Source organism: Pedobacter sp. 05T44 (assembly GCF_056395985.1).
Map to the genome: position 1 here is coordinate 57,050 of NZ_JBFTKO010000004.1, position 57,671 is coordinate 114,720.

The 57,671-nt window shown below is 38.2% G+C and carries 45 protein-coding genes and 1 riboswitch (2 of these 46 running past the window's edge); of the genes, 21 read left to right on the forward strand and 24 right to left on the reverse strand.

Annotated features, from left to right (window positions below; translation table 11 throughout):
* Nucleotides 1–1,646, reverse strand: the 5' portion of a protein-coding gene (locus AC1DDK_RS08910; protein WP_337714874.1) for a TonB-dependent receptor. Its footprint begins 415 nt before the window's first position; 1,646 of the gene's 2,061 nt are visible here — the first part of the coding sequence; it begins with the start codon at nucleotides 1,644–1,646; its stop codon lies off the left edge, out of view.
* Between the two features lie 97 nt (nucleotides 1,647–1,743).
* A riboswitch (cobalamin riboswitch) is annotated at nucleotides 1,744–1,950 on the reverse strand.
* A gap of 37 nt (nucleotides 1,951–1,987) precedes the next feature.
* Nucleotides 1,988–2,671: a helix-turn-helix transcriptional regulator gene (locus AC1DDK_RS08915; RefSeq protein WP_337714876.1), complete on the reverse strand. Its 684-nt coding sequence runs from the start codon at nucleotides 2,669–2,671 to the stop codon at nucleotides 1,988–1,990.
* Nucleotides 2,672–2,869: 198 nt separating this feature from the next.
* Between AC1DDK_RS08915 and AC1DDK_RS08920 the strand changes: the two genes are divergently transcribed.
* On the forward strand, nucleotides 2,870–4,120 hold the full coding sequence (locus AC1DDK_RS08920; protein ID WP_288883746.1) for a serine hydrolase: 1,251 nt from the start codon (nucleotides 2,870–2,872) through the stop codon (nucleotides 4,118–4,120).
* Here AC1DDK_RS08920 and AC1DDK_RS08925 read toward each other — a convergent pair whose 3' ends face one another.
* Nucleotides 4,121–5,002: a polyphosphate kinase 2 family protein gene (locus tag AC1DDK_RS08925; protein ID WP_288883745.1), complete on the reverse strand. Its 882-nt coding sequence runs from the start codon at nucleotides 5,000–5,002 to the stop codon at nucleotides 4,121–4,123. It abuts the gene before it with no gap.
* 178 nt (nucleotides 5,003–5,180) lie between these two features.
* On the opposite strand from AC1DDK_RS08925, the gene AC1DDK_RS08930 reads away from it, so the two are divergent.
* From AC1DDK_RS08930 to AC1DDK_RS08945, 4 genes are all read left to right on the forward strand, one after another.
* Nucleotides 5,181–6,743: a family 43 glycosylhydrolase gene (locus AC1DDK_RS08930; protein WP_288883744.1), complete on the forward strand. Its 1,563-nt coding sequence runs from the start codon at nucleotides 5,181–5,183 to the stop codon at nucleotides 6,741–6,743.
* Between the two features lie 96 nt (nucleotides 6,744–6,839).
* On the forward strand, nucleotides 6,840–8,489 hold the full coding sequence (locus tag AC1DDK_RS08935) for an ArnT family glycosyltransferase (protein ID WP_288883743.1): 1,650 nt from the start codon (nucleotides 6,840–6,842) through the stop codon (nucleotides 8,487–8,489).
* A 314-nt stretch (nucleotides 8,490–8,803) separates the two neighbouring features.
* Nucleotides 8,804–11,266, forward strand: coding sequence for a penicillin-binding protein 1A (locus tag AC1DDK_RS08940; RefSeq protein ID WP_172663292.1), 2,463 nt, complete (start codon nucleotides 8,804–8,806; stop codon nucleotides 11,264–11,266).
* Between the two features lie 40 nt (nucleotides 11,267–11,306).
* Nucleotides 11,307–14,426, forward strand: coding sequence for a basic secretory protein-like protein (locus AC1DDK_RS08945; RefSeq protein WP_172663293.1), 3,120 nt, complete (start codon nucleotides 11,307–11,309; stop codon nucleotides 14,424–14,426).
* Nucleotides 14,427–14,489: 63 nt separating this feature from the next.
* Here the strand turns inward: AC1DDK_RS08945 and AC1DDK_RS08950 are convergent, their stop codons facing one another.
* Nucleotides 14,490–14,840: a GIY-YIG nuclease family protein gene (locus AC1DDK_RS08950; protein ID WP_172663294.1), complete on the reverse strand. Its 351-nt coding sequence runs from the start codon at nucleotides 14,838–14,840 to the stop codon at nucleotides 14,490–14,492.
* Nucleotides 14,841–14,975: 135 nt separating this feature from the next.
* Here AC1DDK_RS08950 and AC1DDK_RS08955 point away from each other — a divergent pair, with 135 nt between their 5' ends.
* From AC1DDK_RS08955 to bioD, 3 genes are read left to right on the forward strand one after another with little or no spacing between them, the layout of a single operon-like run.
* The gene (locus tag AC1DDK_RS08955) at nucleotides 14,976–15,752 is read left to right on the forward strand and encodes an XRE family transcriptional regulator (RefSeq protein WP_172663295.1); all 777 of its coding nucleotides are present in this window, start codon (nucleotides 14,976–14,978) and stop codon (nucleotides 15,750–15,752) included.
* A 21-nt stretch (nucleotides 15,753–15,773) separates the two neighbouring features.
* On the forward strand, nucleotides 15,774–16,910 hold the full coding sequence (locus AC1DDK_RS08960; protein ID WP_337714878.1) for an aminotransferase class I/II-fold pyridoxal phosphate-dependent enzyme: 1,137 nt from the start codon (nucleotides 15,774–15,776) through the stop codon (nucleotides 16,908–16,910).
* Nucleotides 16,903–17,514 (forward strand): dethiobiotin synthase, encoded by a 612-nt coding sequence (bioD, locus tag AC1DDK_RS08965; RefSeq protein WP_288883741.1) that lies wholly within the window; start codon nucleotides 16,903–16,905, stop codon nucleotides 17,512–17,514. Before AC1DDK_RS08960 ends, bioD begins: the two co-directional genes overlap by 8 nt.
* A gap of 59 nt (nucleotides 17,515–17,573) precedes the next feature.
* Here bioD and rplT read toward each other — a convergent pair whose 3' ends face one another.
* From rplT to AC1DDK_RS09005, 8 genes are all read right to left on the reverse strand, one after another.
* Nucleotides 17,574–17,918 carry a 50S ribosomal protein L20 gene (gene rplT / locus AC1DDK_RS08970; protein ID WP_048905003.1) on the reverse strand — a complete coding sequence of 115 codons (345 nt, stop codon included), beginning with the start codon at nucleotides 17,916–17,918 and terminating at the stop codon, nucleotides 17,574–17,576.
* Between the two features lie 74 nt (nucleotides 17,919–17,992).
* On the reverse strand, nucleotides 17,993–18,193 hold the full coding sequence (gene rpmI, locus AC1DDK_RS08975; protein ID WP_048905002.1) for a 50S ribosomal protein L35: 201 nt from the start codon (nucleotides 18,191–18,193) through the stop codon (nucleotides 17,993–17,995).
* Between the two features lie 27 nt (nucleotides 18,194–18,220).
* Complete coding sequence (gene infC / locus AC1DDK_RS08980; RefSeq protein ID WP_008238148.1) at nucleotides 18,221–18,790, reverse strand: translation initiation factor IF-3; 570 nt, start codon at nucleotides 18,788–18,790, stop codon at nucleotides 18,221–18,223.
* Nucleotides 18,791–18,803: 13 nt separating this feature from the next.
* The gene (gene thrS, locus AC1DDK_RS08985; protein ID WP_172663298.1) at nucleotides 18,804–20,729 is read right to left on the reverse strand and encodes a threonine--tRNA ligase; all 1,926 of its coding nucleotides are present in this window, start codon (nucleotides 20,727–20,729) and stop codon (nucleotides 18,804–18,806) included.
* A gap of 76 nt (nucleotides 20,730–20,805) precedes the next feature.
* Nucleotides 20,806–21,543, reverse strand: coding sequence for a (Fe-S)-binding protein (locus AC1DDK_RS08990; RefSeq protein WP_172663299.1), 738 nt, complete (start codon nucleotides 21,541–21,543; stop codon nucleotides 20,806–20,808).
* 113 nt (nucleotides 21,544–21,656) lie between these two features.
* Entirely contained in the window at nucleotides 21,657–22,958 is a 1,302-nt protein-coding gene (locus AC1DDK_RS08995; RefSeq protein WP_288883740.1) for an MFS transporter, read from the reverse strand.
* A gap of 44 nt (nucleotides 22,959–23,002) precedes the next feature.
* The gene (locus AC1DDK_RS09000) at nucleotides 23,003–23,713 is read right to left on the reverse strand and encodes a head GIN domain-containing protein (protein ID WP_246269722.1); all 711 of its coding nucleotides are present in this window, start codon (nucleotides 23,711–23,713) and stop codon (nucleotides 23,003–23,005) included.
* Nucleotides 23,714–23,717: 4 nt separating this feature from the next.
* Complete coding sequence (locus tag AC1DDK_RS09005) at nucleotides 23,718–25,610, reverse strand: RecQ family ATP-dependent DNA helicase (protein ID WP_288883738.1); 1,893 nt, start codon at nucleotides 25,608–25,610, stop codon at nucleotides 23,718–23,720.
* A 73-nt stretch (nucleotides 25,611–25,683) separates the two neighbouring features.
* On the opposite strand from AC1DDK_RS09005, the gene AC1DDK_RS09010 reads away from it, so the two are divergent.
* Complete coding sequence (locus AC1DDK_RS09010; RefSeq protein WP_172663302.1) at nucleotides 25,684–28,923, forward strand: amidohydrolase family protein; 3,240 nt, start codon at nucleotides 25,684–25,686, stop codon at nucleotides 28,921–28,923.
* 14 nt (nucleotides 28,924–28,937) lie between these two features.
* Here the strand turns inward: AC1DDK_RS09010 and AC1DDK_RS09015 are convergent, their stop codons facing one another.
* Nucleotides 28,938–30,182 carry a serpin family protein gene (locus AC1DDK_RS09015; RefSeq protein ID WP_288883737.1) on the reverse strand — a complete coding sequence of 415 codons (1,245 nt, stop codon included), beginning with the start codon at nucleotides 30,180–30,182 and terminating at the stop codon, nucleotides 28,938–28,940.
* A gap of 260 nt (nucleotides 30,183–30,442) precedes the next feature.
* Between AC1DDK_RS09015 and AC1DDK_RS09020 the strand changes: the two genes are divergently transcribed.
* On the forward strand, nucleotides 30,443–31,225 hold the full coding sequence (locus tag AC1DDK_RS09020; protein WP_172663304.1) for a leucyl/phenylalanyl-tRNA--protein transferase: 783 nt from the start codon (nucleotides 30,443–30,445) through the stop codon (nucleotides 31,223–31,225).
* Nucleotides 31,226–31,238: 13 nt separating this feature from the next.
* On the opposite strand, the gene AC1DDK_RS09025 is transcribed toward AC1DDK_RS09020, so the two are convergent.
* The gene (locus tag AC1DDK_RS09025) at nucleotides 31,239–32,471 is read right to left on the reverse strand and encodes a BaiN/RdsA family NAD(P)/FAD-dependent oxidoreductase (protein ID WP_337714880.1); all 1,233 of its coding nucleotides are present in this window, start codon (nucleotides 32,469–32,471) and stop codon (nucleotides 31,239–31,241) included.
* Nucleotides 32,472–32,489: 18 nt separating this feature from the next.
* On the opposite strand from AC1DDK_RS09025, the gene AC1DDK_RS09030 reads away from it, so the two are divergent.
* The gene (locus tag AC1DDK_RS09030) at nucleotides 32,490–33,629 is read left to right on the forward strand and encodes a 5-(carboxyamino)imidazole ribonucleotide synthase (protein ID WP_337714882.1); all 1,140 of its coding nucleotides are present in this window, start codon (nucleotides 32,490–32,492) and stop codon (nucleotides 33,627–33,629) included.
* On the forward strand, nucleotides 33,629–34,111 hold the full coding sequence (purE, locus tag AC1DDK_RS09035; protein ID WP_172663306.1) for a 5-(carboxyamino)imidazole ribonucleotide mutase: 483 nt from the start codon (nucleotides 33,629–33,631) through the stop codon (nucleotides 34,109–34,111). Before AC1DDK_RS09030 ends, purE begins: the two co-directional genes overlap by 1 nt.
* Nucleotides 34,112–34,171: 60 nt before the next feature.
* Here purE and AC1DDK_RS09040 read toward each other — a convergent pair whose 3' ends face one another.
* On the reverse strand, nucleotides 34,172–34,735 hold the full coding sequence (locus AC1DDK_RS09040) for a YqgE/AlgH family protein (protein WP_172663307.1): 564 nt from the start codon (nucleotides 34,733–34,735) through the stop codon (nucleotides 34,172–34,174).
* 47 nt (nucleotides 34,736–34,782) lie between these two features.
* Between AC1DDK_RS09040 and pdxH the strand changes: the two genes are divergently transcribed.
* The 3 genes from pdxH to ruvB all read left to right on the forward strand — a co-directional run bounded on the left by pdxH (nucleotide 34,783) and on the right by ruvB (nucleotide 37,505).
* On the forward strand, nucleotides 34,783–35,433 hold the full coding sequence (pdxH, locus tag AC1DDK_RS09045) for a pyridoxamine 5'-phosphate oxidase (protein WP_337714885.1): 651 nt from the start codon (nucleotides 34,783–34,785) through the stop codon (nucleotides 35,431–35,433).
* Between the two features lie 10 nt (nucleotides 35,434–35,443).
* On the forward strand, nucleotides 35,444–36,334 hold the full coding sequence (locus AC1DDK_RS09050; RefSeq protein WP_172663309.1) for a 3-hydroxybutyryl-CoA dehydrogenase: 891 nt from the start codon (nucleotides 35,444–35,446) through the stop codon (nucleotides 36,332–36,334).
* A gap of 148 nt (nucleotides 36,335–36,482) precedes the next feature.
* On the forward strand, nucleotides 36,483–37,505 hold the full coding sequence (ruvB, locus tag AC1DDK_RS09055) for a Holliday junction branch migration DNA helicase RuvB (RefSeq protein ID WP_172663310.1): 1,023 nt from the start codon (nucleotides 36,483–36,485) through the stop codon (nucleotides 37,503–37,505).
* A 13-nt stretch (nucleotides 37,506–37,518) separates the two neighbouring features.
* Here ruvB and AC1DDK_RS09060 read toward each other — a convergent pair whose 3' ends face one another.
* A complete protein-coding gene (locus tag AC1DDK_RS09060; protein ID WP_172663311.1) occupies nucleotides 37,519–37,728 on the reverse strand; it encodes a hypothetical protein in 210 nt (69 codons plus the stop codon).
* A 76-nt stretch (nucleotides 37,729–37,804) separates the two neighbouring features.
* Between AC1DDK_RS09060 and queG the strand changes: the two genes are divergently transcribed.
* Nucleotides 37,805–38,749, forward strand: coding sequence for a tRNA epoxyqueuosine(34) reductase QueG (queG, locus tag AC1DDK_RS09065; RefSeq protein WP_337714887.1), 945 nt, complete (start codon nucleotides 37,805–37,807; stop codon nucleotides 38,747–38,749).
* 15 nt (nucleotides 38,750–38,764) lie between these two features.
* Here queG and AC1DDK_RS09070 read toward each other — a convergent pair whose 3' ends face one another.
* Nucleotides 38,765–39,769: a 3'-5' exonuclease gene (locus AC1DDK_RS09070; RefSeq protein ID WP_172663313.1), complete on the reverse strand. Its 1,005-nt coding sequence runs from the start codon at nucleotides 39,767–39,769 to the stop codon at nucleotides 38,765–38,767.
* A 151-nt stretch (nucleotides 39,770–39,920) separates the two neighbouring features.
* Here AC1DDK_RS09070 and AC1DDK_RS09075 point away from each other — a divergent pair, with 151 nt between their 5' ends.
* Both AC1DDK_RS09075 and AC1DDK_RS09080 read left to right on the forward strand, forming a co-directional pair.
* Nucleotides 39,921–41,897 carry a DUF3857 domain-containing protein gene (locus tag AC1DDK_RS09075; protein ID WP_477622579.1) on the forward strand — a complete coding sequence of 659 codons (1,977 nt, stop codon included), beginning with the start codon at nucleotides 39,921–39,923 and terminating at the stop codon, nucleotides 41,895–41,897.
* Complete coding sequence (locus AC1DDK_RS09080) at nucleotides 41,898–43,805, forward strand: DUF3857 domain-containing protein (protein ID WP_172663315.1); 1,908 nt, start codon at nucleotides 41,898–41,900, stop codon at nucleotides 43,803–43,805.
* Nucleotides 43,806–43,924: 119 nt separating this feature from the next.
* Here the strand turns inward: AC1DDK_RS09080 and AC1DDK_RS09085 are convergent, their stop codons facing one another.
* The 7 genes from AC1DDK_RS09085 to AC1DDK_RS09115 form a co-directional block, all read right to left on the reverse strand.
* On the reverse strand, nucleotides 43,925–44,443 hold the full coding sequence (locus AC1DDK_RS09085; protein ID WP_246269724.1) for a C40 family peptidase: 519 nt from the start codon (nucleotides 44,441–44,443) through the stop codon (nucleotides 43,925–43,927).
* Between the two features lie 5 nt (nucleotides 44,444–44,448).
* On the reverse strand, nucleotides 44,449–47,058 hold the full coding sequence (mutS, locus tag AC1DDK_RS09090) for a DNA mismatch repair protein MutS (protein WP_337714889.1): 2,610 nt from the start codon (nucleotides 47,056–47,058) through the stop codon (nucleotides 44,449–44,451).
* 86 nt (nucleotides 47,059–47,144) lie between these two features.
* On the reverse strand, nucleotides 47,145–47,870 hold the full coding sequence (locus tag AC1DDK_RS09095; protein WP_337714891.1) for a menaquinone biosynthetic enzyme MqnA/MqnD family protein: 726 nt from the start codon (nucleotides 47,868–47,870) through the stop codon (nucleotides 47,145–47,147).
* Between the two features lie 5 nt (nucleotides 47,871–47,875).
* The gene (locus tag AC1DDK_RS09100; protein ID WP_172663317.1) at nucleotides 47,876–48,487 is read right to left on the reverse strand and encodes a histidine phosphatase family protein; all 612 of its coding nucleotides are present in this window, start codon (nucleotides 48,485–48,487) and stop codon (nucleotides 47,876–47,878) included.
* The gene (gene mqnE, locus AC1DDK_RS09105; RefSeq protein ID WP_337714892.1) at nucleotides 48,487–49,680 is read right to left on the reverse strand and encodes an aminofutalosine synthase MqnE; all 1,194 of its coding nucleotides are present in this window, start codon (nucleotides 49,678–49,680) and stop codon (nucleotides 48,487–48,489) included. Before mqnE ends, AC1DDK_RS09100 begins: the two co-directional genes overlap by 1 nt.
* 172 nt (nucleotides 49,681–49,852) lie before the next feature.
* Nucleotides 49,853–51,430 (reverse strand): SusD/RagB family nutrient-binding outer membrane lipoprotein, encoded by a 1,578-nt coding sequence (locus AC1DDK_RS09110; RefSeq protein ID WP_172663319.1) that lies wholly within the window; start codon nucleotides 51,428–51,430, stop codon nucleotides 49,853–49,855.
* Nucleotides 51,431–51,442: 12 nt separating this feature from the next.
* Entirely contained in the window at nucleotides 51,443–54,604 is a 3,162-nt protein-coding gene (locus tag AC1DDK_RS09115; protein ID WP_216854495.1) for a SusC/RagA family TonB-linked outer membrane protein, read from the reverse strand.
* 241 nt (nucleotides 54,605–54,845) lie between these two features.
* Here AC1DDK_RS09115 and AC1DDK_RS09120 point away from each other — a divergent pair, with 241 nt between their 5' ends.
* The 3 genes from AC1DDK_RS09120 to AC1DDK_RS09130 form a co-directional block, all read left to right on the forward strand.
* On the forward strand, nucleotides 54,846–55,475 hold the full coding sequence (locus AC1DDK_RS09120) for an RNA polymerase sigma-70 factor (RefSeq protein ID WP_337714893.1): 630 nt from the start codon (nucleotides 54,846–54,848) through the stop codon (nucleotides 55,473–55,475).
* A gap of 40 nt (nucleotides 55,476–55,515) precedes the next feature.
* Complete coding sequence (locus AC1DDK_RS09125; protein ID WP_337714894.1) at nucleotides 55,516–56,556, forward strand: FecR family protein; 1,041 nt, start codon at nucleotides 55,516–55,518, stop codon at nucleotides 56,554–56,556.
* 86 nt (nucleotides 56,557–56,642) lie between these two features.
* Nucleotides 56,643–57,671: the 5' portion of a SusC/RagA family TonB-linked outer membrane protein gene (locus AC1DDK_RS09130; RefSeq protein WP_337714895.1), read on the forward strand. 2,034 nt of this gene lie beyond the right edge of the window; the window shows 1,029 of its 3,063 coding nt (coding positions 1–1,029); it begins with the start codon at nucleotides 56,643–56,645; its stop codon lies off the right edge, out of view.

The following is a 57,671-nucleotide window of genomic DNA, read 5'->3' on the forward strand; positions in this document are numbered from 1 at the left end:
TTCACATCTATCCCCTTGATTTCTACAAGCCCGAGGTTCTGCATACTCCATCTTGCCTGACTGTTTCCCGGAACGGCAACTATTTTGTTTTTAACTTTGTTATAATAGGCATCCGCCTGTATAGAAAACTGGCTCAATATCCTACCCTCGTACCCTTTTATATAAGTAAACCCTAAATCGTATTGTTTTGTATACTCGGGTTTTAAAACGGTAAATCCGTAATTGGTGTAGTAGAGGTCGTTAAAGGTTGGCATACGGAAAATGCTTTTATAGAACGAACGCAGTCTAAACTCTTTCTGATTAAAAGGCTGCCATGAGAGCATAACCGTTGGTGTTAGTTCGTTTCTATTTTCATCTGCCGGTCCGCTTTGAGTCTTATCGTACTTAAGGGTGCTTAATAAGTTGGCCTGAATGTCAAATTTAGCAAAGCGAAATTGGGTAGCCAAAGCCGTTAAGATGGTGTTTCTTACGGGATATGAAAAGCGGTAGAGGTCTGCATTTAAATCATTCCGCTGGTAATCTGTAGACAATACAACATCCCAGTAATTGGTAATTTTAAACTTATTGGCCAGAGACACGTATATTTCCTGTAGATGAAAATTGTTTTCCTGTAATCCATCAACTGTTACGATATCCGGATTTAAGTAACGTTGATTGTCATTTGCATATTTGGCTGTTGCCAGCAAACTGTACTTACCTACATTCTTTTCATATGAAGATTGAGCGAAAAAGTTCTTATTCCACATCCGTTGTGAAAATGCAAACACGTTGTTGACAACCGCACCCGGCAAGCCCTGGTTGTCTTTATAACCATATAGTTTTACCTTCCACTTACTACTGTCGGGCAATACTCCGTTTAATCCCAGTTCCAACCTCATCGTTTCAATGTAACCGTCTTTTCTTACTGCTGTAGTATCGTATACTCCATTGGTAGATCGGAATTTATATTTGCCATTGGCATTTTTATATTCCGCACTTAAGGTGCTGTAAACATTCTTACTTATTTTACTTTGCCACAATAAAGATGGATTTATAAGCCCGAATGACCCTCCTTTTACTGATGCACGAATTTTTTGGGTTCTACCGGCTGGAAAATCCGGTTGTTTTGACGTAAGATATAGTGAGCTGGCTGAGGCAAATCCCTTTGCAGATTGAAAAATGGAGCTTTTTTGTCCGTTATAAAGTTCTATCTCTTCGATATTATCCAATGAGAATTTACCAAGGTCTACCTGGCCATTTTGTGCATTGCCCAATTGCACGCCATCATAAAAAACTGCGGTGTGGTTAGTGCCCATGCTGCGCACATTAATGGTTTTTAAACCACCAATGCCACCATAATCTTTAAGCTGCACACCAGAAAAGAAACGAACAGCATCAGCTACTGAAAGGCTGTTTAGTTTTTCGAGCTCTGCCCCTGATAATATTTGTAAGGGTGTTGAAGAAGTTTGTCTCTTGGTGATCTTTATTTTCCTGATCTGTACTTCTTTAAGGTGATTAACCTTATTTACAGAATCTGTAGTGTTGCGTTTTATGGAATCGGTTTGGGCAAACGACTGAACAGCCATAAACATGCCCAGCCATATAATAGCCAGAAAAGTAAAAAAAATAGACTTTACGCCTGTAAAAGCGTTTTTACTTCTTTTCATTTTGTTGTGAGCTTATTACCCACAGCAAACAGTTAGATCAAGGAAATGAAATACAATAAACAAGCACTCACTCCAAGCTTCAATCCCCGAAAGCTATGAAATATTACCACTTATGGCAGGTCTTCTGACTTACTTCCGATTATTCTGCCTTCCCAATCCTTAATCCCTTTTAAAGGATCAGAAAAAGTGGCCTTGATTTGAACACCGTTATGAAGCTTACAGCTGCGGGACAGTTACGGATTTACACCGTATTCCCTTTTAATCCCGAATAAGCACATCGGGAACCAAAAGCGTTGCAAATGTACTTAAATAATTACCTTGAAGCAAGCCTGATTAGCTTTCTATATTAAATCGAATGCTCTTGCATATTGGCAGATCTCGTAATAACAGTGCGTGTTGAGTTTTTGCTTGATGTTTTTTCTATGTGTTTCGACGGTGCTTGTTGAAATAAAAAGCTTTTCTGCTGTTTCTGAAGAGGATTTACCTAATGCCATTAAACCCAGGATTTCACGTTCCCGGGAACTTAATTTAGTGAAATGGTGGTAATTGTTGCGCAGAAAGTTGTTCTCTTCGAGCAGCCGAGATGCCTTAACGGTCATGTGGTGCATCGAATCAATCGGTAAAGCGATTGTTATGACAAGCAATGGCTTGTTTTCCTCGTCCCTGATATAAACCTTTACGCTAGACATATGCCAGTTCCAGTCGCTTGAATTTGAGAAACGAACCTGCTGAAAAAAAGTACACAGGTCCTCATCGTTATTTTGCTCTATTAAGCCAAGTATTTTAGGAACATAATCTTTAGCGTCATCTCCATTGAAATACCTGGTATAATATTCTTCGGCAGTTATTTTGGTGATATCCTCCAGAGAAACGCCAAGTTGCTGCAGCCCTCTTTCAGACATCCAGGCAACTGACCAGTCCCTAAGGTCGTGCAAAATAACAACGCCAGGCAGTTCCTCTGCTATTGCAGAAATTTTAGCTATAGCATCATCAATCTTACTTTGGATAAGGACGTTTTGACTCATATTTTGAAAGCAATAATAAAGATTGTAATTATCAGTTAAATATACGTAGTAATAATGTATTAGAGGTAATAAAATCCCTAAAAACAGGGATTGATTTTGCCATTATTTTATAGTCAATTTGCACAAAAATTAACTAATAGTAAAAACAGCTCACAATCGCGTTTTATCCTTATATTTATTCCCATTATTATTGTTATTATGATGATGAAGTTTGCCTCCTTTTTACTTGTTATGGTTAGCCTGAATGCAATGGCTCAGAAAACAGATACTACATTTATAGCGCAATTAATGCTTAAACACCCCGATCTTTTTGCAGGGGTATTAAACCATCCGCAAAAGAACCAGATCCAGGTTCTTTATACTCAGATCGACAGGGATGCGAGGCATAAGCCAGTTTTTAAAACCTATAGTTATAACCTGGACGACCACAGGTACTTTTACCCCGCAAGTACAGTTAAACTGGCAGCCGTAATTTTTGCACTTGAAAAAGTAAATGAACTTAAAATAGCCGGGTTTACCGCCAAAAGCACCATGATTACCGACAGTTCATATACTGCTCAAACTAAAGTCCTGGGTGATAGCACTGCTAAAAATGGACTGCCTTCTATTGAGCATTACATCAAAAAGATATTACTTACCAGCGATAATGATGCATTTAACCGATTGTTCGAGTTTATTGGTCGCGCTGAAATTAACAGCAAATTGAAGAAATACGGTTTTAACAACAGCCGTATCTTAAACCGGTTGGCTATAGGTGATGCGGGTGAAACGGCAAAACACACCAATCCTATTAAATTCTATAACGGAGATAAACTGGTGTACAGCCAGGCCGAACAGTACGATCCTAAAGAATATGTGCTTTCATTAACAAATACAGTTATGGGTACGGGTTATCTCGACAGCACAGATAAACTGGTAAATAAGCCTTTTAACCTCGAAAATAAGAATGCTTTTAGCATTTCTGATCAGCAGGCGATGATGAGGAAACTGATATATCCGGAGGCTTTCCCTATTAAGGAGCGGTTTAATTTAACGCCTGCCGATTACAAACTGATCTATACTTATATGAGCAAATTGCCGACTGAAAGTGATTACCCTGCTTATGACCCTAAAGAATTTTGGCCAACATACGCCAAAATGCTGTACTATGGCAGGGATAAGGATGCTCAAATTGATTCGAACATCAGGATATTTAATAAATATGGCGACTCCTACGGTTTCATTATCGACAATTCGTATTTCGTAGATTTCAAAAATAATATTGAATTCTTTCTTACGGCCGTTGTTCAATCAAATGAGGACGGCATTTTTAATGACAACAAATACGAATACGATACGGTATGCTTTCCCTTTATGAAAAACCTTGGCCGGACAATTTATGCGCATGAGCTGGAAAGGAAACGTAAAAGTGTACCTGACCTTAAAAAATTCAGGATGAAGTATAATTAACTATTCTTCATCTAATAATTGTGCTTTTATATCATCCAGTTTCTTTGCTTCTTCTTTTGCCAGAACCGGGAATTTAAGGTTTAGCTTTTTGAATGTTTCGGCCAGTATATGGCTGATTGCCAATCGTGCATACCATTTCTGATCGGCCGGAATAATATACCATGGGGCATTTTCTGTTGAGGTGGCTGTTATTGCCTCCTCATAAGCAGTCATGTATTGTTTCCACAATTTGCGTTCTGCGATATCACCCGAAGCAAACTTCCAATTCTTTGCCGGATCATTTATTCTATCTAAAAACCGTTGCTTTTGCTCTTCTTTAGAAACATACAGAAAGATTTTTATGATAACTGTTCCGTTTTCATTTAGGTGTTGTTCAAAATTCCTGATGCTGTCATAACGCTTTTTCCAGAAAGCATTGTCTATCTTTTTTACATCCTGATATCCGGGAATGTTTTCATTAAGTACATATTCGGGATGTACTTTGCAAACGAGGACGTTTTCATAGTGGGAACGGTTATGAATTCCTATTCTCCCCTTTTCCGGCAGGGCTTTACAATGACGCCATAGAAAATCGTGGTCGTACTCTTCGGAATTTGGAGCCTTAAAACTGTAGACCTGGCAACCCTGTGGGTTTAAGCCAGACATTACATGCTGTATGGCGCTATCTTTCCCGGCAGCATCCATCGCCTGAAAAATAATTAATACAGAGCGCGTATTTTCTGCATATAGTGTTTCCTGAGCAGCATTTAACTTAAGTTTAATCTCTTCCAGCCTTTCCTTTCCTTCTTCTTTCTCCAGATTCCCCCTGTAGCGGGTATCATAGTTTTTAAGGGATACTTTTTTTCCGGGTGCTGCCAAATACTGTTCTATTTCATCTTTCATAAGCTACATGTTTAGCTAAATATAGAATAAAACTCAGAAAAAGCACTGCAGCCTCTGGATGATTTTTATCAAAAAGTACATTTCTTTAATCAAATTGGACAGTTTGCTTAAGTGTTTAATCTTTAAATTTGGTTTATTCCTATAGATAATAGTTAAACAATCGTGTTTCATGTGTAATATGCAGTACTTCTTCAAAAAATCCAATTTAGCTGTGCTAATCCTGTTTACAATCGCCTTGTTATCAGTAAGTGCTCAAGGGCAAACAAAGGCTACTTTTCGGAATTTCAATGATGCTTCTGAACAGGTTACAAGGTTTAGTACGGTTGGAGAAGCCATTGATGCTCATGATGGAGAGATTGCATTTTTTGAAGGTGTTTATTACCTGTATGGCACAAGTTATGGGTGCGGTTTTCAGTGGGGTAAAAAAGAAGCACCTTTTTGTGGATTTAAAACCTATACTTCGACAGACATGGTGCATTGGACAGACAAAGGTTTTTTATTTGATGCAAAGACTCCACTGTGGCAGTCGAGGTGTAATGGAAGCACTTATGGCTGTTTTCGCCCGCATGTAATTTTTAACAAAAAGACTTCTTTATATGTACTATGGATTAATGTTTACGACAATGTTTCAGGATTTCGGGTATTTACCAGTAAAAACCCAGCAGGTCCGTTTACTGAAGTTGCAGAACCAAAATTGGCGGTGAACGCAGATGCTCCTGCCGCTGGATTGAACAATGGTGATCATGATACTTTTGTAGATAAAGACGGGACCGGCTACCTCGCCTATACCGATTGGAGATCAAAAGGGACAATAGTGATTGAAAAATTGAATGATGATTACCTAAGTGGCAGTGGAACAGTTACCAAAGCGATTACACCGGGGCAAACAGAAGCTCCTTCTTTATTTGAAAGAAAGGGGATTTATTACCTTACTTATTCAGACCCTAACTGTGGCTATTGCGCTGGAACCGGTACTTCTTACCGAACGGCCAAAACACCGTTAGGCCCATGGTCTGAAGGAATTCAGATCAGTAATAATTCTTGCGGAGGCCAACCATCATTTGTTTCGCCGATAAAATTAACTTCGGGCATGATCTACCTCTACGGAAGTGACCTATGGAATAATGCTGCAAAAAATGAATCTCTTGCTAATTTTTACTGGGCACCTTTAAACTTTGCCGAGGATGGATCTATACTTCCGATGGTCTGTAAGAATGAGGTTACGCTTTCGCTTGCAACAGGCAGCAAGGGAAAACAGCAGGTGATTAAGGACGTGGATAATGATACGGGGATTAAAAACTTCAAAGGCTTTTGCGACATTAGTAATGAGATTCAACGTGGACAGGGCTTTAGGGCAAGCCGTACAGGAATTCTGAATACCGTTTCGATTACTACATTCCAGAACAATGATCCTGATGCAGATCTGATTATAATGATGTATCAGGCAGATGCCTCCTTACTTCCTGTTGGGAAACCGCTAAAAACCATTAACATCCCTAAAGATTCGGTGAGCTGGTCGCCCTCAAATGTTATCGTTCGTCCAGATATTCCTGTTGTGGCAGGCAGCCGCTATGTTTTGGTGTTAAAATCTGCTTCAAAAAAAGGAGCTTATGGGTTCATGTATCATGATGAAGCTACTGAACAAAATGCTGGTGCTTCTTACAGCGCGGATGGAGGTATCCATTATACAATTGAAAAGAATCGTAAAATAAAGTTTTTTACCACCATAAAACGGAAATAAAATCATAATCATAGAACAAGCTGGCCGTTAATCGTTAACTATTAGGTATTAATAAGTTAATCATCAGCTTATAGCTTAAGGATACTTTAGCTAAGTATGATATCCTTAAAATTGTCTGAAGACAGGTGTTATAAAGTGCTGATCTCGGTGCTGATTGCTATTAGCTTTTTTTCCTTATCTAATGAAGTGATGGAACCGGATGGAGCCTTATATGCCAGCATTTCTAAAAATATGATCCTAAGAAACGACTGGCTTAACCTTTATGTACATGGCAAAGACTGGCTGGATAAGCCGCATCTTCCTTTCTGGCTCGCTGCTGCAAGTTTTAAGCTTTTTGGGATATCTGCTTTTGCTTACAAACTCCCTTCCTTTTTAATCAGTCTGATGGGAACGTTTTATCTATATCGTTTTACTGCAGATTATTTTAACAGGAAAACTGCCCTGATCAGTGCTATTATATTTCTGACAAGTTTGCACGTATTGATCTCCAATTCTGATGTAAGAGCAGAAGCTTATCTTGCGGCTTTTGTTACAGCGGCCATTTACCATTACGACAGGGCACGTCAAAAATCTTTTTTACATATTGTTGCAGGGTCTTTTTTTGCAGCCTGCGCAGTAATGGTTAAAGGGATATTTGTCCTGGTTCCGATATTTTGTGGTTTTATTATTTACTGGGCTATAACCAGACAATTAAAGGAATTGTTAAAACCGAAATGGTGGATCGCCATTACACTTATTTTAATTTTTATAACTCCCGAACTATATTCCCTGTATGTGCAATTTGACCTGCATCCTGAAAAAACAGTATTTGGACAGCAAGGGGTATCAGGGCTTAGGTTCTTTTTCTGGGATAGTCAGTTTGGACGTTTCTTTAATACCGGCCCAATTAAAGGAAAAGGTGATCTATCCTTTTTCCTGCACACTACTTTATGGGCGTTTTTACCTTGGTCTGTACTGTTTTACGTGGGTATAGTCGACTTATTTAAAAAACATTCAAGAAGTGTTCTTCCACCCGAAACGATTATCATCTGGAGTTCGGCATTTATTACCTTTTTGTTGTTTTCATTTTCTAAATTTCAGCTTCCACATTATATACTGGTCATATTCCCTCAGTTTTCAATTATTACTGCCTTATATTTAGTGAGGATCAGTGAAAAGAGGATCAAAACATTCCTTATTATACAAAATGTGATCTTCCTAATTGTAGTTTTACTGCTTGGCACAATTGCAGTTTGTTTCAAATTTCAGTTTTATGGGGCGGCACTTGCAATTTTACTAATCACCTCAGTTAGTGCTTTTTTACTGTTTAAAGGGGCATCCATTAAAACCATTGTAAGCAGAGGTGCAGTTTTATCAATTGGGATAATGAGCTTTCTTTACCTGTTCTTTTATCCTTCTATTTTAAAATACCAGTCGGGCATGGAAGCGGGTAAATGGCTGCAGGCAAACGACATAAAAGCCATCCCGGCTGTTTTCAGATATGACCATGCTTTCTCTTTTGATTTCTATGCAAATAAAGAAGTTAAATATCTATACGACGATGCTGATCTTGAAGAGACAAAGGATCAAAAAGAGACGGTGATCTATACCCACGAATCTGAGCTGCCCTATCTCAAAAGCAAATACAATTTAGAAATACTGAAGCAATTTGATTATTACCACATCACCAAACTGAAAGCAAAGTTTATACTGGCAAAAAGCCGCCCCTCGGTTCTGGAACATTTTTATCTGGTGAAAATTAAATAACAACACAGATGTGATCATCATCATGATTTCATGAATAATTGGGCTCCCAATTTATTATCTTTGTTTATGTTTTTTGATGCATAAAGCCTAAATTCATAGTAATTCCAGATGCTAAAAACTGGTTTTTGTGTTCTTATTTTCCTGATTAACAATTGTTTTATAAATCTTTTTGCACTCTCAATTATACGCTAAATAGAATAAAGCAACTTGAAATATCAAATCAACCAGTTTATTAATTAATTGTGTTTATTTGCATTGCAAGTTTTAACACTATTTAACACTAACAGTTTTACGTTTTTTTTCATCTTTATCACATGTTTAAAGAAATTCGCAATAAGTACATCCGTTATTCGAGCATAGTTCTTTTTTGTATCATTATCTTCTTTTGTGCGTTGCAACTTAACTTTTTATGGTTATTTGGTTATTCTCCTTCCTCTAAAGATATAAAAGCCCCTACCCTTCGTGTAGGCTCAGAATTATACACAGCCGACGGCAAATTAATTGGCCGCTATTACAAAGAAAACCGTACTCCGGTAAATTTTAATGAAATAGCACCAAGTGTAATTAATGCACTTGTAGCAACTGAAGACGTACGCTTTTACAGCCACATGGGCATCGATTTTAGATCCTTATTATCAAGCGGGATATCTACCGCTACCGGCGATAAAAGAGGTGCCAGTACAATTACTCAGCAGTTGGCAAAAAATCTTTATCGCACACGTTACAATAAATCGCAAGGACTTTTAAGTCATATCCCGCTATTGCGGACGCTTATACCCAAACTTAAAGAGTGGCTTACGGCTGTTAAACTGGAATCTAATTATTCCAAAAACGACATCATAACCATGTACCTGAATACTGTTTCTTTTGGGAACAATGCTTATGGAATAAAAACAGCTGCAAGAATATACTTCGATAAGCAGACAAACGAACTGGATATACCGGAATCGGCCTTATTGGTAGGTATGTTAAAAGGTACCAGCTTATACAACCCTATAAAAAACCCTGATAGAGCATTAGAAAGACGCAACGTGGCTTTGGCTCAAATGAATAAATACAATTACATCAATGCTGCCCAGCTGGATAGTTTCAAAAACAAACCAATAAAGCTTAAAGAAGGACGTATTGATGAAGGCAGTGACGGCGATTCTTACCTAAGGGCTGCAGTGGATAAGTATCTGGAAAAATGGTGTGAAGATAATGGTTATGACCTTTATGAGGATGGTCTGAAAATTTATACCACAATAGATTCTAAACTGCAAAAATATGCAGAGGAAGCTGTTTCAGAGCAGATGAAAGTTATTCAGAAAAGATTTTATAACGTTTGGGGCACGGAAGATCCATGGGAAGATTCGGAAAAGAAAAAAGTAGATTATCCTGAACGTGCGAAGAAAAACTTACCCATTTATGCGCTTCTTCAAAAGAAATTCAGCAATTCTCCTGATTCTGTAGAAGCTTATTTCAACAAGAAAAAGAAAATGAAAATCTTTACTTGGAAAGGCGATAGAGATACACTCTTTTCGACCATGGATTCCATCAGGTATTATGGTAAAATAATGAATACCGGAATGATGACCATGGATCCATTTAATGGGAAGATTAAAGTTTGGGTTGGTGGTATTGATCATAAGTTCTTTAAATATGACCATGTAAATCAATCTAAAAGACAAGCGGGTTCTACCTTTAAACCATTTGCTTATTTAGCAGCTTTGGAATCAGGAATGAGTCCGTGTGATAAGTTTACAGACAAACCTGTCCGTATCTCTTACCAGGAAAATGGAAAGACAGAATATTGGGAGCCAAGAAATGCAGATTGGAGCAATAGCTATCGCGAAATGTCGCTGCGCTGGGCCATGGCTAAATCAGTAAACACCATTACTGCTCAGGTTACTGAAAAAGTAGGAGCGGAAAACGTGGTAAAATGGGCACATGAATGTGGTATTGACAGTCACCTGGCATCTGTACCTTCTGTGAGCCTTGGGCCAAATGATGTAACTGTTTATGAAATGGTTAAAGCCTATGGGACCTTTTTAAATGGTGGTATCAAAACAGAGCCGATCCTTGTTGAAAAGGTTACTGACCTGGATGACAATGTGATTGAAGAATTTAAGCCGAAAACAAAAAGAACACTTACCGAAGAAATAGCCTGGTTAATGTTGTATATGCTTAGAGGTGGTATGGAAGAACCTGGTGGAACTTCGCAGGCGCTTTGGGAATGGGATTTATGGAAAAACAATAACCAGATTGGTGGCAAAACAGGAACATCATCTGATTATGTTGATGCCTGGTATATGGGGGTTACTAAGGATCTGGTCACGGGTGTTTGGGTTGGCTGCGACGAGCGTACGGCCCACTTTAAAAACGGGGAAACCGGTGAAGGTTCAAGAACTGCCCTGCCTATTTTCGCAAAATTTATGGAAAAGGTTTATAAGGATCAAAGTACCGGATATACAATGGGACCTTTCCCTAAATCGAAAGTTAAAATTACCAGGGATATTGATTGCCCTACACCTAGATATACTGTTGACACAACAAGTACCGACAGTATGGCTGTAGATTCTACAAATTTTGATGTTCCTGCAACTGAAGAAACACAACCTGTTCAACAGGATGTTGTAGTTCCTAAGCCCGAAGAAAATAAAACACCTGAACCTGCTAAACCACAACCAGCCACAGAAGCTCCCCTAACTAAAAAAGAAGAGCGTCAGTTAAAGAGAAAGCAGCGGCAGGAAGAAAAGGAAAAAGAAAAAGAGAGAAAGAAAAACGAACAACAGTAGTTTTTAATATTTATAAATTATAACCAATAATAGTCATACTATGATCATGAACTCTACATTTTTGAGAAGGCTAATTCCACTGCTGGTCTTCCTAATGATATCGGCTGTTTCCGTTCAGGCTCAATACTTTGGACAGAACAAGGTGCGGTATAAAAATGAGAAGTTTAAGGTGCTGCAAACTCCACATTTTGAGCTTTATTATTATCTTAAAAATGAAAAGATGATCCAGAAATTCGCACAGGATGCGGAAACATGGTATAAAATGCATCAGGAGATCTTCAGAGATACATTCCTTAAAAAGAATCCGATAATCCTTTACAATAACCACCCTGATTTCCAGCAGACTACTGCTTTACAGGGTGAAATTGGGGTGGGTACAGGCGGTGTTACTGAGGCGCTTAAGAACAGGGTAATTATGCCTGTAATGGAGCTGAATAACCAAACCAGACACGTTTTAGGTCACGAGTTGGTTCACGCTTTTCAATACCATATCCTGCTTGAGAAAGATTCTATTGGTCTGGAAAACATTAGCCAGATTCCTTTATGGATGATTGAGGGTATGGCAGAATATCTTTCTGTTGGTAAAACCGATGCTTTTACCTCAATGTGGATGAGGGATGCGTTATTAAACAGAGATATTCCTTCATTAAAAGACCTTACCAATTCTAATAAGTACTTTCCGTATCGTTACGGACAAGCATTCTGGACTTTTGTAGGTTCTGTTTATGGCGATACGACTATTGTTCCTTTGTTTAAAGCCACAGCAAGATTTGGATATGAGAATGGATTAAAATATACCTTCGGATATGATGACAATACGTTATCAGGACTGTGGAAAAATGCGATAGAATCGCATTACCGTCCAATGTTAAAGTCTGATAGTTCTCAGATCAAGATCAGCGGTACAAAAATTATCGACAACAAGAATGCGGGAAATATGAACGTGGCTCCTGCAATCAGTCCTGACGGAAAATACCTCTGCTTCCTTTCAGAAAAAGACTTATTTGGCATAGATCTCTTTTTAGCGGATGCCAAGACGGGAAAGATAATGCGAAAGCTAAGTAGTCAGGTAGCCAATTCGCATATTGATGATTTTAACTTTCTGGAATCTGCAGGTGCTTGGTCGCCGGATAGTAAGCAGTTTGCCTTTAGTATTTTTAGTAAAGGTAAAAACCAATTGATGGTGATCAATGTTGACAATGGAAGCGTTGCTTTAAGAACGGATATGGGTAATGTTGAGCAGTTTGGAAACCTTACCTGGGCACCAAATGGAGATGATATTGCATTCTCTGGAATGGTTGAGGGACAGAGCGATATTTTCACTTACAATATCAAAACGAAAACGGTAACGCCGATTACCAATGATGCTTATTCTGATTATGCACCTAGTTATTCTCCTGATGGAAAAAAACTGGTTTTTTCCTCAGATAGAGCTTCAATGATGAAAAACAGCAGCAATGCTGTACACCCGATCAACCTTTCAATATATGATATTGAAAGTAAGTCGTTAACAGATGTACCTGTATTCCCTGGTGCAAACAACTTAAATGCGCAGTTCTCTGGCGATAGCAAAAGGTTATTCTTCTTATCTAACAGAGATGGTTTCAGGAATTTATATGAATATAATCTTGGCGATAATACCGCAAAACAACTTACCGACTACTTTACCGGTATTAGTGGTGTTACCGAATTCTCGCCAGCTATTTCAGTTTCGAGAAACGACGACATTATTTATAGCTACTATCGCTACCAAAGATATACTTTGTACAACTCTCCTGTCAGCAATTTCAAATCAAGACCGGTTGATGTAAATGAAGTGAATTTCGACGCTGCGATATTACCTCCAATGGAAAACACCGGGGTTGACATTGTAAATTCTAATCTTGGAAACTTTGAAAAGTTTGAAAAAACCCTTACTGATTCCATGAAACTGGTTCCATACAAACCAAAGTTCAAACTTGATTATCTGGCCAATAGCGGCGTTGGGGTTTCAACCAGTAGATTTGGAACTGGAGTTCAGGGTGGTATTGTAGGGATGTTCAGCGATATTTTAGGTAAAAATCAGATCATAGCCAACTTGTCTGTAAACGGCGAAATCTATGATTTTGGTGGCCTTGTAGGTTATATTAACCAGCAAAGCAGAATTAACTGGGGTTTTGCATTGTCGCACATCCCATACATTACTGGTTTTAGAGACATTGCGGCAGAACAAATTGATCAGAGTGATGGCAGTAAGCTAAATGTTATAAATGACAGAACAAATCTGATACGGACATTTGAAGATCAGATGCAGTTATTTGGTGCATATCCATTTAATAAGGTACATAGGTTTGAACTTGGCGGCGCATTTTCTCGTTATAGTTACCGCATAGATCGTATAAGTAATTATTATGATGAAACAGGCTCATACTATCTTGGTTCTGAAAAGAAAAAAATACCAACAGATCAGGCTTCGCAGGAATTAGGTATACCATTTAATTCATTTACTATTTTCCAGGCTAATGCATCATTTGTTGGCGATAACTCTATTATGGGGGTAACCTCTCCTCTTGATGGATTTAGATATAGAGTTGGAGCCGAGCAATATTTTGGCGATTACAGTTTCTCGGCCATCACGGTTGATTTAAGGAAATATGTGCGTGTTAAACCTTTCACCTTTGCAGCCAGAACTTATAACTACATCAGGATTGGAAGAGATGGCGAAAACCTATACCCATTGTATGCAGGATATCCGTATTTAATAAGAGGTTACGAAGCGAACTCTATGTATAAGAGTAATGATTTAGGAGGGAACTTCGATATCAATCAGCTATCTGGAAGTAAGATAGCAGTAGTGAACTTTGAAGTCCGCCTACCATTTACAGGCCCTAAAAAGTTAGCTCAAATACCTTCTAAGTTTTTATTTACTGATTTAAACCTGTTCTTTGATGCAGGATTAGCATGGGATGAAGATTCAAAAGTATCTTTCAAAAGCCAGCCTAATGGTGTGTTATTGCCAAACGGCAAACCTGCTGAAAGAGTACCAGCACTAAGTGCCGGTGTTTCCGTTAGGGTGAATGTATTTGGTTACTTTGTATTGGAACCTTATTATGCTTTCCCGTTCCAACGTAAAGATGTTAAAGCCGGTGTTTTTGGTTTAACATTTGCTCCTGGTTGGTAAGACTGTTATTTAATGATCGTATAAAAAGGCTCGAATAGAATATCTATTCGAGCCTTTTTTGTTTTAAGAGTACATAGTAAATGGCAGGTTAACCTGATTGATCAGCTTCTTGCTGGAAATGATATGCTCAAAATCCAACCCTATCGTTAAATCTACCCAATCAGGATTACATGACCTCACAACCCGCTCCTTTTGCATCCTGGTGAATCTGCTCATTATTTTAAATCTGCTTAAAGCCTGTGCTTCTGTTTTAAATTCTTCAAAATACACCAATCTGGTAAGTTGTTGACTGCTATCAAAAAACAAGCAAGGCATTTGCTTGTAGAAATCCAGCGTCTTAATTAAATCAGAACTCATTCCAACGTGTAAACTAGTACGGTTTCTGTCTGTTACAATGTATACGAACTTTTTCATGGCCTTAAGCTTAAATTATTATTAACTAAATTAATTAGTACTCCTTTTGGATATTCAAATAAATAATACTAACTTTATTGGCACAATAATACTAACTATTTTAGTAAAAACAAATAAATTTTAAATTTTTATTTTATGTCAAATATTTCATCCAACCTTAAGTACTTAAGAAAGAAAAAAGGCCACACACAGCAGCAATTCGCTGATGCAATGGAAATTAAAAGATCATTGATTGGTGCTTACGAAGAGGACAGAGCGGAACCAAAATATGATTTACTAAAGAAAATAGCAGAATATTTTGAACTGACTATAGATGAATTTATCAATGAAAATATAAACGACAGCTGGAAACCCAAACCAAAAAGCCAGGGTTCGAACCTTAGGATACTAAGTATATCTGTCGACAAAGACGACAATGAGAACATCGAGATGGTTCCTGTTAAAGCTAGCGCCGGATATTTAAATGGCTTCGCAGATCCACAGTATATTAAAGACCTTCCCAAATTTCAATTGCCATTGCCCTTCCTAAAACAAGGAACGTTCAGAGCTTTCGAAATCGTTGGCGATTCTATGTTACCTATCCAATCGGGAAGCGTAATATTAGGGGAATATATGGATAACTGGAATGATGTAAAAACTGGCGAAACCTATGTTATTGTGAGCAAGAATGAAGGTGTGGTTTATAAAAGAGCCGGCAACCGCTTTAAAGAAAACAAAGAACTGAAGTTAATCTCAGACAATAAAGTATATGATCCTTATACCATAGCAGCGGAAGATATTCTTGAAATATGGAAAGCAAAAGCTTATATTTCATCTACCCTGCCCGACCCTACACCTGAACCTACTATTGAAACGCTAACAAATATGATGTCTCAAATGCAAAAATCTATATCACAGCTAAACAAAAACTAATACGCCCCAGAACAGCACTAAATGAATAAAGCTGAGCAATTCATAAACGAAAGGCTACTCAACAGAACAGAAAAAGGCTCATTAAGGAAATTATCTGCAAAGATTTTCCCTGTTGATTTTTGCTCTAATGATTATCTGGGCTTTGCAAGATCGCCTCAATTAAAAAATGCAATCAATGAGACTTTATTGCATATGCCACATTATGGTAATGGCGCTGCAGGTTCTCGTTTGCTAAGTGGCAATCATGCTTTTACTGAAGAGACTGAAGCTTTTATTGCTGACTTCCATAATGCAGAAAATGGTCTTGTCTTTAATTCTGGATACGATGCCAACGTAGGTCTTATTTCAAGCTTAGCACAGCGCGGCGATACCATTATATCTGATGAATTGATTCATGCCAGTCTTATAGATGGTGCCCGACTAACTCATGCCAACCGATATTCCTTTAAACATAACAATCTTAACGACCTTGAAGCCAAACTAAAAGTTGCAAAAGGAAATGTTTATGTGGTTGTAGAAAGTGTTTATTCTATGGACGGTGACGTTGCGCCACTTACTGAAATAAATAACCTGTGTGAAAGATATGAGGCAAACCTGATTGTTGATGAAGCGCATGCTTTGGGTATTTTTGGGAATTATGGACGGGGGTTAGTACAGCAGGCGGGCCTGGAAAATAAAGTATTTGCACGCATCGTTGCTTTTGGCAAAGCATTGGGCTGCCATGGGGCAATTGTATTAGGAAGCCGTGCATTACGCAACTACCTCATCAATTTTGCACGTTCCTTCATCTACTCTACAGCAGCTCCTATTCATGCTATTGCAGCTATAAGAAGTGCTTACCAAATGCTGACTGATACAGATTACCGCCCATTAATTGCAGAGAAAATAGCTTTGTATTCACGCTTAATTAGCAACTCGGGCATTCAGGATATTCAACCAAGCCCAAGTACAATACAAACTATTATATACAACAGCAACCAAAAAGCTAAATTTGCTGCCGAAACATTACAAAATAAAGGTATAGATGTTCGTGCTATCTTAAGCCCTACCGTTGCAGAAGGCAAAGAGCGGCTAAGGATATGCTTACATCTGTTTAATACCGATGAAGAGATTAAGATGCTTGTAGACCAACTCATATTATTAAAAGAACATGAATAATACATATTTTATTACCGGAATAGGAACCGGTATTGGTAAAACAATTGTAAGCTCAATATTAACAGAAAAACTACAGGCAGATTATTGGAAGCCCATTCAGTCAGGGGATCTGGAAATAAGCGATAGCTTATTTGTTGGAAACCTGATAAGCAATACCAAAACAGTTATACACCCTGAACGATACAGACTCGGCCAGCCACTTTCTCCCCACTTGTCGGCCAAAATAGATGGTGTTCACATTACCACTGATTCTATAAAAAAACCGATAACGGATAACAGTCTGATTATTGAAGGCGCGGGAGGTTTAATGGTACCATTGAACGATAAGGAACTTATATGCGACCTGATCAAATCACTTGATGCAAAGGTTATTGTAGTTTCTCAGAACTACCTTGGTAGCATTAACCATACCTTACTTACGCTAGAAGTCCTTAAAGCAAACCAGATCTCTGTAGAGGGGCTAATATTCAACGGCCCTGCAAATGCGGAGACAGAAAATTACATCCAGAACTATAGCGGGGTTAAGGTAATTGGAAAAGTTCCTTTTATGAGTCGAATCGACAAAGAACATATCATCACTGCCGGTCAGCACATTAACTTATAAAATATACGACATAAAAAAAGGGAGCTAATAGCTCCCTTTTTTTATAACTTAAGTTATATCTATTTTACTGCATCAATTACAGCTTTAAAAGCTTCTGGATGGTTCATAGCTAAGTCAGCTAAAACTTTACGGTTTAAACCGATATTTTTAGTGGCTAATTTACCAATTAATTGAGAGTAAGATATACCGTGTTGACGTGCTCCAGCGTTGATACGTTGAATCCACAATCCACGAAATTCTCTTTTCTTAACTTTACGGTCACGGTATGCATATTGCAAACCTTTTTCTACCGTATTTTTAGCAATGGTGAAAACCTTGCTTCTTGATCCCCAATAGCCTTTGGCTAAATTTAGGACTTTTTTCCTTCTTCTTCTCGAAGCTACTGCGTTTACCGAACGTGGCATGTTTTTGTTGTTTTTGATAAACGGTGTTGCGTATTACAGCAAACTTACTACCGGTTACCTGGTTAAAAATTTAATTATTTACCGATTGCAAGCATACGTTTAACGTTGCCCATATCAGCATCAGACACCATTGATGTTTGACCTAAGTTACGCTTACGTTTAGTCGACATCTTTGTTAAGATGTGGCTTTTGTATGCGTTCTTTCTTGCGATTTTACCTGTTCCAGTAAGCGAAAAACGCTTTTTAGCACTGGAATTGGTTTTCATTTTTGGCATAACCTGTTTTTATTATATGTAATTTATTTATTTCTTAGCAACTTTTGGAGCAAGTGTTAAAAACATACGCTTACCCTCTAATTTAGGTAGCAATTCTACCTTACCTATGTCTTCAAGAGCCTGAGCAAATTTAAGAAGAAGAATCTCTCCCTGTTCTTTATAAACGATTGCTCTACCTTTAAAGTGAACATAAGCTCTAACTTTCTCACCATTTTCAAGGAAACTAACAGCATGCTTTAGTTTAAATTGAAAATCATGATCGTTAGTGTTAGGTCCGAATCTAATCTCCTTAATAACAGTTTGTTTAGCGTTAGCTTTAATCTCTTTCTGCTTTTTCTTTTGCTCGTAAACAAACTTGCTGTAATCGATTATTCTACATACTGGAGGAACTGCATTCGGAGAAATCTCCACTAAATCCAATTCTAACTCATCGGCAAGGGCCAAAGCTTTTGCCAAAGGATAGATCCCCGGTTCAACATTATCTCCAGCTAATCTTACCTCTTGTGCCCTGATAAACTGATTAATATTATGTTCTGCTTCTTTTTTCTTAAAAGGAGGACGTGGTCCCCTATTAAATCCTGGTCTGCCTAATGCCAAATTTGTATCTTATTTAAACTGTTATTTCTTTAATTAATAATTCACTAAACTCTTGCAGGGTCATTTCACCTAAATCGCCTTCGCCATGTTTCCTTACAGAAACCTTTCCTTCAGCCATTTCCTTCTCACCAATAATCAACATATAAGGTATTTTTTTAACCTCTGCGTCTCTGATTTTCCTTCCAATCTTCTCATCACGAAAGTCAATCAGCCCGCGAATATCGGAATTATTTAGTTCATCTGAAACTTTTTTTGCATATTCTTCATACTTTTCTGAGATAGGAAGAATAATAAATTGTTCAGGAGAAAGCCATAATGGGAAATTACCAGCACAATGTTCAATCAAAACTGCGATAAAACGCTCAAGAGAACCAAATGGAGCCCTATGGATCATTACTGGTCTGTGTTTTTGATTATCGCTGCCAGTATATTCCAACTCAAAGCGCTCAGGTAAATTATAATCAACCTGAATAGTTCCAAGCTGCCATTTTCTACCCAATGCATCCTTAACCATGAAATCTAATTTCGGGCCATAAAATGCTGCTTCGCCGTATTCCACAACTGTTGGTAAACCTTTTTCTGCAGCAGCCTCAATAATTGCAGTTTCTGCCAGATGCCAGTTCTCATCGCTACCAATGTATTTTGCTCTGTTTTCAGGATCTCTTAAAGAAACCTGAGCGATATAATCATTGAAACCCAATGATTTAAATACGTATAGTACAAGATCAATTACCTTTTTAAATTCCTCTTTCACCTGGTCTGGGCGACAAAACAAATGTGCATCATCCTGAGTAAATCCACGAACCCTTGTTAAACCATGCAGTTCTCCACTTTGCTCATAGCGATATACAGTTCCAAACTCAGCAAAACGCAAAGGAAGATCTTTATACGAACGTGGTTTCACTTTATAAATCTCGCAATGGTGCGGGCAGTTCATCGGTTTAAGGAAAAACTCCTCTCCTTCCTGCGGTGTCTTTATTGGCTGAAATGCATCTTTACCGTATTTCTCATAGTGACCCGAAGTAATGTATAAATTCTTATGGCCAATATGTGGAGTTACAACCTGCTCATACCCTGCCTTACCTTGTGCTTTTGTTAAAAACTGCACCAAACGCTCGCGCAATGCTGCACCTTTTGGTAACCACAATGGCAATCCCATGCCTACTTTTTCAGAAAAAGCAAATAGTTCAAGCTCCTTACCTAACTTTCTGTGATCTCTTTTCTTAGCTTCTTCAATCATATGAAGATATTCAGTAAGTTCACTTGCTTTAGGGAAAGTAACACCATAAATACGTGTAAGCTGTTTTTTAGTTTCGTCACCACGCCAATAAGCGCCGGCAACATTCATCAACTTAACAGCTTTAATAAACCCTGTATTAGGAATATGTGGGCCACGACATAAATCGGTAAATTGTCCCTGAGTATAAAAAGTGATTTTACCATCTTCAAGGCCATCAATAAGATCTAACTTATATTCGTCTCCCTTTTCAGTAAAATACTTAACTGCATCAGCTTTTGAAACTGATTCTCTAACAAAAACCTCTTTCTGTTTTGCCAGTTCAATGATTTTTGCTTCGATAGCTTTAAAGTCATCAGAAGAAAACTCTCTGTCGCCAAAATCTACATCATAGTAAAATCCGGTTTCAATAGCTGGACCGATACCAAATTTTGTACCAGGGTACAATGCTTCCAATGCCTCGGCCATAATGTGGGCCGATGAATGCCAGAAAGTAGCTTTACCTGCTGTATCATTCCATGTTAGTAGTTTTAAAGAAGCATCAGACTCTATCGGTCTGGATGAATCCCAAACTTCTCCGTTAACTTCGGCGGCTAAAACATTGCGGGCTAAACCCTCAGAAATTGATAATGCAATTTGATGGGCAGTTGTGCCCTTTTCGTACTGACGGCTAGAGCCATCAGGCAGTGTAATGTTAATCATCTACAACTATGATTTAAAAATTAATAAAATTTGTGTTATAAATCACCTACAATGTGATTCTGAATTACAAAGTTAACTAATATTCCGTACTTTCTAACCATCCATTTGCCAATACATCGGCTAAATGCATCGTTTTAAGCGGAATATTATTTTTGTCGATGTAACCCTGTAAATGCATCAGGCATGATAAATCTGTAGAAATCACATATTCAGCACCTTGCTCCAAAGCATTATTCACCTTCTGCTCAGCCATTGCCGATGAAATGGCATCAAACTTAACTGCGAATGTACCACCAAAGCCACAACACATATCAGTATCCTTCATCTCTACCATTTCCAATCCGTGTACTTTAGACAAAAGTAGCCTTGGTTCTTCTTTGATTTTGCATTCGCGTAGTCCGCTACAAGAATCATGATAAACAGCCTTTCCATCCAGCTCTGCCCCAAAATAGTCTCTTTTAAGAACGTTTACCAGAAAATCTGAAAGCTCAAAGATATTGGATTGGATATTCCTACATTTGTTATGCACGGTAGTGTTGGTAAAAAGATCACTATAACCACTTTTAACCATACCTACACATGATGCGGATGGAGCTACTATATAATCTGTTTCCGAAAAATCACTAAGGAACTTAGTGCCCGTTTCCTTTGCCTGCTCCCAATAGCCCGCATTATAAGCAGGTTGACCGCAGCAGGTCTGATTAGAATTATAGAACACCTCACAACCAGCCTTCTCCAATAACTTTATGGTATTAAATGCCGTTTCCGGATATAACTGGTCTACGAAACAGGGTACAAATAATTCTACTTTCATTAATATTATATTCTCTACTATTTAAGTCAAAAGTGACCATTTTATTTAAGTTAAAACGAGCATTACCACGCATTTATTTTAAAGCTATAACGTCAAGCATTTACGTTAAGCATTTATAAAACAGATCTCTTTTCAACGCTTTTTAATACCACCAAAAACACCAAACCAATTATAAAAAATGATGCCAAAGCTATTATGGAGTTCCGCATATTCCCCGTTACTTCCTCAATGTAAGCAAAACTAAACAAACCAATTACAATGGCCATCTTTTCGGTTACATCATAAAAGCTAAAGAATGAGGCTGTATCAGGGGTATTGGCAGGCAAATATTTTGAATACGTTGATCTTGACAAGGACTGAATACCTCCCATAATTAAACCAACAATAGCGGCCAATCCATAAAATTGGTATTCATTGGTGATGTAATATGCACAAACACAAGTAGCAATCCAAATGAGTACCACATAGATCAATACACGAACATTTCCAATTTTCTTTGCAAAATAAGACATCATCATGGCACCCAATATGGCCACCAACTGTATAATTAAAATGGTTACAATAAGTTTAGAAGTTCCCAGTTTTAGAGTCTTTTCTCCAAAACCCGCAGCGGCGAGCATAATGGTTTGTACACCCATTGAATAAAAGAAAAATGCCAATAAAAACATTTTAAGCACTTTCATATGGCGTAACTGGTTCCAAACTTTAGACAATTCCTGGAAACCACTTCTTACTACGCTCTTATTAATCGACGAATAATTTGGACTACCTGCAGGAAGCTTTTTAAACGGAATCTGTGCAAAAGCAATCCACCATATACCCACCAGCAAGAATGATAACCTTGGCGGAAATGATAAATCTGTAATGCCAAACAGTTCCGGTTTCAGTACAAAAACAAAGCAAATGATCTGAAGCAAAACACTACCTACATAACCATAAGCAAAACCTTTTGCACTTACCGCATCCTGCTGATCTACAGTAGCTATTTCTGGGAGGTATGAGTTATTAAACAACACCCCTCCTATGTATCCCATGGCAGCTATAGCAAAACAGATGATGCCCAGTTCCAGCGTATCGAGCTTAAAAAAGTACAATCCCATGCAGGCAATACCACCTATGTAGGTAAAGATTTTCATGAAAATCTTTTTGTTGCCCCTGTAATCTGCAATTGACGAAAGAATAGGCAACAGCAAAGCCATTATCAGATAGGCCACAGATAAGGCATAGTTAGACAAGGCCGTATTGGTAAAAGTTCTTCCAAAAAAGGAAACCTTATCACCATGTTCCTGAGTGGTAGTTATTATGGTATAATAAGCCGGAAAAATGGTAGAAGTAATAACTAGATTATATGCTGAATTAGCCCAGTCAAAGAACGCCCACGAGCGGATGACTTTTTTATCGTTTTTTTGTTCCATGTATTAAATGAGGTACTAAAGTAGCTAAAAAACAGTATTCAGTATTAATTTACTTTCTCCAATTTAGTAGCTCCTGATTTTTTCTCATCAACGTTTTTCGGGTTCCCTTTATAATACACCTCACTTGAGCCTGCCGTTTTAATTTTCAGATCGTTCAGCACATTTATGTTGGCCTTTCCGGTTCCATCGATATTTATATCGTAAATACCTGCTACAAAATCAAATGCATTAACAGTTGATGTTCCCTTAGCTGTTAAATTGTGTACACCGGTTTGCCCGGTCAGCGCAAGTTTACCAATCCCATCAATCCTGGTGGTTAATTTAGACGCACTCAGGTCCAGAGAAACATCAGATGTACCTTCGAGTTTCAAATCAACATCTGTTGCATAAATACGGCCATCGCCAACAACCTTAACAGCTCCTACTGTATTTAGCTTTTTCAATTCACCAATACCTGCATAAACAACTACAGAGTCTGTACCACAATATATTCCATCGTCCAGTTTCACCCTCAGTTCTCCACTGCTCACATCTGTTCTTACCATGTTAACAATACTAGAATCTGCATCAATTTTTATAGCATAAGAACTATCTTGTTTGATCACAAGTTTAATGGCCCCGGTAATTTTTATCTGATCAAAATTCTTTACAACAGCATCTTTAACAATGTGTTTACCCGAATCCTGTATACAATCAGAGGAACATCCTGCTAAAAGAACAGGAATAGCACAAACAATAGCGATAATCTTTCTCATAATATTAAAGGTAATAATTTTTCCCGTCCGTTTTAATTTTCCCGGCATCAAGCAATTCTCTTATCCGGTCTAGTATCTCATTTTCAGCACCAACTTTTATGGCATTTACAAGGTCGTCCAGTGCGTGGGCCTGACTCTGTAACAAAGTAACAATCTCAAAATCTATCTTATCAGATAACTGATCCAGATCTTCAGCTTTTTTCTCTGCAAGGCAGATGTCGCAAACTCCACATTTTTCAGAATCGGGTTCATCAAAATAAGTCAACAACTGAATGCTTCTACATTCTGCTTTTCCGGCATAAGCCAATACCGCATTTATCTGATCTGTCTGAATTTTCTTTCTTAGTTCAATATACTTTACATCAATGTCTATATGAAGCAGATCAACTCTGGCACGTATATATTGCAACTGAGGTTGGTCTGTTTGAGGCAAATACGACAAAATACCCTGATCCTGTAAATTGTTCAGCAGCCTGACTACATCATTAAATGACATCCTTACTTTCTTGGCAATATCTGATTCCTGAATCTTCACATATTGATCAAAGGCACCGCCATATGATCTTAGAATAGCCTTAATAAGTGGATCATAGCCTGCATTTTCTATCTGAAAGCGATAAACATCTTCGTTGCCAACTGTAAACAACACCCTCGATTGTAAAAAAATATTTTCCGACAAGGTGATATACCCATCACGTTCCAAAAACTTAAGAGCGGCAATTGTTTTTACCACGCCCACATTAAACCGTTTACAGAAATCAGCAATATCGAAGTTAAAACTTAAGCCCTCGCCAGCACCAAATGCCAGCTGAAAGTAATTGCCCAGATAGTGATATATCTTTTTAATCTCGTCTAACGTAGGAAAACTATTGGCGTATTTAGCCTGCAGGGCCATCTGATCTGATTTATTGGACAATAGAACACCGTATGATCTTTTACCATCCCTGCCTGCCCTGCCGGCTTCCTGATAATATGCTTCTAAACTTTCTGGTAAATCCAGGTGAACTACAAAACGAACATCAGGTTTATCTATTCCCATTCCAAAAGCATTGGTGGCCACCATTACACGGATTATGTTTTGCTTCCAGTTTTCCTGCCTTTTAAAGCGTTCTTCCTTTTCAACCCCCGCATGGTAAAAATCAGCAGCAATGCCATTTCGTTTTAAAAACAATGCTATTTCCGAAGTTTCCCTCCGGTTGCGCACATACACCAATCCGCTGCCCTTTACATTCTTAACAATATCTATCAGTTTTCTGTGCTTGTCTTCATCGTTTAAAACCACATAACTCAGGTTTTTCCGAGCAAAACTCTGCACAAAAATCTTTGCATTTTTAAACTGTAATTTCTCTACAATGTCATTTCGCACAAACTGAGTGGCGGTAGCTGTTAAAGCCAAAACCGGCACCTTTGGATGGATCTCTCTGATGGCACTAACCAATAGATATGGTGGCCTGAAATCGTAGCCCCACTGAGAAACGCAATGCGCTTCATCAACCGCTATAAGATTTACATTCATGTAAGAGATCCGCTCTCTAACCAATTCAGAAAGCAACCGCTCCGGAGACAGGTAAAGAAATTTAATATTGCCATAAATGCAATTATCTAAAAGGATATCGATCTCTCTTTTACCCATGCCTGCATAAATGGCCACTGCATTGATCCCATTATCTTTTAACCCCTCAACCTGATCTTTCATTAAGGCTACCAGGGGCGAAATAACAATACATATTCCCTCCATAACCATTGCAGGTACCTGAAAGCAAAGCGATTTACCTCCTCCTGTTGGCAATAATGCTAAGGTGTCATTTCCGTTTAAAACCGATGCAATAATTTCATCCTGTGATGGCCTGAAACTATCAAATCCCCAGTATCGTTTTAATATCTCTACTTCACTCATAAAAAGGTTAAGCCCAAAACTATAAAAATGAACTGATATTACTAAATTGCGGGCTAATTAACACCCGTCGCTTATGAAAACATCATTACTACTATTATGTTTCCTACCTATACTTCATTTCAGCTATGCCCAGGAAAAAAAATGGGATGTCGAAAAATTTCATGGACCCACTAAAACGTTTAATATCAGCACAGACGAGGGTACATGGATGAATTTGGATGTAAGCGCCGATGGTAAAGATATCGTTTTTGATCTTTTAGGGGATATTTACACTATGCCCGTTACAGGTGGCACAGCTGCGTTGTTAAGCGGGGGCGTTGCCTGGGATGTTCAGCCGCGCTTTAGCCCCAATGGGAAGTATATATCCTATACCAGCGATAAAACCGGAGCCGACAACATCTGGATCATGAACCGCGACGGGTCTAATAAAAGGCAAGTTACCAAAGAAACATTCAGACTGTTAAACAATGCCACATGGATGCCAAACAGCGATTATCTGATTGCCCGGAAGCATTTTACTGGCAGCCGTTCTTTAGGCGCCGGAGAAATGTGGATGTACAGTATATATGGTGGCGAAGGTGTACAATTAACCAAAAGAAAAAACGATCAGCAAGATGCGGGTGAGCCTAACGTATCGCCTGATGGCAGATACCTATACTTTAGCGAAGATGTATCGCCAGGTCCTAACTTTGAATATAGCAAAGACCCTAATGGTGTAATATATGCGATCCGTCAGCTAGACATGATTACCGGCAAATTAACAGATCTGATAGAGCAACCAGGGGGTTCAGCTCGTCCTCAGATCTCGCCCGATGGCAAAATGATGGCTTATGTTAAACGGATCAGATTAAAATCTGTACTTGTTGTACAGAACATCAATTCCGGCGAAGAATGGACACTAACAGAAGACCTTACCCATGACCAACAGGAAACGTGGGCCATATTTGGTGTTTACCCCAATTTTGCGTGGACTCCTGATTCTAAAAACATCATTTTTTATGCTAAAGGAAAAATCAAAAAGATAGAGCTCAGTTCATTGGTTATTTCCGATATCCCTTTTAAAGTAACAAGCACGCAGACCATACAGGAATCTCTGCATTTCCCAAAACAAGTATTCAGCGCTGAGTTCACCTCAAAAATGATCAGACAGCTAACTACCTCACCCGATGGTAAGTTTGTTGTATTTAATGCAGCAGGATTTTTATATAAAAAAGAACTGCCAAATGGTACTCCTGAAAGGGTTACCAATGGTATTGATTTTGAATTTGAGCCAGACATTAGTCCGGATGGAAAATTTGTAATTTACACTACCTGGAGCGATGAGTTTAAAGGCTCCATTAAAAGAGCTGACCTTAAATCTGGCAAAACCATACCACTTACTGATGAAAAAGGCCTCTATTACTCCCCTTCCTACTCTACCAAAGGCGATAAAATTGTTTACCGTAAAGGCGTTGGAAACGATGTTTTAGGATATGCTTATGGCCGCGGCACAGGTATATTTACCATGTCGGCAGATGGAACAGCAAAAACACTGATCTCCGAAAACGGCATAAAGCCACAGTTTAACAAAGACGATACCCGCATCTTTTTTCAAGGAAATGAGGATGGCAAAAAGGCATTTAAAAGTGTAGATCTAAATGGCGGCAATCCGCGTACTCATTACACCTCTACCTATGTTACCCAGTTTTGCCCAAGCCCTGATGGCAAATGGATGGCATTTACAGAGCTATTTAATGTATACATCACCCCGATGGTTACCACAGGATCGCCTTTAGAGCTTTCATCAACAAACAAATCTATTCCGCTAACCAGAGTTACTAAAGATGCGGGAACTTATTTGCATTGGAGTAATGATGGCAGCAAATTACTATGGACATTAGGGCCGCAATACTTTAGTCGTGAAATTAAAAACACCTTTAATTTTGTAGACGGTGCTCCACAAACCATTCCGCCACCAGATTCTATAGGTGTTTCTATTGGCCTGCGTCTTAAAACAGATGTGCCAGACGGTATAACTGCCTTAAAAGGTGCCAGGATAATTACCATGAAAGGTGATGAAGTTATTGAAGAAGGAACCATTATAATAGATCATAACAAAGTTGTAGCAGTAGGTAAAGCAAGCGAAGTAAGTATACCGCAGAATGCTAAAGTGATTGATGTAACGGGAAAAACAATAATGCCGGGTATTATTGATGTACACGCACATTTACGCACCAGTCCGGACGGCATTAGTCCGCAACAAGATTGGTCATACCTTGCTAACCTTGCTTTCGGTGTAACTACCTCACACGATCCATCGAGCAATACAGAAATGGTGTTTAGTCAATCAGAGATGATCAGGTCAGGCCGCATGGTAGGGCCAAGATTATATTCAACGGGTTCTATATTGTATGGTGCAGATGGCGATTTCAAGGTAGTCATTAACAGTTTAGATGATGCTTTATCTCACCTCAGAAGGTTAAAAGCAGTGGGCGCCTTCTCTGTTAAATCATACAACCAGCCTCGTCGTGACCAGCGTCAGCAAATATTAGAAGCCGCACGGCTATTAAAAATGGAAGTAGTTCCAGAAGGTGGTTCTACATTCTTTACCAACATGAACATGATTTCTGATGGTCATACCGGTATTGAACACAGCATCCCGGTTGCTCCGGTTTATAAGGATGTAGTTTCTTTCTGGAATAATACCAAAGTGGCCTACACACCTACCCTTATTGTAAGTTACGGCAGTCAGTGGGGCGAGAACTATTGGTACGACAGAACCAATGTTTGGGAAAATGAAAGGTTAATGGCATTTACACCTCGCCCAATTATAGATTCACGTTCAAGAAGAAGAACTACTTCGGAATACGGAGATTACGGCCACATTGAAGTATCAAAAGCAGTTAAACAAATTGCTGACGGCGGCACAAAAGTAAACTTAGGTGCCCACGGACAAATCCAGGGTCTGGGAGCGCATTGGGAACTATGGATGCTGGTACAAGGTGGCATGACACCGTTACAAGCCATCAGATCGGCCACGCTAAACGGTGCTTCTTATTTAGGTATGGATAAAGAAATAGGTTCATTGGAAAACGGCAAACTTGCGGATCTGGTAATTATGGATGCCAACCCATTGGACGACATCAGAAACTCAGAAAAAATAAAATATGTAATGGTAAATGGTCGTATTTACGACAGCTTATCGATGAATGAAATTGGCGGTCGCGAAAAATTACGCGGCAAGCTGTGGTTTGAGATGGGCAAAGGTATGGTTTACAGTTTCCCAACAGGAAATGCCGAAACCTGGACCTTTACCACCCCTAATTGCGAGTAAAATCGAATAACCCGTTATTTATCCAGTAACGGGTTATTTAGAATACCGGTAAACAAAATTAGTCCGGTTTTCATTTCGCGGATTGCATATACAAATGGACGATTAATAAGAACAGCGGAAGGTTGTTGCACCGATGTGAGTTCAATTCCAACAGAAGTAACAGCAGCGGCTTCAGTTCCGCTTTCATTTACTTCAATAAAAGTTTTGTGTCTCACCTCGTCTATTTCCAAATGCCCGTCCGGATTAATTCTTGTAAAATCGGCAAAGCCATTTTTACCAAACGCCACTTCCATACCCAGATGTTCTAATTGATCATTTAGTTTAATATCATAGCTAAATTTAAACTTAGGCATTTTTATTTCCATACCGGTTTTCTTTAAGCCTGCCATCCATCCTTTCCATTTTGCAGAAGTAATTGAGCCTGCAAATTCATTAATTGTAGTATTACCATTAGGCAATACAATTACCATACTATATTTCTCGTTCCCATAAGGAAGTTCGTATACATTCGCCTCCTGTGAACTTAAATAATTAACAGAAGCTTGCGCAACCATAAAATCTGTTTGAATCTTATTGTTAGCATCTAAATTAAAATCCGCTTTGGCAGTTTTGTTTTTATCGAACTTATATTTCCAATCGCTTTTAAAGTAAACAGCATTAATCAGGTACATTACCATATCACTACCGATCTCATCAATTATACTTGGAATCTTTCCCTGTGTGCTGTTATTTACCCAGCTATTAATTTTGTCTTTTGCAGTCGGACTTTTAAAATCTAACCCTTCAACTTCGGCATTATAGTTATCGGCATTCACCTTTAGAAAACCAGGCAATGGTGTAAAGGTTTTTTCATACCAAATTGAATTGGCAATTTCTAATGTAGCTTTAGGATCTAGCTGAGGCAATTCAGTTGTTATTTTGTGGTAATAACTGTTTATTTCGGCCTCAGTAAAATCTTTAAACTCCATTGTATTTTTTATGGCCTCCAACGTTGAGCCACTGCTGCCGTTACTGGTCATGCCCAAAGCTATACTTACGCTTAAAGGTGATAGCATGAGGTTTTTACCCGCTAATGGTTTTAACAAAGTTTCCTTAAACAGCTTAAAAGTAAAAGCATTATCGGCTTCTGCCTTTTGTTGCTCTCTCGCAGTTAAAATCAGATCTTTTCCCTGGTCTATTGGTTTGCTATCCTTTTTACAAGATGTGGCGGTGATCATTAAAGCGGCAATAGCTAAAAGTAAGATGTGGTTCTTTTTCATCTGGTTAATGGTTTGGTTTGCTTCGTTAAACGTATAAATCTGGTGATTCGCTACAGTCTGTTAGAATTCGCACAATGCTTTTTTACAAGCAGTATCAAAACTTTGGTTGTTGGGGCGTTGACAGGGCGTTCGTAAGGCCTTGATAGGGCTAAAACCCTACTAAGGCCCTGCCAATGCCCAATTAAAACCTTATTAAATTTCAAGAAATACATATGATATTATGTCGAATCTATTTATTAGATTTATTAGTAAAAAAAGCTATGGGGATATTACCAAAACAAGTAGCTGCAATTATTCCGGAAAATGCCCGACAATCTGTTAAGCGATCTTTGCAGGGATTCTTTCAATTTGGATTAACAAAAATATCCGGAGGTAAAAGCAACGCATTACTTTGGTCTTATGGTCACTTTGAACTGACACCCTTTACTATATTTCAAGGATTTTCTCAGGGTAAAAACCTTCTACCCAATTTGTATGGCGGTAAAAACTCCATTTGGGAAGATCCGGAATTAAGGGGTATTATCCCAATACAGGATTTTAAAGCACAAAAAGATTTGTTACGTCGTTTAAAAAAAGAAAAAACACTACCACCGGAAACACAACTACAAATAAAGGTAAATACCAATTTTAAAGAAACAATAACTGGCTGTTCCCGTACAAATGGTAAAAAGAACAGGGTTTGGCTAACTCCTGAATTTATAAAATCGGCTTTAGAACTGCATGAAATGGGCATAGCACACAGTGTAGAGGCTTACCAAAATGGCATTCTTGTTGGTGGTGTAATTGGCCTTGCTATAAATGGATATTTCACCTCGTTAAGCTTATTTCATACGGTTGACAATGCCAGTAAAATCGCTTTTTACTATTTACTGGTTAAACTTAAAGACGATGGATTTACTTTACATCTTAGCGGAGCAGCTAATTCCTGGTTCACACAGTATGGAATGGTTAATGTTGAAAAAGAAGAATTCAGGATAAGTTTAATGAAAGCCGTAGCCACCCCGGCTAAATTCACTCCAACGGTTCCTCAGCTATCATTTTAAGAAAAATACTGTCTTACAAATTCTGAGCAATTACATAACCATTTGCCCAGGCCCACTGAAAATTATAGCCACCAAGCCAACCGGTTACATCTATACATTCGCCACCAAAATACAGTCCGGGTATGTTCTTACATTCAAGCGTTTTAGAAGAAAGCTCATTGGTATCAATACCACCCCTCATCACCTCAGCTTTGTCATACCCCTTATCGCCTGCAGGTTTTACCTTAAACAGGTGGATGGTTTTATGGATCAATTCAAGCTCTGCTTTGGTTAATGATGCTACCTGTTTCTCTATTGGCAAAAACTTACTCATTGCATCGGTAAGTTTTTTAGGGTAAAACCGGTTAAACAGGGTTGAAAGTAAAGATTTCCCGTTTACTCTTCTTTCCTCCTCAATTAAGCTGGTAATATCTTTACCGGGCAACAGATCTATATTTATTTCTTCACCCCTTCTCCAATATGAAGAAATCTGTAAAATAGCAGGGCCACTAAGTCCCCAATGTGTAAACAAAATATTCTCTTCAAAAGAGATGCGGTCGTTGCTTACTTCGCAAAAGACACTGTTTCCTGATAACTGAGCGTACCAATCTTCATCTTTACCTGTAATGGTTAATGGCACTAAAGCAGGTGCAGTTTCGATAATATTTAAGGCGTGTTTTCTGGCAAAACGAAGCGCAAAATCTGTTGCACCCATTTTAGGAATAGGCAACCCACCCGTAGTTATTACCAGCTTGGGAGCCTTTAAAGTACGTTGTTTCCCCCCTTTTTCATATTTTATGGTAAAGGAGCTATCGTTAACAAATTCTATTTCCGATACCTGTGCATTGCAGATAATCTGTTGCCCAAAATCAGCACATACAGAGGTAAAAACATCTACAATGTCTTTGGCATTTTTGCCATCTGGAAAAAGCTGACCCAAAGTTTTTTCTTTTCCTGTGATGCCATAAGCTTCAAAAAAACTGACGGTATCGTCAACAGTCCACTGTGTAAATGCCGATTTGCTGAAATGTTTATTGTTAGATATAAACTGTTCATCGGTAGCAAACAGGTTGGTATAATTACACCTTCCACCTCCTGAGATCAGGATTTTAGCTCCCGGTTTATCGCTTTTTTCCAGCAAGATAACCTTTTTACCAAGGTAACCTGCCTGTACGGCGCACATCAAACCACACGCTCCGGCTCCAATAATTATAGCATCTGCATCCATCAATCCGTTTATATTGTTATTTTTGTGCAAAATAAGCATAACTTTTTCATAGTAGATATGGCAAAACAGATAAGTGATTTAAAATTGGGCATACTTGGAGGCGGACAATTGGGCAGAATGCTGATACAAGAGGCCATCAATTATAACTTAACCACTTTAATTTTAGATCCCGATACCGACGCACCTTGTAAACATATAGCGAACTATTTTGAGTGTGGCTCAATTACTGATTTCGACACCGTTTATAATTTTGGAAAAAAGGCCGACATCATCACTATTGAAATAGAGAAAGTAAATATTGAGGCACTTGAACAATTGGAAAAAGAAGGAAAGCATGTTTATCCACAATCGAGGGTAATCCGTTTAATTCAGGATAAAGGTGTTCAAAAACAGTTTTTTAAAGAGAATGATATTCCTACCGCCCCATTTCAACTGGTAAACAGTAAGGCAGAGATGTTAAACAGCAACATTCCTTTCCCTTACATGCTTAAACAGCGCAAAGACGGCTACGATGGTAAAGGGGTAATGAAAATAAACCATGCCGCAGATGTTGAAAATGCCTTTGAAGGGCCTTGTTTAATTGAGGAACTTGTAGATTTTGAGAAGGAGATTGCAGTTATTGTGGCAAGAAACCCAAACGGAGATGTAAAAACTTTTCCTTTGGTTGAGATGGAATTTAATGCTGAAGCAAACCTGGTTGAGTTTTTAATCTCCCCTTCCACCTATCCGGATGCGATTCAGGAAAGAGCTGAAGTTATTGCTAAAAACATCGCTTCATCATTAAATATTACCGGATTATTGGCGGTTGAAATGTTTATTACCAGGGATGGCAACATCTTGGTAAATGAGCTTGCGCCTCGCCCTCATAATAGCGGTCATCATACTATAGAAGGCAATTATGTATCTCAGTTTGAGCAACATTTAAGGGCTATTTTTAACTTACCTCTGGGCGACACCCGTGCAATAAACAATGCGGTGATGATTAACCTGCTTGGTGAAAAAAACCATAATGGGGTGGCAAAGTACCATGGACTAGAAAAAATCATGGCAATTGATGGTGTATATGTACATTTGTACGGAAAAAAATATACCAAGCCTTTCCGTAAAATGGGTCACATTACTGTTGTTGACCAAAACCGCGAAAGTGCAATAGAAAAAGCAAATTATATTAAAAATACATTAAAAGTTATTTCCTAATGAGCGTACAAGTTGGCATTATAATGGGTAGCAAATCGGATCTTCATATTATGAAGGATGCTGCTGATGTTTTTAAAGAATTCGGGGTCGAATTCGAAATGACAGTTGTTTCTGCTCACCGTACTCCTGAAAGGATGTTTGATTATGCAAAACAGGCTGCTGGCCGTGGTTTAAAGGTAATTATTGCGGGTGCCGGTGGTGCAGCACATTTACCTGGAATGGTGGCTTCTATTACCGTTTTGCCGGTAATTGGAGTTCCTGTAAAATCTTCAAATTCTATTGACGGATGGGATTCTATCCTTTCTATTTTACAAATGCCTAATGGTATCCCCGTTGCAACTGTTGCACTTAATGCAGCAAAAAATGCCGGTTTGCTTGCTGTTCAAATACTTTCTACTGCTGATGCAAGTCTTGCTGTTAAAATGCAGGCTTATAAGGATGAGCTTAGAAAGAAAGTTGAAGAAAGCGCTTTAGAGCTTTAGAGTATTTAGACATTAGTACTTGGACATTAGTAGTTATGCCCCTTGTCTAAATACTAATTACTAATTCAAATTAGGATTACTTGGAAAATTGCTAACATGCGCATATTTTGGTCCAAGGTTAATGATCACCTCTCGCCATAAATCTTCTTCATCGTTAGAAAAAACCACATCAGCCTGATAAGTGTCTGATACAATCCATGTATTTTCTTTAAGCTCATCTTTAAGCTGCTCTACACCCCAGCCAGAATAGCCAATAAAAAACTTGATTTCGCTGGCTTGGATAAATCCATTGCTGATGAGAATTTTCAGTGCTTCAAAATTGCCTCCCCAATAAACCCCTTTTGCAATTTCTTCGCCACCATTTAGCTTATCATAACAGCGATGCATAAAATGAACGGTATCGGTTCCAACAGGGCCACCGATATATACCGGGAAGTCTGCTTTATCCAGTTCAGGGATTAAATCGCTCAGCACAAGTGCACTTCTTTGGTTTAAAATAAAACCAACAGTTCCCTCATCCTGATGCTCTGTAATTAAAACTACCGAACGTTTAAAATTAGGATCCATTAAAAATGGTTCAGAAATTAATAATTTACCTACAGATGGTTCTAAGCGACTTAACATTTTAGAAATTTAAAACAAAATTAACTAAACTAACCCTATTTTTGTGTATGGACCTTACTAAAGAAAATATACAAAACCTACGCCAAGATTATCGCTCGGCAAGTCTTTCTGAAAATGATGTTGATAGCAATCCAATTCTTCAATTTAAAAAATGGTTTCAGGACGCTGTCAGTTCACAGCTATATGAACCTAATGTGATGACGCTTGCTACTTCCGATAGGTTTGGAAAGCCCACGGCAAGGATAGTATTATTGAAAGGTATTGATGAGGATGGTTTTGTATTTTACACCAATTACGAGAGTAAAAAGGGCCGTGATCTAGTAGAAAACCCACAAGCAGCCCTTGTTTTCTTTTGGCCTGAGTTAGAACGACAAGTGCGTATAGAAGGTGTGGTAAGTAAGGTTAGTGAGGAGACTTCTTCCGAGTATTTTCACTCGCGTCCAATAGGTAGTCAAATTGGAGCAATGGCATCTCCTCAGAGTAAAGTAATTAGCGACAGGGAATCGCTAGAGCGTAAAGTTGAGCAACTTACTACCCAATATGCTGATCAGGAAATCCCACGTCCGTTACATTGGGGTGGTTATTTAGTGGAGCCTACTTATATAGAATTCTGGCAAGGCAGACCAAGCAGGCTGCATGACAGGATTGTTTACGATTTGGTGGAAGGTTCGTGGATTATCAATAGATTAGCTCCGTAAAAAAACTTAAATGAAAAACATCTCAGTAATAGGCTCAGGTACTATGGGCAATGGGATTGCGCATGTTTTTGCACAATTCGGATATCAGGTAAACCTGATTGACATTAACAAGGATGCGCTTGAAAAGGCAATCAATACAATTGGCAAAAACCTTGATCGTCAGGTTACCAAAGGCACAATAACAGAAGTACAAAAGGCCGAAACGATCAAAAACATAACCGTATTAACCGATATGCAATTGGGTGTTGCAAATGCAGATTTTATTGTTGAAGCTGCCACGGAAAACCTTGACCTAAAACTAAAAATATTTAAAGATCTGGATGCTTTTGCTAAGCCGGAGGCTATTTTAGCAAGTAACACTTCTTCTATTTCCATTACCAAAATAGCATCTGTTACCAATAGGGGCGCCAAAGTTATTGGAATGCATTTTATGAATCCTGTACCAGTGATGAAACTGGTTGAGGTGATTCGCGGTTACGCAACAAGTAATGAAACTACTGCTACAATAATGGATCTTTCCAAAAAGCTTGAAAAGGCACCTGTTGAAGTAAATGACTACCCGGGTTTTGTTGCCAATAGAATATTAATGCCCATGATAAATGAGGCTATATATACACTTTATGAAAACGTTGCAGGAGTTGAAGAGATTGATACGGTGATGAAGTTAGGAATGGCGCATCCGATGGGGCCATTGCAACTTGCCGATTTTATAGGACTGGATGTTTGCCTGGCTATATTACGCGTACTGCATGACGGATTTGGGAATCCTAAGTATGCTCCATGTCCTTTATTAATAAACATGGTTACTGCTGGTAACAAAGGGATTAAATCTGGTGAGGGCTTCTATAACTATTCTGAAGGTGTTAAAGAAGCCAAAGTTGCCGCCAAGTTTAGTATATAGTTAGTATTTAGTAGGTAGTACTTAGTATTTAGATTAAAGGAAAGCTACAGAATAGAATTTAATATATCTGATTTTAAATGTATTTTTGGATGTTTAACACCATGTCTAAGTACTAAATACTAAGTACTAAATACTATATTAAAAATAAATGAACGAAAATCTTGATCCTTCTTCTGAAAGCCTATCTCCTATTGAACGTGATATAGAGAAAGTGCTGCGTCCGCAAGTTTTTGAGGACTTTACAGGACAAGAGAAAATTATGGAAAACCTCAAAATCTTTGTAAAAGCTGCAAAGTTAAGAGGAGAACCATTAGACCATGTTTTATTACACGGCCCCCCGGGTTTAGGTAAAACAACACTTTCTCACATCATTGCAAATGAGATGGGTGTAGGCATTAAAATAACGTCGGGACCTGTTTTGGATAAACCTGGTGATCTGGCAGGGCTACTTACAAATCTGGATACTGGCGACATCCTATTTATTGATGAGATTCACAGATTGAGTCCACTAGTTGAAGAGTATTTATACTCTGCAATGGAAGACTATAAGATTGATATCATGCTGGAAAGCGGACCCAATGCCCGTTCAGTTCAAATCAGTCTGAATCCTTTTACCTTAGTAGGTGCAACTACCCGTTCTGGTTTGCTAACTGCACCTTTAAGGGCGAGGTTTGGAATTAATTCCAGATTGGCTTATTACGACGCAAAGTTACTTACAACCATAGTTTTAAGATCATCTGATATTCTAAAAACACCAATTACTGAGGAAGGTGCTTACGAAATAGCACGCAGAAGCCGTGGTACACCTCGTATTGCCAACGCATTATTGAGACGGACACGGGATTTTGCCCAGATTAAAGGCAACGGAAAGATCGATACTGAGATTGCTCGCTATGCACTTAATGCCCTAAATGTTGATGAGCATGGTTTGGACGAAATGGACAATAAAATTCTTACCACCATTATAGATAAATTTAAAGGTGGGCCTGTTGGCTTAAAAACGATTGCTACCGCAGTTGGGGATGATGAAGGAACCATTGAGGAAGTTTATGAACCTTTTCTGATACAAGAAGGGTTTTTAATGCGTACCTCTCGTGGCCGTGAAGCAACTGAAGCAGCATACAAGCATTTGAAAAGAAATTTTCCTGGCCAAACAGGTAAATTATTCTGATCATTATACTTCATTAGCCTTTAAAAAACAGCCAATAGATTAACAAAGCAACAACAAGAATGGGAATTATCCATTTTAATACTGGGGCAGCCCCGTTTTTATCGTATTCGTCTACAGCCTGACGTGAAGGTCCCGGATCATCCTGATGCTTTGAGTAGTTCGTCTCAATTGGCTTATGAGGTTTTAGTGGATCCTCTGAATGTTTAACATCTGCATTATCCATAATATTAAGTTTTAGTTACTTAATAAACAATTAAAGAACTTAAAGGTTTGATAAGCAAAGATTATCTTTGCATTTCATGAACAGTAATTCTGCAAAATACAGCAAAATGATTAAGGATGAAGCCATTCGCTTAGGCTTCATGCAATGCGGTATTGCCAAAGCTGAATTTCTTGAAGAGGAAGCGCCAAGGCTCGAGAAATGGCTGAATAACAATTACCATGGAGAAATGGCCTACATGGAGAATCATTTTGATAAACGCCTGGACCCAAGATTATTGGTTGACGATTCAAAATCCGTAATATCGCTAACACTAAACTATTTCCCGGAAGAGCAACAGAGTGATCCTGATGCACCAAAAATATCCAAGTATGCTTATGGTACAGATTACCATCTGGTAATTAAAGACAAGCTGTTTCAATTGCTCAATTTCATTTCAGAAGAGATTGGCGAGGTTAATGGGCGCGCTTTTGTAGATTCCGCCCCTGTTCTGGATCGCGCATGGGCAAAACGTGCAGGCATTGGATGGATCGGAAAAAACAGTAACCTGATCAGTAAAAAAAGTGGTTCATTCTTCTTTCTGGCCGAACTTATTGTAGACTTAGACCTGGAATATGATAATGCTTTTGAGACCGACCATTGCGGAACATGTACCAAATGTATAGACGCCTGTCCTACCGATGCAATATTATCTCCCTTTATTATTGATGCAAAGAAGTGTATTTCTTATTTAACGATAGAGTTAAGGGATGAAATCCCTAATACTTTTAATGATAAGATGGAGAACTGGATGTTCGGATGTGATATTTGTCAGGACGTATGCCCCTGGAACAGATTTTCCGTACCTCACTCTGAGCCGAAGTTTCAGCCTAAAGAAAACCTGTTAAACATGAAACGGGAAGACTGGCTCGACATTACTGAAGATGTATTTAAAAATATATTTAAGAACTCGGCGGTTAAAAGGACTAAATTCAAAGGACTTACCAGGAATATAGATTTCATAAAAAAACTGCCTGATAATTAATTCAGGCAGTTTTTTCTATTTCCCGAACTTCATTTTTAGCTGTTCCAACATATCGTTAGTCACATCAACTGCGGGTTTTTCCTTTTTAGGCTGAGGCTTAAATGCCGGCTTTGCCTGGTTTGGGTTAGGCTTATTTGCTACATGCGGTTGTGCCTGCTTAGGAGCCTGCGACTGTTGCCCTTGTTGTTGCTGTTTCTCAAGTTTAAGCTTTTCCTTCTTTTTATTCCATCTATCCCAAATTTCACCAAGCTTTTTCTTTGTATATAAAGGAAAATCACCTTGTTTCATCCAGGCATAGTAACTAGGTTCAGTATCAAAAACCTGCTCTACAGTTTTGCCCTTGTGCTTTCCGAAATTGAAAATCTCTTCATTATCTTCATTAAAAACCATTCGGCCTGCAAAATCCACAGGTTTATTCATATTTGTAAAAGTATGAAGGGCATCAACACTGTTCTGAACCGGTTTGGATATGTTACCTTGTTTATCCTCGAATTCTGTGTCCTTATAGCGCTCAATTTGAGCCAATAAGACATGATAAGTGGCAGTGATATCTGCTTCTGCAGAATGCGCATTTACAATATCTTTATCACAGTAGAATTTATAGGCGGCACGTAAGGTACGTTGCTCCATTTGATGGAATATATTCTGAACATCTACAAACTTCCTGTCGGACATATCAAAATCCACTCCTGCCCTTAGAAACTCTTCAAGCAATACAGGAATATCAAATCTGTTTGAGTTATATCCTGCTAAATCAGCATCTCCAATAAAATCAGAAAGTTCTTGTGCTACATCTTTAAATGTTGGCTCGTTTGCAATATCCTTATCATAAATTCCATGAATTAAAGATGATTGCAGAGGAATAGGCATTTCTGGATTAATACGTAGCGTTTTAATTACTTCCGAACCATCAGGCATGGCTTTTAGTATGGCAATTTCTACGATACGATCGGCACCAACATTAACTCCGGTAGTTTCTAAATCAAAAAAAGCAAGCGGACGATTTAAATATAATTTCATTTCTAACATTTTGTAGCTCTTCAAAAGTCGTAAAAATCATCCATTAAACCTTAACTTATTTGATAATGCATTAAATTCTGAAACAAATGGTTTTAATGTATATTTTTATTTCCTTTGCTGTATCAATACTGCTATATAATATCGCTCCATTATGAAACTTTTTTCCATTGCGCTTCTTTTATCGTTTTTTTCGATTAGTCATTCTTATGCTCAGGATTTTGAGTATGCAAGAATTACAGGAAGTGATATTGAATTAAAAAACACGCAACTAGATAGCAATGCTAATGCTATGGTTATCAGAGAATTTGGCACTACAGCCGTACAGCTGGATAATGCAACCGGTAAAACCTACATTGATTTTGAATATCATGTACGCATTAAAATATTTAATAAAGAAGGTTTTAACCATGGAAATATTGTAATTCCATTGAGGATATATCGGGATGATGAAGATGAAATTAAAGAACTAAAAGCCACTACGATAAATATTGTAAATGGTCAGCTGGTTAAAACTGAGCTGGATAAGAAACAAGTATTCAATGAGAAAAAGAACAAATACGTTTCGCTAACAAAATTTACGATGCCCAACTTAATGGATGGAAGCATTATTGAATATAGCTACCGACTGCATTCGCCTTATATCTTCAACTTTAAAACATGGGAATTTCAATCAGACATCCCAAAGTTACACAGCGAATATATAGCCAATATCCCTGCTATCTATAATTACAATGTTTCGTTAAGAGGGGCGCAGAAACTTACCAAGCAGAATGCAGAAATAAAGAAGGAATGTTTAATGATTGCAGGAAATAAGATTGACTGTTCAAAAATGACCTATATTATGAAGGACGTTCCGGCATTGATTGAAGAGGATTATATGACTGCCCCAAGTAACTTCAGATCGGCCATTTACTATGAGCTTTCTGACTATGTTATGCTTAATGGTGGCAAAAAAAGCATCACTAAGACCTGGAAAGATGTTGATTATGAATTAAATTCAGACAAATCATTTGGCACTCAAATGAAGCGAAAAGATGTTTTTAAAGAGCTGATGCCTCAAATATTGGGCAAAGCCAGCGATGATTTAAGCAAGGCAAAAGCCATTTATAATTACATTAGGAAGAATATAAAAATGAATGGTTTCATTGGTATTTACAGTGAGAATAACATTAAAACCGCTCTTGAAAAGCACTCTGGAAATACCGGAGATATAAATTTAGCATTAATTGCTGCTTTAAGCGCCGCAGATCTGGATGCTGAAGCCGTAATATTATCAACCAGGGCAAATGGGGTAGTTAACAACCTTTATCCGGTGATCAGCGATTTTAATTATGTGGTTGCAAAGGTTAATATTGGCGATAAAAGCTATTTACTGGATGCAACAGAACCCCTGTTACCATTCGGCCTGCTTCCATTACATTGTATAAATGGAAATGGCAGGGTTATTAATTTAAAGAAACCATCTTACTGGTACGATTTAAAAGCCAGTCAAAAAGAGTCTACAAAGTATGTCCTTAATGCGGAATTAACTGCAGATGGAAAACTAAAGGGCAAACTAACTACTTACTCATTAGGGTATGCTGCACTTAAAAAACGCCAGCGCATTGTAGCAGCCAACTCTGTAGATGAGTATGTAGAAAAGTTAGACGAACAAATGCCCGGAATAAACATATTAAAACATTCAATAGAAAATGTAGATAGCCTGGACAACACGCTGGTAGAAGACTATGAGATTGAAATGAAGGTCTTTGACAATTTAAATGCCGATCAATCATACTTTAATCCATTCTTTATTAATCGTATTACTAAAAACCCATTCAATTTAAATGAAAGGACTTATCCTGTTGATATGGGGGCGGCAAGCGAAGAAAGGATCACCATGATCATTAAACTTCCTGCTAATATTTCTGTAATTGATAAACCGAAAGATATGTCGATGGCGCTGACAGAAAATGGCGGGAAATATCTTGCCTCAACATCAATGCAAGACGATTCTTTTGTTTTCAATGAGATGCTTCAATTCAATAAACCTATTTACGAATCTGAGGATTACTTGTCATTGAAAGAATTTTATAGCCGTATTATACAATCGCAAAAAACTGATATTGTATTTAAAAAAACCAAGTAAATGCTGAAGAGATTATTACTTCTGATTTTTATTGCTGTTGCCTTTAAGGGATACGCTCAGGAGCAACCAGATTATAATGTAGAAAACATTCCTTCTGCATTAAAAAGTCGTGCTAATGCCGTAGTCAGAAACATGGAGACTACCGTAGATATGCGTGCTCCAGAGAATGTTATCCTTAATGTGAAAAAAGCCATTACCGTTCTGAATAAGAACGGAGACCAGGTAGCAGCTTTAGCGCTCTTTTACAACAAGGCTACCTCCATTAAAGGTGTAAAGGGAATTATTATGGATTCTTTTGGAAAACCAGCCGGAAAGTTTTCCTTAAGCAACTTTCTGGATGAAAGTGCTGTTAGTGATTTTTCTTTATTTGAAGATGCCCGGATTAAGAGGTATAATCCTAATGTTTTAACTTATCCTTACACGATATCTTACGAATATGAAATCAGGTTTAAACAAAACCTGATCATCCCTGATTGGTATGCAACACCCTATTCTGATGTTTCTGTAGAGAAAACCAGTTACACTTTCATCTCCAAGCCCGATGATAAAATCCGTATAAAAGAATACAACTACAAAGGGAATGCAGAGGTAGTAAAATCAGATAAGGTTATTAGTAGGACATGGAAGGTAACTAACCTAAGTGCGATTAAGCGTGAACCTTATGCTCCTGATCCTGACAATTATCTTACCTATGTGAAAATAGCACCCGAACAGTTTACTTATTATGGTCATAAAGGAAGCTATAGCAACTGGCAGGAGTTAGGAAAGTGGGTTTATGATGACCTCGTAAAAACAAGACAAACACTTTCGCCAGATATTATTCAGGAGATGAACAACCTGGTAAAAGGATTAGACAGTGATAAAGAGAAGGCAAAAAAGATCTATGAATACGTGCAGAAGAAAACAAGATACATTAGTGTGCAGATTGGTATAGGCGGATTCCAACCTTTTGAAGCAACAGAAGTGCACCGTGTTTCTTATGGCGATTGTAAAGCGCTGGTAAATTACACACAAAGTTTATTAAAAGCTGTAGGTATAAACAGTCTTTATTGCGTGGTATATGGCGATAGTTATAAAAAGAGTATGGATGCCGATTTTGCAAGCATGGATCAGGGAAATCATATTATTTTATGTGTACCACTTAAAAGTGATACCACCTGGTTAGAATGTACCAGTCAGGATAGTCCGTTTGGATATTTAGGAAGTTTTACCGACGACCGTGTTGTATTGGCCTGTACAGAAGAAGGTGGTAAATTACTAAAAACACCAGCCTTAACTACTGCTGCAAGCCTGCTAAAACGTAAGGCAGAGCTTAATTTAGATAAGGATGGTAATGTTAATGGCAAGTTGCACACCGACTTTAGTGGCTCCCAGTATGATAATTATCGTCGTATCATTAGTAAGCCTTCATCTGAGCAGTTAAAATTGCTAAAAGAAGAGTATGATATTGACAATATTGATTTTAACAATCTTAAACTTGCTCAAAGAAAGGATAGCAATCCTGTAACCTCAGAGTCCTTAGATCTAACTATTCAGAGGTATGCACCCCGTACAAATGACAGGATCTATATGGTACTTAATGCGTTCAACAAAACCAACTCCATTCCAGAAGTTAGAAACAGAACATTACCTGTATATGTGAACAGGGGCTTTACAGATGAAGATGAGATAATATATAACCTTCCCGAAGGATATAGTATTGAAGCTAAACCTAATGACAGGGAAATTAAATCGCCATTTGGCAGCTATGCTGTAAAGGTTACAATGGAGGGTAAAAAGCTGATATATAACAGAAAATTTGTTTTGAATAATGGGACGTACCCCGCTGACAAATACGAAAGCTTTATGCGCTTTTTTAGTGACGTAAGTAGTTCAGATAATAGTAAGGTGATTTTTAAAACGAATTAACTTAGAAATATAATTCCAAGGGCTATTCCGATAATCATGATTAGGTACATCAGAATTTCGGTTGTAGCAAAGCGTTTGTACTTATTCCAAAAGGAATCTTGTTTATGTTCTGACATAGTTTAGTTTCTAAAAGAACCTGCTTTAACCATTGTTTTTTGGTAAGCAGGAAGGGTTAAATCGTCGACCACTACCCCACGGGTTGTAGATGCATGAACAAAATAAGTGTCGTTAAGATATATTCCAACATGATCTACAGCACCACCGCCAAAAGAGAAAAAGATAAGATCTCCTTCTTTTAACTGACTAATGCTTTTTTCTTTGATTGTTTCGGCCTGATCGCGGGACCTCCGAGGTAAGCTATTCCCATAAATGTCTTTTTGCAATAAGAAAGCAAAACCTGAACAATCAATACCACGTTTATCTAATCCGCCCAAACGGTACCTTACCCCTGTCCAATCGTTAATAAAGCGATACAATTGCTTGCTTTTTAAATGAGACATAGCATAAGCAATCTTAGATGCTGAATTTGGGTTAGGTTTTACACTTGCTTTTCTTGAACCGCAGGAAGACAACACGATTAACATAAGTACAAATAGTACAGCTTTAACATTGTTTTTCTGCGTATTCAAAATCATCATAGCCTTTATTGTTTTATTATTCGTTGTATTTCATCGAGCTTTAAAAGCGCTTCAACCGGAGTAAGTATATTTACATCCAGGTTGTTAAGTGTATCTCTTATCTTCACTAAAACGGGATCATCAATAGCAAACATCTGCAACTGATAGGCCTGATTTTGAACCTTCTTAATGCTATCTTTAATGCTTTGCCCTTCGGTTCTGTCTATTTCAAGTTTTTTAAGGATCTCATTTGCCCTATTGATCAGTTTAGGAGGCATACCGGCCATTTTAGCAACATGTATACCAAAACTGTGTTCGCTTCCACCGGGCACTAGTTTACGCAGGAAGATCACCTTATTTGAGACCTCTTTAATAGATACATTAAAGTTTTTAACGCGGCTCATTGTGTTGGCAAGTTCATTTAACTCATGATAATGGGTAGCAAACAATGTTTTTGGTCGCGCCGTTGGATGCGTGTGCAGAAACTCTGCGATTGCCCATGCAATAGAAATACCATCGTAAGTACTTGTTCCCCTACCAATTTCATCTAGCAGAATAAGACTGTTATCCGATATATTGTTTAGGATACTTGCAGTTTCATTCATTTCCACCATGAATGTACTTTCGCCTGAAGAAAGATTATCGGACGCACCTACACGTGTAAATATTTTATCTATTAGCCCTATACTTGCAGCCTTTGCCGGCACAAAACAACCCATTTGGGCCATTAGAACAATGAGACCTGTTTGTCTTAATATGGCCGATTTACCCGACATATTGGGACCGGTGATGATGATGATCTGCTGAGTATCGTTGTCTAAAAATACATCATTGGTGATGTACTCCTCACCTACAGGTAGCCTTTTTTCAATTACCGGGTGCCTGCCACCTTTGATATCTAATGCTTTACCTGTAGTAATTTCGGGCTTAACATAGTGATTTTTAATAGCCAGCTGTGCAAAGCATAATAGCACATCTAATTGAGCTATCTGGAAGGCATTTAACTGAATCTGCTTAATATATGCAGCAACCTGAGACACCAATTCATTATATAAACGGATTTCTATCTGCTGAATTTTTTCTTCGGCTCCAAGTATCTGTTCTTCGTATTGCTTTAGTTCGGGTGTAATGTATCTTTCTGCATTTACAAGTGTTTGTTTCCTGATCCAATCTGCAGGCACCTTGTCTTTATGGGTATGAGTAACTTCCAGATAATAACCAAAAACATTGTTAAAGGCTACTTTTAATGACGGGATACCAGTGATGGCAGCTTCTCTCTTTTGTATTTCAACAAGGTAATCTTTACCGCCAAAAGCTATTTTCCTAAGCCTGTCAAGATCTTCATCGATACCCTCAGCTATTACATTCCCTTTGATTAATACAGCAGGAGGATCTTGCTGTAATTCTCTTTCGAGTTTTTCTCTGATGGTTAAACATGGATTTAACTGATCTGCAAGAACAGATAAGAAAGGGTTTTTCACTTCTTCTGCTATCTTTTTAACAGATTCTATATGATACAGTGCCTTTTTTAGCTGACAAAGTTCCCTTGGACCTACTTTTTGCAACCCTACTTTGGAAATCAGCCTTTCTAAATCGCCTATCTGTTTAATGTGCGTCAAGAACTCTTCTAAAAGCGGTTCCTTTTTAATCAGAAACTCTACTACACCTAAACGTTCCTGTATTGGTTTTAATTCCTTTAATGGCATTATGATCCACTTGTGCAGCAAACGAGCACCCATTGGGGTTGATGTTTTATCAAGCACTTCGAAAAGTGTAATGGCATTATCGTTTGTAGAACTAACCAATTCCAGGTTTCTGATGGTAAAGCGATCTAACCATACATATTTATCTTCTTCTAAACGAGAGATCGAAGAAATGTGCTTTAAATTGCGGTGCTCAGTTTCGTTCAAATAATGAAGCACTACTCCAGCAGCTACAATACCGGTTTGCAGTTTATCAACTCCAAATCCTTTTAAAGAAGCTACTTCAAAATGTTTGGTTAAAATCTCATTTGCATAATCGTTGGTAAATGCCCAGTCATCCAAATGGAAAGTATAAAACTTGTCGCCAAAATTCTCAAGGAACTCTTTTCTTTTACTTTTCTGGAAAACTACTTCATTTGGTTTAAAGCCTTGCAAAAGCTTATCTATGTATTCTGCGTCGCCCTGTGCAACCAGAAACTCACCCGTTGAGATATCAGCAAAAGAGACACCTATTGAATTCTTATCGAAATAAACCGCAGCCAGATAATTGTTAGATTTTTGGCTTAATATATTGTCATTGTACGCTACTCCTGGTGTAACCAGTTCCGTAACCCCTCTTTTAACAATTGTTTTAGTTGTTTTAGGGTCCTCAAGCTGGTCGCAAATAGCCACTCTCTGGCCTGCCCTAACTAACTTAGAAAGATAATTATCTAATGAATGATGGGGAAAACCAGCTAATTCCAAAGCGCCATTTGGCCCTGTACCTCTTCTGGTAAGAACGATACCTAATATCTGAGCTGTTTTAACCGCATCCTCGCCAAATGTTTCATAGAAATCGCCAACCCTAAATAGTAATAATGCTCCGGGATACTTTGCTTTGATCGCATTGTATTGTTGCATTAACGGGGTTTCTTTAGTATTATCTTTAGCCAAAATGATTCTGTTTACAAAATCGTAAAGATACTATCTTGATGTGTAGGCTTTATGATTTGTTGAAAATTTAAAAAATGTTTATAGGTTTAAAGCCTGGCAATGTAAGAAAGGAATAAATCCAGTGCTTCTCTTTTCTTTTCGGTAAGATCAAAATCGAGTTTATGAAAAAGGTAATCATTCAAATCAAAATCATCCCGGGCAGGCAAGCCTTTTAACAGCTCTGCACGATGACCTAACCCAAAAGCCAGTGCTTTATTAAATTCATCAATAAAAGATTGAGGAATAGTTTTGTTGGCAACCCAGGCTGCGTAAACAAATGGCAGGCCTGTAAAATCCATCCATTGCTGCCCCATATCATAAGCAAAAGCATAATCAGCCTTTTTACCAAAAGTTCTGTCGCCTATTAATACTATTGCATCAGTTTTTGCATCGATATCTGTAGTAAATTCAACATCCAGTTTCCAGTAAAATTTCAACAATACTTTTGCAAGATTATTTGAGGTACGGGAATGACTATCTAATCTTACCGTTTTAATTTCTGAAACATCAACATCGCTAAAAATAAATACAGAATTTACTGCACCAATTGATCCAATACAGTAATCTGCAACGATGTTAGCATTAGGTACATGCGGTATGACAGCAACAGGAATTAATCCTATATCAACTTGGTTATTAATTAGCTTAGCAGCACAATCTGAGGGTATATCTAAACTTAGATCTATCTTATTTAGAATTTCCGAATGTTCAATTCCGTAAATGAAGGGCTTAGTATTTGTATAGGAAACTGCAGATATTTTAATATTACTCAAAGGAATTATTTTAAATGGTCGGTATTATTAAACTCAACGATGTCAAATTTATCGCCAGTGAGTTCAACTTTATAAAGTGTTGTATTTTGGTGCGGGAAATCTCCCATTTCGGACAAAGGTTTATTCATCAGCAAGCACAGCAATAAACGCATTGCACGACCATGCATGCAAATCAAGATCAGTTTTTCTTCTTTTTTGGATTTGATCAGGTCTACCGCTTCTTTAAGTCTGGCTAAAACCTGGTTAGGGCTCTCTCCACCTTCAAAATGTGCGTCATAATCGCCTTCGTCCCAGGCTGTAACTATAGCTTTAAACGCTGTTATTGCATTATCATCATTAGGCTTTCCTTCCCACTTGCCCCATGCAAGCTCATCTAAACCTGCAACCTGTTCCCATGGAATTCCGGCATCAATAAATCCCTGAACCGTTTGATGTGTACGCTTTAGTTTTGACGTATAAATCTTTTCAAAGGGGACATTTTTATACATTGCATAAAAAGCAGCAGCCTGACTGCGTCCGGTGTCGTTAAGATCGCTGTTTATTCCCCTGCCCTGTACAATTCCTAGTTTATTTAATTCTGTTTCACCATGCCTGATGATGTATATTTCCTTATCCATTAGTTAATTACGGGTAATTTGTAGTATTGAGGTTTCACTTCATCCTCAAAAACGAAATCAGTGTAATCGGTTACAACATTATATAAAGTATCTCTTTCAATGGGTTTACGTTTTACCTGTTTTATGAGATTTACGAGGTCTTGTGTACTCATTGCAGGAGTTTGCTCTTCGGCGCCGGCCATTGAATAGATCTTAGTGGTATCATCTAGCGTACCATCTATATCGTCTACCCCAAAGTTTAATGAAAGTTGAGCAGTTTGTCTGCTGATCATTGCCCAATAGGCTTTAATGTGATCAAAGTTATCCATGTAAATACGCGCAATTGCATAATTCCTCAAGTCTTCAATTACAGATACTTCCGGCACATTACTCATCTGGTTGTGCTGATTTCTGAATTTAAGCGGAATAAAAGTCTGGAAACCACCTGTCTTATCCTGCAACTGACGTAATTGCTCCATGTGATCTACACGATGTTCATATTTTTCGATATGTCCATATAACATAGTTGCGTTAGAACGCATCCCCAGCTTATGCCATTCTTCATGTATAGCCAACCATTGTTCGCCGGTACATTTATCTTTAGATATAAGGTCTCTTACCTCAGGATGAAAGATCTCTGCCCCTCCTCCTGGAATTGACTCTAATCCGGCCTCTTTCATTAATTTCATACCAGTGGCATAGTCAATTTTAGCCTTTTTAAATATATAATGATATTCTACGGGTGTTAATGCTTTAACATGAAGTTCAGGACGGTGTTTTTTTATTGCGCTAAAAAGTGCTGAATAAAAAGCAACATCGTATTGAGGTAAAACTCCACCTACTATATGTACTTCTGTAACAGGTTCGTTGTCGTACTTTTTAACCACATCAAGCATTTCCTCCATCGTTAGGGCCCAGCCTTCTTCCTTCTGCTTAATTAAGCGAGAATATGAACAGAATTTACAGTCGTAAACACAAAGGTTAGTCGGCTCTAAATGAAAATTACGGTTAAAATAGGTTTTATCACCGTGCTTTTGCTCTCTTATGTGATTTGCTAAGGCACCCAGGTACCCAAGTTCGGCATGTTCATAAAGATAAACACCCTCGTCAAAAGTAATCCTTTCTTGATTTTGTACCTTTTGTGCAATTGCTTTAAGTGCCCCAGGCAGATCTGGATCGTTTAAAATCAGAGCTAGTTTTGAAGTAGTATCCATTTATAACGTATAATGAACAAAAGTAACATAAAATCAACAGATAACCCTTTTTTAAGGGATTTTACCTGTCAATATTATGTCAAGAGCGTTATTTCCTGATCTTCTGGTAATTAGCCGGGTTACAAAAATGGCCGCCATAAGGCAGCCATTTTGGATTATTGTTGGAAAAAGTTTAGAAATTACTCGGAGTGGTAGTATCCCACCATAAGCGTGATGCAATATCGTCTTTACCTGAGCTTAAAAAAGTCGCAGCTTCAGCAACAGCTGCAGCATTACCGGTTCTTTCTGCGGGCACAAATACGAGGCGTTTTATCCATTGATCGGCTGTTATTACACCCCAATCCGGACTACTATCATTTTTAGCTACGTGCGGAATTTTAGGATAGCCTGTCCTTCTAAAATCTACCCAGGCTTCTAAAGTATTGGTAAAAGTAGCTAAGTATTTTTGTGTGATAATTTTTTCCAGTTTCAGTTCATTAGCGTCACCAGCATTCCAGGCTATCGTAATGGTAGAAAGTGCTGTGAAATTATTTTTACTGTCTTTTGGATCAATATAGTTGATTGGTTTACTTGTTGCATCAGCCAAATAGGCATCAACACCTGCTGCTCCCCAGTCGGCAAAAGAGAGGCGTACTCCATTTTCATAGTTTGTTTTAGCATCTCCTGCATTTGCCCATCCTCTTAATGCCGCTTCGGCTTTCAAAAAAGCGATTTCCGATGCGGTAAACCCTCTTCGGTTTTGTACCGATTTGAAATCTGTACTCACTGTAGAATAGGAAACCCTATCATCTTTGGCATTGATGAAAGCGCCGCTGCGAATACCTTTAAATTTGTATGCAGGATGGTCGGTAACTAAACTGGCATCACTTACTTCAGCAAAATATTTATTCATACGTCCATCTTTTAAACCCACCATAAAAGATTCCATGGTTGCACCCATACGGGTATCGTTCCAGTCAAAAGAAATCATCGAAACAGGCATTACCTCTCCATTTAACGAAATAAGGAAATTCTCGGCATTGGTAGTGATTAACCCAACTGGGTCAGCCAGGGCTTTTTCTCCTTCTGTTTTAGCAACTATAGGGCTAACCTTAACCAAACGCATTGCTAAACGGAAACGTACCGAATTAAGTAATTTTAACCATGAAGCGATGTTGCCTTTATAGCTTGGGTCGAATTTGGTAAATCCAGTGTAAGATGTGTTGGCTTTGAAATTTGTTTCAATCTGATCTAACTGCGTAAACAGATTGTTATATAGATCAGACTCCTTGTCGTATTTGATCGAACCTAGGCCAGCAGTGCCATAATTCGAATAGATCACCGGACCATAGATAGCTGTTAGTTTCGATATGGCTAATATCCTAACCAATTTTGCCCAATCGCCGAATAATGGTAATTCTTTTTCTTCGGCAAGCTGTATTACCTGTTTTGATGGAGACATTACGCTACCATATATACGATTCCAATAGGCATCAATCCAGCGCAGGTAGTAAGTGGTATTGTTTACACCTGCAACATAAGGCGTTGGAGAGCCCATATATCCCATCCAGTTATCATAACACAGATCTTCTTCAATTTGGTGGCCCATCAGGTTAAATAACATAACCGAGAAGGAAGATCCAACCAGATTAAAGTCCTGCTCCAGCATTTTATCTGTTATTTGATTTGGATTTGTATTTATCTCTTCGAAATTCTTGGTGCAGGAGTTGAGTACGATCAAGGCAAACACCATTAAACATATTTTTTTCATTATTTTAAGACATTAAAAGTTTAACTTAAGATTTAGCCCGTAAGAACGTGTACCAGGTACAGCAAAAATATCATTGGCCTGCATGCTATTGTTGGTACTCATCGCCTGCTCCGGATCGAAAGGTGATTTTTTATAGAAGAAAAACAGGTTGCGCCCAATTAATGAAATGGAAGCTGATTTAATAGCCGAACCTTTAATTGGCAAATTATAGGCTAAAGATACCTGGGCCAAGCGGACATTGGTGCGGGAGAATACATAAGGCTCCATAATCCCATTTCTATCACCGATTGTTGAATAGTACAACGCAGGGTCAATTGAGCTTTGAGGGGTAGTACCCATTATGGCATTAATCGGAATACTTCCTGCATCTCGTGCTTCGCCGGTCCTTTTACTTACTCCGTAAGAATCCAGAAAAGCTTCAGTTTTAGAGAAAGCAACACCGCCGAACTTAGCCGTTACCAAGGTACTTAAACTCAAGTTTTTATATGTAAATGTGTTATTCCAGCCGGTTATCAACTTTGGATTTAAATTTCCAACATATTCCTGAGTTGCAGCCTTACTTGGTTTTCCAGCATCATCTAATATAATCTGCCCTGAAGCATTTCGTGCAAATTTGAAAATGTATAAGTCGTTAAATGACCCGCCAGCTTTGATTATTGAATTAAAACCTTCACTATCGCTACCTACCTGATAACCGGGATTATCGGCAATTAATTCTACAATTTTGTTTTTGTTCTGCGATAGGTTAACGGAGGTGTTCCACCGGAAGTTTTCGTTTTTTATTGGGTCTCCACCTAACGTTAACTCAAAACCCTGGTTGGTCACCTTACCTGCATTCACATAGTAAAAGGTGTAACCGGAACCCGAAGGGGCTGGCAAAGATAAAAATTGGTTGGTACTTGTGTTTTTATAATAGGTAAAATCAAGAGTTAGTCTATCGTTTAAAAAACGGCTTTCCAGGCCAATCTCATTACTGATTATCTTTTCAGGCACCAATGTCGCAAAAGGGGTCTGTGTATTTCTGGTAATCCCTCCTATGCCGTTCGGTCCACCTGCACCACCGATAACATTACCTGGGTTTACGATATTATATGGCACCTCATTTCCTACCTGCGAGGTTGATGCCCTTAGTTTTAAGAAATTGATTTCTGTGGGCATGGTTACCATCTGGCTGATTATAGCGGACACACCTGCCGAATAATAAAAATAGGAATCGTTGCCAGTAGTTGCCAGTGTAGAAGCATAGTCATTGCGTCCTGCCAGATCTACATAGAGCATATCTTTGAACCCTAGAGAGGCATTGGCAAATAAGCCCTGTTTCTGAACTCTGCTGTAGGTCTGATTGATAACCAGATTATAAGGCAGGTTTGCGAAACTGAAAAAGTTCGGGTACTGGAGCGGTGTTGTGCCGTTGGCAAAAGTCATCCCATCATTAAACGTATAATCCTGTATACTTCCTCCCACAACGCCATTCAAGCTGAATTTACCAAAAGTGTTGTCATAGCTTAAGATGGCATCACCATATAAGGCCTTGTCATTATACTTGGTGTAATTCCATGTTCCGTTAGAACTTACGCTTACTGAGTTACCTCCTGCAGCATAACGATAGTCTAATAATCTGTCATTATAATCAATGTTTCCACGTACATCAAATTTAAAATGTGGTAGAAATGCGTATGAAGCTTTTGCTGAAGCAATTACTCTGTTACTAGTGGAAAGTTTTGGGTCATTATATAGTTCCCAATATGGGTTGTTTTGTTTTTCTTCAGTAGAATACCAGTTTTGTTTATACAGATTTCGTTCAGTATTAAAAACTTGATAATTGGTTTTGTAATCGGCAAAATCTCTTTCACGGGCAAATAAATACAACCCCGTTAACGGATTATTGTAATAACCGGCGCCAGGACGATTTTTTGACTTTTCGTTGGAGAACCTCACATTTCCACTCAAGGTAACCTTATCATCAAATAATTTTGTTTCCTGGCTTAAAGTAACATTATGCTTATTGTAAGTGCTGGTTGGCACAATGCCCGATGCGTTATTATTTCCATAGGAAAAATAGGTCGTTGTTCTTTCATTGCCACCAGATACTGATAGGGAATTAATGGTATTTACACCTGTCTGAAAAAAATCATCAATATAGTTACGCTGGTAGTCCCCCTTTGTTTTGGACCAACTGTAATCGCTGCCACCTATTGCACCGTAATCAAATTGAAACTCAGGTAATGTTGCCGCATTGCTAAAATTTATTGTAGAATTTAAAGCGATAGCAATTTTGCCGTCCTGACCTTTCTTGGTGTTGATTAAAATTACGCCGTTAGCTCCCTGGCTACCATATAAAATAGCACCATTGGCCCCTCTTAAAATAGTAACCGATTCAAAATCATCTTGATTTAGTGCAGAAAGACCATCGCCACCATCTGTTCCACCATAGGAACCCGGCTGCCCGCCTTTGTTATTTACTACAGGCACCCCATCAATTACAAAAAGTGCTTCACTATTTCCGGCAATTGATTTTGAGCCCCTTAATACTGTTTTTGTTGAACCTCCAACACCGGAGTTACTGATGCCGATATCAACACCAGCAGCTTTACCACTTAAAGCCTCCATGAAATTGGGACTTCCAGCTTTTGTAAGTTCTGTGCCTGCAAGTTGCTGTGCCGCGAAGGTAAGTGCTCTTTTCTCACGTTTTACACCTAAAGCGGTAACGACTACCTCTGTTAGGCTTGCATCACCTGAAGGTTTTAACTTTATAGTTACATTGGTTAAATTGCTGATGTTTACTTCCTGGGATTCCATGCCGATATAGGAAACGACCAGTATGGTGGCATTATCAGGAACAGTTAAGGTAAACTTCCCATCAGCGCCGGTAACTGTTATCGCATTGGTACCTTTTGCGGCAACAGTTGCACCAGGAAGTGGCAATCCGGCATCGTCGACTACCAATCCGGTTACCGTTTTAGCAACCATCTCACTAACATTAATGGAGTGTTTTACCACCTTGGAGAGATTTGGAAATAGACTTTTGTTTATTACAATACCCTCAGCCTTAGCGGTATTCTGTAAGCCAAGCGCAGCAACTGCTAGGAGCACTAGCTTCCGCAAGCCTTTGGTGGTGCTAGAAAATGTGATTTCTAGGGCACTGGTTGTGGAATGAACTTTCCTCATTTTCATACATTTGTTTAGTTTAGTTTAATAATTTTTATTAATACAGTCGGTTATTTACAAATGGTTATTGTAAATGAGCTTGGTTAGCCAACGTATTTAGAGAAGGGATCTATTTCAGAAAGAAATTGCCTACAAGGAATTCATTTTTTTTGAAATTATTTTTATTCACTACATTGCATTGGAAAAAAACCAATCTATTTAGCAATTGAAAACAGTAAAGCCCGACTTATCCAGTCTGTGGATCAGAATGTCCATTGAAGACGATGTTAAATCCTTTGAGGCTTTATACTATGCGCTATTCAATAAACTTTTTAAATTTTGCTGTTACTATGTGACTCAAAAGGAGGTTGCAGAAGATATTATTTCAGAAATATTTGTAAAGTGTTGGGAGAACAGGAAAGGAAACCTGCATGTAATTAATCCGGAAACATATCTATTTGTTGCTGTTAGAAATCAATCATTAAAACATCTAAAAAAGCATTCAGGAATCCATATAACTGAATTAGAATTGTCGGGCGAGTATCCATTCTCAGACAACAACAATCCTGAGAAAGAATTAGAACGTAAAGAATTACATATTAAATTAGATAGTGCAATTGAAAAGCTTCCCTTGCAGGCAAAAATGGTTTTTAGGTTGATTAAAGAAAATGGAATGAGATATAAAGAGGTAGCTGAAATTCTAGATATATCTCCAAGAACAGTGCAAACACAACTTTTTAGGGCTATTGATAAACTAAGGATTACACTGCTTTCCTATAAAGAAGCTAAGGATCTATGTGGTAATAATGATAAACAAAATATTAGCGGAAAAATTATAAGTCTTATTTTTTTAATAAGTATAACAAACTATTTTTTAGCGCATTGTAGGCATTTTTAAGTAAAAAGAGTACTATATAATAACACAACAAAAAACACAAATGACTGATCAAAGATTTACGGAGTTATTGGGCAAAAGATTGGCCGGTGAAATTTCACCCAAAGAGCTTATTGAGCTTAAAGAACTGCTTTCAAAAAGTACCGTCCATAGGAATGAGTACGAAAATCTAACCGGTTATTTTAATGACGAAAAATCAGGCGCTAACAATATTGATGCAGTTTTTGAAAAGATTAAGCAACAAATAACTATTCCGGAGCCTAAACCTATTCAAAATATTGAAAAACCGATAAAAAGAAACTTTGTCAGTTGGTACAGGATTGCAGCTGTTATTGCATTTTGCACCTGTTCTTTTGCGGCATATCATTTCTTTATTCCAGATAATCCTGCCGGTAAAAACGATACTACTGAATGGAAAGTTTTGCAAACCCCTAGCCGGGATAAATCAAAAATTATACTTGAAGATGGTACTGAGATAAACTTAAACGCTAAAAGTCAATTAAAATATCCAGCATCCTTTAGCGGAAAAACCAGGGAAGTATATCTGAATGGTGAAGCTTTTTTTGATGTTAAGAAAGACCCTGATCATCCTTTTATTATCCATACCAAACATATGAGGATAAAGGTACTGGGAACTGCTTTTGATGTAAAAGTTTATGAGGATGATTCATTTATTGAAACAACTTTGGTAAGAGGGCTTATTCAGGTCACATTGAACAATAAACCTGCTGAAAAGATCATATTAAAACCAAACCAGAAGTTTACCATTGCTGACAAAAACAGTGTTAATTATACCATAACTCCTTTGACTTATTATAATTCAATGGATAGCAGCAACAACAACATCATGGAAACCTCCTGGTTAAACGACAGACTGGCATTCAAAAATCAAACATTCGTTTCTATTGCCCGGGATGCGGAAAGAAAATATGGCGTTGAAATCAGGTTTAATGATGAGAAAAAGAAAGATTATACTTTCACGGGAAAGTTTGAGAAAGAAAGCATAGATGAACTATTAAATGCTTTGAGATATATAGAAGATTTCAGCTATAAAAAAGACGGGAATATTATATATATTTATTAAAATCCCTCAAACCAAATCACCACCTAGACCCGAGTACGAAGCTTATGATGAAGACGATGCGGCACGTATTGATTTTCTGCTTCCTTATGACAGCAATTAATGTCCATTCGCAAACGAAAGTGACATTAAAGCTCGAATCGGCAAGTTTTGATCAAGTTATCAATGAAATACAAAATCAGACTTTTTATCGGTTTGTATTTAGTGAACGTAAAATTCCTGATAAGAAAATTACCATCAATATAAAGAACGAGGAAACGTTCAAAGTACTTGACCAGATCCTTAGTAGCACTAATTATAACTATAAACTACTTTCCAATAACCTTATTGTTATAAAACCGAGATCAAATGAAGATCAAGGCATTGATTCCGTTAAGCTACTGGATGAAGTTATCGTAACAGCCTTAAATATTAAAAAAGAGAACAGAAAGATAGGTTATTCAGTTTCAACTATTGATGGTTCTTCATTAACAAAGGCGAGGGAATCGAACCTTGCTATGGCATTAGAGGGACTGGTAGCAGGGCTAAATGTGAGTGGTGTGAATGGAGGGCCGGGCTCGTCTGCCAGAATACTGCTAAGAGGTACCGCAAGCAAGGATGCCGGGCCGCCTCTTTTTATTATTAATGGTATACCTATAGATAATACTCAGCGTGGGAGTGCAAATGAATATGGAGGTGTAGATTATGGGGATGGAATCAGTAACATCAACCCCGATGACGTAGAGACGATTACCGTATTAAAAGGATCTTCCGCTTCTGCTTTATATGGTGCACGTGCCGCAAATGGTGTGATCATAATTACCATTAAAAGTGGAAAAAAGAAATCGGGTAATTCTGTTGAATACAATTCCAATTTCTCATTTGACAGTCCTGTAAACAATACCGATTATCAATACATATATGGTCAGGGTTTACAAAATTTAAGGCCGCAAAACATCGCAGGAGCAATTGCAACCGGTATACTTAGCTGGGGAGAAAAAATGGATGGACTGCAAAGCGTACAAATTAATGGAGAAAACCGTCCCTATGTACCGGTAAAAGACAATATAAAAACATTCTATAGAACGGCGCCGGCATTTACAAATACCATTTCCCTAAATGGCGGATCAGATAAAAGC

What these genes read in the sequence shown, in the direction of transcription:
- AC1DDK_RS08945 (WP_172663293.1), top strand. Translation starts at nt 11,307, where the DNA reads ATGATCATGAACTCTACATTTTTGAGAAGGCTAATTCCACTGCTGGTC.
- AC1DDK_RS09120 (WP_337714893.1), top strand. Translation starts at nt 54,846, where the DNA reads ATGTCCATTGAAGACGATGTTAAATCCTTTGAGGCTTTATACTATGCG.
- AC1DDK_RS09085 (WP_246269724.1), bottom strand. Translation starts at nt 44,443, where the DNA reads ATGATGATTTTGAATACGCAGAAAAACAATGTTAAAGCTGTACTATTT.
- thrS (WP_172663298.1), bottom strand. Translation starts at nt 20,729, where the DNA reads ATGATTAACATTACACTGCCTGATGGCTCTAGCCGTCAGTACGAAAAG.
- AC1DDK_RS08960 (WP_337714878.1), top strand. Translation starts at nt 15,774, where the DNA reads ATGAATAAAGCTGAGCAATTCATAAACGAAAGGCTACTCAACAGAACA.
- AC1DDK_RS08950 (WP_172663294.1), bottom strand. Translation starts at nt 14,840, where the DNA reads ATGAAAAAGTTCGTATACATTGTAACAGACAGAAACCGTACTAGTTTA.
- AC1DDK_RS09075 (WP_477622579.1), top strand. Translation starts at nt 39,921, where the DNA reads ATGAAACTTTTTTCCATTGCGCTTCTTTTATCGTTTTTTTCGATTAGT.
- AC1DDK_RS08915 (WP_337714876.1), bottom strand. Translation starts at nt 2,671, where the DNA reads ATGAGTCAAAACGTCCTTATCCAAAGTAAGATTGATGATGCTATAGCT.
- pdxH (WP_337714885.1), top strand. Translation starts at nt 34,783, where the DNA reads ATGGACCTTACTAAAGAAAATATACAAAACCTACGCCAAGATTATCGC.
- rpmI (WP_048905002.1), bottom strand. Translation starts at nt 18,193, where the DNA reads ATGCCAAAAATGAAAACCAATTCCAGTGCTAAAAAGCGTTTTTCGCTT.
- AC1DDK_RS08925 (WP_288883745.1), bottom strand. Translation starts at nt 5,002, where the DNA reads ATGAAAGATGAAATAGAACAGTATTTGGCAGCACCCGGAAAAAAAGTA.
- AC1DDK_RS09125 (WP_337714894.1), top strand. Translation starts at nt 55,516, where the DNA reads ATGACTGATCAAAGATTTACGGAGTTATTGGGCAAAAGATTGGCCGGT.
- AC1DDK_RS09070 (WP_172663313.1), bottom strand. Translation starts at nt 39,769, where the DNA reads ATGAAATTATATTTAAATCGTCCGCTTGCTTTTTTTGATTTAGAAACT.
- rplT (WP_048905003.1), bottom strand. Translation starts at nt 17,918, where the DNA reads ATGCCACGTTCGGTAAACGCAGTAGCTTCGAGAAGAAGAAGGAAAAAA.
- AC1DDK_RS09030 (WP_337714882.1), top strand. Translation starts at nt 32,490, where the DNA reads ATGGCAAAACAGATAAGTGATTTAAAATTGGGCATACTTGGAGGCGGA.
- AC1DDK_RS09015 (WP_288883737.1), bottom strand. Translation starts at nt 30,182, where the DNA reads ATGAAAAAGAACCACATCTTACTTTTAGCTATTGCCGCTTTAATGATC.
- AC1DDK_RS09005 (WP_288883738.1), bottom strand. Translation starts at nt 25,610, where the DNA reads ATGAGTGAAGTAGAGATATTAAAACGATACTGGGGATTTGATAGTTTC.
- AC1DDK_RS09060 (WP_172663311.1), bottom strand. Translation starts at nt 37,728, where the DNA reads ATGGATAATGCAGATGTTAAACATTCAGAGGATCCACTAAAACCTCAT.
- bioD (WP_288883741.1), top strand. Translation starts at nt 16,903, where the DNA reads ATGAATAATACATATTTTATTACCGGAATAGGAACCGGTATTGGTAAA.
- AC1DDK_RS09020 (WP_172663304.1), top strand. Translation starts at nt 30,443, where the DNA reads ATGGGGATATTACCAAAACAAGTAGCTGCAATTATTCCGGAAAATGCC.
- AC1DDK_RS09110 (WP_172663319.1), bottom strand. Translation starts at nt 51,430, where the DNA reads ATGAAAAAAATATGTTTAATGGTGTTTGCCTTGATCGTACTCAACTCC.
- AC1DDK_RS09080 (WP_172663315.1), top strand. Translation starts at nt 41,898, where the DNA reads ATGCTGAAGAGATTATTACTTCTGATTTTTATTGCTGTTGCCTTTAAG.
- AC1DDK_RS08930 (WP_288883744.1), top strand. Translation starts at nt 5,181, where the DNA reads ATGCAGTACTTCTTCAAAAAATCCAATTTAGCTGTGCTAATCCTGTTT.
- ruvB (WP_172663310.1), top strand. Translation starts at nt 36,483, where the DNA reads ATGAACGAAAATCTTGATCCTTCTTCTGAAAGCCTATCTCCTATTGAA.
- AC1DDK_RS09115 (WP_216854495.1), bottom strand. Translation starts at nt 54,604, where the DNA reads ATGAAAATGAGGAAAGTTCATTCCACAACCAGTGCCCTAGAAATCACA.
- AC1DDK_RS08920 (WP_288883746.1), top strand. Translation starts at nt 2,870, where the DNA reads ATGATGATGAAGTTTGCCTCCTTTTTACTTGTTATGGTTAGCCTGAAT.
- AC1DDK_RS08935 (WP_288883743.1), top strand. Translation starts at nt 6,840, where the DNA reads ATGATATCCTTAAAATTGTCTGAAGACAGGTGTTATAAAGTGCTGATC.
- AC1DDK_RS08990 (WP_172663299.1), bottom strand. Translation starts at nt 21,543, where the DNA reads ATGAAAGTAGAATTATTTGTACCCTGTTTCGTAGACCAGTTATATCCG.
- mqnE (WP_337714892.1), bottom strand. Translation starts at nt 49,680, where the DNA reads ATGGATACTACTTCAAAACTAGCTCTGATTTTAAACGATCCAGATCTG.
- purE (WP_172663306.1), top strand. Translation starts at nt 33,629, where the DNA reads ATGAGCGTACAAGTTGGCATTATAATGGGTAGCAAATCGGATCTTCAT.
- AC1DDK_RS08940 (WP_172663292.1), top strand. Translation starts at nt 8,804, where the DNA reads ATGTTTAAAGAAATTCGCAATAAGTACATCCGTTATTCGAGCATAGTT.
- AC1DDK_RS09025 (WP_337714880.1), bottom strand. Translation starts at nt 32,471, where the DNA reads ATGCTTATTTTGCACAAAAATAACAATATAAACGGATTGATGGATGCA.
- AC1DDK_RS09010 (WP_172663302.1), top strand. Translation starts at nt 25,684, where the DNA reads ATGAAAACATCATTACTACTATTATGTTTCCTACCTATACTTCATTTC.
- AC1DDK_RS09000 (WP_246269722.1), bottom strand. Translation starts at nt 23,713, where the DNA reads ATGAGAAAGATTATCGCTATTGTTTGTGCTATTCCTGTTCTTTTAGCA.
- AC1DDK_RS09040 (WP_172663307.1), bottom strand. Translation starts at nt 34,735, where the DNA reads ATGTTAAGTCGCTTAGAACCATCTGTAGGTAAATTATTAATTTCTGAA.
- queG (WP_337714887.1), top strand. Translation starts at nt 37,805, where the DNA reads ATGAACAGTAATTCTGCAAAATACAGCAAAATGATTAAGGATGAAGCC.
- AC1DDK_RS08955 (WP_172663295.1), top strand. Translation starts at nt 14,976, where the DNA reads ATGTCAAATATTTCATCCAACCTTAAGTACTTAAGAAAGAAAAAAGGC.
- AC1DDK_RS08995 (WP_288883740.1), bottom strand. Translation starts at nt 22,958, where the DNA reads ATGGAACAAAAAAACGATAAAAAAGTCATCCGCTCGTGGGCGTTCTTT.
- AC1DDK_RS09050 (WP_172663309.1), top strand. Translation starts at nt 35,444, where the DNA reads ATGAAAAACATCTCAGTAATAGGCTCAGGTACTATGGGCAATGGGATT.
- AC1DDK_RS09100 (WP_172663317.1), bottom strand. Translation starts at nt 48,487, where the DNA reads ATGGATAAGGAAATATACATCATCAGGCATGGTGAAACAGAATTAAAT.